This window comes from Pelomonas sp. BJYL3, from assembly GCF_027257975.1.
Classification (GTDB): Bacteria; Pseudomonadota; Gammaproteobacteria; order Burkholderiales; family Burkholderiaceae_C; genus Roseateles_B; species Roseateles_B flavus.
In genome coordinates this window covers 112,517-167,763 of sequence record NZ_JANZKX010000004.1, presented here as the reverse complement: position 1 = coordinate 167,763, position 55,247 = coordinate 112,517, and the positions used below count along the sequence as shown (strand labels likewise).

General features: G+C 68.8%; 51 protein-coding genes. 31 read left to right on the top strand and 20 right to left on the bottom strand.

Features of this window, described 5'->3' with window-relative positions; all coding sequences use genetic code 11:
• The first annotated feature begins 45 nt into the window (after positions 1-45).
• Positions 46-906, top strand: a complete 861-nt coding sequence (locus O9Y01_RS14330; RefSeq protein WP_269632279.1) for a helix-turn-helix domain-containing protein — start codon at positions 46-48, stop codon at positions 904-906.
• A 43-nt stretch (positions 907-949) separates the two neighbouring features.
• Here O9Y01_RS14330 and O9Y01_RS14325 read toward each other — a convergent pair whose 3' ends face one another.
• From O9Y01_RS14325 to O9Y01_RS14315, 3 genes are all read right to left on the bottom strand, one after another.
• The gene (locus tag O9Y01_RS14325; protein WP_269632278.1) at positions 950-1,651 is read right to left on the bottom strand and encodes a DUF6624 domain-containing protein; all 702 of its coding nucleotides are present in this window, start codon (positions 1,649-1,651) and stop codon (positions 950-952) included.
• 120 nt (positions 1,652-1,771) lie between these two features.
• On the bottom strand, positions 1,772-1,960 hold the full coding sequence (locus O9Y01_RS14320; protein WP_269632277.1) for a hypothetical protein: 189 nt from the start codon (positions 1,958-1,960) through the stop codon (positions 1,772-1,774).
• Between the two features lie 32 nt (positions 1,961-1,992).
• Positions 1,993-3,039 (bottom strand): ATP-grasp domain-containing protein, encoded by a 1,047-nt coding sequence (locus O9Y01_RS14315; protein ID WP_269632276.1) that lies wholly within the window; start codon positions 3,037-3,039, stop codon positions 1,993-1,995.
• A gap of 170 nt (positions 3,040-3,209) precedes the next feature.
• On the opposite strand from O9Y01_RS14315, the gene O9Y01_RS14310 reads away from it, so the two are divergent.
• Entirely contained in the window at positions 3,210-5,075 is a 1,866-nt protein-coding gene (locus O9Y01_RS14310) for an ATP-binding cassette domain-containing protein (protein ID WP_269632275.1), read from the top strand.
• A gap of 21 nt (positions 5,076-5,096) precedes the next feature.
• On the opposite strand, the gene O9Y01_RS14305 is transcribed toward O9Y01_RS14310, so the two are convergent.
• Entirely contained in the window at positions 5,097-5,735 is a 639-nt protein-coding gene (locus O9Y01_RS14305) for a response regulator (RefSeq protein ID WP_269632274.1), read from the bottom strand.
• A gap of 227 nt (positions 5,736-5,962) precedes the next feature.
• On the opposite strand from O9Y01_RS14305, the gene O9Y01_RS14300 reads away from it, so the two are divergent.
• Positions 5,963-7,525: a GGDEF domain-containing protein gene (locus O9Y01_RS14300; protein ID WP_269632273.1), complete on the top strand. Its 1,563-nt coding sequence runs from the start codon at positions 5,963-5,965 to the stop codon at positions 7,523-7,525.
• A gap of 27 nt (positions 7,526-7,552) precedes the next feature.
• Here O9Y01_RS14300 and O9Y01_RS14295 read toward each other — a convergent pair whose 3' ends face one another.
• The 3 genes from O9Y01_RS14295 to O9Y01_RS14285 form a co-directional block, all read right to left on the bottom strand.
• Positions 7,553-8,074, bottom strand: coding sequence for a CPBP family intramembrane glutamic endopeptidase (locus O9Y01_RS14295; RefSeq protein WP_269632272.1), 522 nt, complete (start codon positions 8,072-8,074; stop codon positions 7,553-7,555).
• A 342-nt stretch (positions 8,075-8,416) separates the two neighbouring features.
• Positions 8,417-8,626: a hypothetical protein gene (locus O9Y01_RS14290; protein ID WP_269632271.1), complete on the bottom strand. Its 210-nt coding sequence runs from the start codon at positions 8,624-8,626 to the stop codon at positions 8,417-8,419.
• 326 nt (positions 8,627-8,952) lie between these two features.
• The gene (locus O9Y01_RS14285; protein ID WP_269632270.1) at positions 8,953-10,392 is read right to left on the bottom strand and encodes an aminotransferase-like domain-containing protein; all 1,440 of its coding nucleotides are present in this window, start codon (positions 10,390-10,392) and stop codon (positions 8,953-8,955) included.
• Between the two features lie 73 nt (positions 10,393-10,465).
• Between O9Y01_RS14285 and O9Y01_RS14280 the strand changes: the two genes are divergently transcribed.
• Genes O9Y01_RS14280 through O9Y01_RS14255 form a run of 6 tightly spaced genes read left to right on the top strand, consistent with a single transcriptional unit; the run spans position 10,466 to position 15,170 of the window.
• A complete protein-coding gene (locus O9Y01_RS14280; protein WP_269632269.1) occupies positions 10,466-11,182 on the top strand; it encodes an aspartate/glutamate racemase family protein in 717 nt (238 codons plus the stop codon).
• A 59-nt stretch (positions 11,183-11,241) separates the two neighbouring features.
• Entirely contained in the window at positions 11,242-12,453 is a 1,212-nt protein-coding gene (locus O9Y01_RS14275) for an aminotransferase-like domain-containing protein (protein WP_269632268.1), read from the top strand.
• Positions 12,454-12,462: 9 nt separating this feature from the next.
• Positions 12,463-12,954, top strand: coding sequence for a GNAT family N-acetyltransferase (locus O9Y01_RS14270; protein ID WP_269632267.1), 492 nt, complete (start codon positions 12,463-12,465; stop codon positions 12,952-12,954).
• 33 nt (positions 12,955-12,987) lie between these two features.
• A complete protein-coding gene (locus O9Y01_RS14265; protein ID WP_269632266.1) occupies positions 12,988-13,833 on the top strand; it encodes a PhzF family phenazine biosynthesis protein in 846 nt (281 codons plus the stop codon).
• Positions 13,834-13,872: 39 nt separating this feature from the next.
• Positions 13,873-14,451, top strand: coding sequence for a VOC family protein (locus tag O9Y01_RS14260; RefSeq protein ID WP_269632265.1), 579 nt, complete (start codon positions 13,873-13,875; stop codon positions 14,449-14,451).
• Positions 14,448-15,170 carry an alanyl-tRNA editing protein gene (locus tag O9Y01_RS14255; protein ID WP_269632264.1) on the top strand — a complete coding sequence of 241 codons (723 nt, stop codon included), beginning with the start codon at positions 14,448-14,450 and terminating at the stop codon, positions 15,168-15,170. Before O9Y01_RS14260 ends, O9Y01_RS14255 begins: the two co-directional genes overlap by 4 nt.
• Positions 15,171-15,185: 15 nt before the next feature.
• Here the strand turns inward: O9Y01_RS14255 and O9Y01_RS14250 are convergent, their stop codons facing one another.
• Entirely contained in the window at positions 15,186-15,668 is a 483-nt protein-coding gene (locus O9Y01_RS14250; RefSeq protein ID WP_269632263.1) for a c-type cytochrome, read from the bottom strand.
• 176 nt (positions 15,669-15,844) lie between these two features.
• Here O9Y01_RS14250 and O9Y01_RS14245 point away from each other — a divergent pair, with 176 nt between their 5' ends.
• From O9Y01_RS14245 to O9Y01_RS14175, 15 genes are all read left to right on the top strand, one after another.
• Positions 15,845-16,537: a cytochrome b/b6 domain-containing protein gene (locus tag O9Y01_RS14245; protein ID WP_269632262.1), complete on the top strand. Its 693-nt coding sequence runs from the start codon at positions 15,845-15,847 to the stop codon at positions 16,535-16,537.
• Positions 16,538-16,662: 125 nt separating this feature from the next.
• Positions 16,663-17,109: a GNAT family N-acetyltransferase gene (locus O9Y01_RS14240; RefSeq protein ID WP_269632261.1), complete on the top strand. Its 447-nt coding sequence runs from the start codon at positions 16,663-16,665 to the stop codon at positions 17,107-17,109.
• A 174-nt stretch (positions 17,110-17,283) separates the two neighbouring features.
• On the top strand, positions 17,284-18,186 hold the full coding sequence (locus O9Y01_RS14235) for an SMP-30/gluconolactonase/LRE family protein (protein ID WP_269632260.1): 903 nt from the start codon (positions 17,284-17,286) through the stop codon (positions 18,184-18,186).
• Positions 18,187-18,433: 247 nt separating this feature from the next.
• Positions 18,434-19,018: an ATP synthase subunit I gene (locus tag O9Y01_RS14230; protein ID WP_269632259.1), complete on the top strand. Its 585-nt coding sequence runs from the start codon at positions 18,434-18,436 to the stop codon at positions 19,016-19,018.
• Between the two features lie 14 nt (positions 19,019-19,032).
• Complete coding sequence (gene atpB, locus O9Y01_RS14225; protein ID WP_269632258.1) at positions 19,033-19,911, top strand: F0F1 ATP synthase subunit A; 879 nt, start codon at positions 19,033-19,035, stop codon at positions 19,909-19,911.
• 77 nt (positions 19,912-19,988) lie between these two features.
• A complete protein-coding gene (atpE, locus tag O9Y01_RS14220) occupies positions 19,989-20,246 on the top strand; it encodes a F0F1 ATP synthase subunit C (protein WP_269632257.1) in 258 nt (85 codons plus the stop codon).
• Between the two features lie 37 nt (positions 20,247-20,283).
• Positions 20,284-20,754, top strand: coding sequence for a F0F1 ATP synthase subunit B (locus O9Y01_RS14215; protein ID WP_183105861.1), 471 nt, complete (start codon positions 20,284-20,286; stop codon positions 20,752-20,754).
• 2 nt (positions 20,755-20,756) lie between these two features.
• A complete protein-coding gene (locus O9Y01_RS14210) occupies positions 20,757-21,290 on the top strand; it encodes a F0F1 ATP synthase subunit delta (RefSeq protein WP_269632256.1) in 534 nt (177 codons plus the stop codon).
• Positions 21,291-21,375: 85 nt separating this feature from the next.
• The gene (gene atpA / locus O9Y01_RS14205; RefSeq protein WP_183105859.1) at positions 21,376-22,929 is read left to right on the top strand and encodes a F0F1 ATP synthase subunit alpha; all 1,554 of its coding nucleotides are present in this window, start codon (positions 21,376-21,378) and stop codon (positions 22,927-22,929) included.
• 55 nt (positions 22,930-22,984) lie between these two features.
• Entirely contained in the window at positions 22,985-23,857 is an 873-nt protein-coding gene (gene atpG / locus O9Y01_RS14200) for a F0F1 ATP synthase subunit gamma (protein ID WP_269632255.1), read from the top strand.
• 48 nt (positions 23,858-23,905) lie between these two features.
• Complete coding sequence (gene atpD / locus O9Y01_RS14195) at positions 23,906-25,318, top strand: F0F1 ATP synthase subunit beta (RefSeq protein WP_183105857.1); 1,413 nt, start codon at positions 23,906-23,908, stop codon at positions 25,316-25,318.
• Between the two features lie 167 nt (positions 25,319-25,485).
• Positions 25,486-25,902 (top strand): F0F1 ATP synthase subunit epsilon, encoded by a 417-nt coding sequence (locus O9Y01_RS14190; RefSeq protein WP_183105856.1) that lies wholly within the window; start codon positions 25,486-25,488, stop codon positions 25,900-25,902.
• A gap of 168 nt (positions 25,903-26,070) precedes the next feature.
• Entirely contained in the window at positions 26,071-26,940 is an 870-nt protein-coding gene (locus O9Y01_RS14185) for a D-hexose-6-phosphate mutarotase (RefSeq protein WP_269632254.1), read from the top strand.
• Between the two features lie 84 nt (positions 26,941-27,024).
• Complete coding sequence (hemE, locus tag O9Y01_RS14180; RefSeq protein ID WP_269632253.1) at positions 27,025-28,113, top strand: uroporphyrinogen decarboxylase; 1,089 nt, start codon at positions 27,025-27,027, stop codon at positions 28,111-28,113.
• 559 nt (positions 28,114-28,672) lie between these two features.
• Positions 28,673-30,793, top strand: a complete 2,121-nt coding sequence (locus O9Y01_RS14175; RefSeq protein ID WP_269632252.1) for a primosomal protein N' — start codon at positions 28,673-28,675, stop codon at positions 30,791-30,793.
• A gap of 18 nt (positions 30,794-30,811) precedes the next feature.
• Here the strand turns inward: O9Y01_RS14175 and O9Y01_RS14170 are convergent, their stop codons facing one another.
• Together O9Y01_RS14170 and O9Y01_RS14165 are read right to left on the bottom strand one after the other, a co-directional pair.
• Positions 30,812-33,328, bottom strand: a complete 2,517-nt coding sequence (locus O9Y01_RS14170) for an alpha/beta hydrolase family protein (protein WP_269632251.1) — start codon at positions 33,326-33,328, stop codon at positions 30,812-30,814.
• Complete coding sequence (locus O9Y01_RS14165; RefSeq protein WP_269632250.1) at positions 33,325-34,287, bottom strand: AEC family transporter; 963 nt, start codon at positions 34,285-34,287, stop codon at positions 33,325-33,327. Before O9Y01_RS14165 ends, O9Y01_RS14170 begins: the two co-directional genes overlap by 4 nt.
• Before the next feature lie 93 nt (positions 34,288-34,380).
• Here O9Y01_RS14165 and O9Y01_RS14160 point away from each other — a divergent pair, with 93 nt between their 5' ends.
• Entirely contained in the window at positions 34,381-35,433 is a 1,053-nt protein-coding gene (locus O9Y01_RS14160) for a hypothetical protein (RefSeq protein WP_269632249.1), read from the top strand.
• A gap of 45 nt (positions 35,434-35,478) precedes the next feature.
• Here O9Y01_RS14160 and O9Y01_RS14155 read toward each other — a convergent pair whose 3' ends face one another.
• Complete coding sequence (locus tag O9Y01_RS14155) at positions 35,479-36,294, bottom strand: substrate-binding periplasmic protein (protein ID WP_269632248.1); 816 nt, start codon at positions 36,292-36,294, stop codon at positions 35,479-35,481.
• Between the two features lie 146 nt (positions 36,295-36,440).
• Between O9Y01_RS14155 and O9Y01_RS14150 the strand changes: the two genes are divergently transcribed.
• From O9Y01_RS14150 to O9Y01_RS14140, 3 genes are all read left to right on the top strand, one after another.
• Positions 36,441-38,510: a UvrD-helicase domain-containing protein gene (locus tag O9Y01_RS14150; protein WP_269632247.1), complete on the top strand. Its 2,070-nt coding sequence runs from the start codon at positions 36,441-36,443 to the stop codon at positions 38,508-38,510.
• Between the two features lie 156 nt (positions 38,511-38,666).
• Positions 38,667-39,800, top strand: a complete 1,134-nt coding sequence (locus O9Y01_RS14145; protein ID WP_269632246.1) for a Fic family protein — start codon at positions 38,667-38,669, stop codon at positions 39,798-39,800.
• Between the two features lie 100 nt (positions 39,801-39,900).
• Positions 39,901-41,880 carry a PEP/pyruvate-binding domain-containing protein gene (locus O9Y01_RS14140; RefSeq protein WP_269632245.1) on the top strand — a complete coding sequence of 660 codons (1,980 nt, stop codon included), beginning with the start codon at positions 39,901-39,903 and terminating at the stop codon, positions 41,878-41,880.
• 130 nt (positions 41,881-42,010) lie between these two features.
• Here the strand turns inward: O9Y01_RS14140 and O9Y01_RS14135 are convergent, their stop codons facing one another.
• Positions 42,011-44,335, bottom strand: coding sequence for an alkaline phosphatase D family protein (locus O9Y01_RS14135; protein ID WP_269632244.1), 2,325 nt, complete (start codon positions 44,333-44,335; stop codon positions 42,011-42,013).
• An 89-nt stretch (positions 44,336-44,424) separates the two neighbouring features.
• Entirely contained in the window at positions 44,425-45,936 is a 1,512-nt protein-coding gene (locus O9Y01_RS14130; RefSeq protein ID WP_269632243.1) for an OmpP1/FadL family transporter, read from the bottom strand.
• A 263-nt stretch (positions 45,937-46,199) separates the two neighbouring features.
• Between O9Y01_RS14130 and O9Y01_RS14125 the strand changes: the two genes are divergently transcribed.
• Positions 46,200-46,892, top strand: a complete 693-nt coding sequence (locus O9Y01_RS14125; protein ID WP_269632242.1) for a lysoplasmalogenase — start codon at positions 46,200-46,202, stop codon at positions 46,890-46,892.
• Here the strand turns inward: O9Y01_RS14125 and O9Y01_RS14120 are convergent, their stop codons facing one another.
• The 3 genes from O9Y01_RS14120 to O9Y01_RS14110 all read right to left on the bottom strand — a co-directional run bounded on the left by O9Y01_RS14120 (position 46,893) and on the right by O9Y01_RS14110 (position 49,746).
• Complete coding sequence (locus O9Y01_RS14120; protein ID WP_269632241.1) at positions 46,893-47,747, bottom strand: LytR/AlgR family response regulator transcription factor; 855 nt, start codon at positions 47,745-47,747, stop codon at positions 46,893-46,895. It abuts the gene before it with no gap.
• A gap of 71 nt (positions 47,748-47,818) precedes the next feature.
• Positions 47,819-48,220, bottom strand: a complete 402-nt coding sequence (locus tag O9Y01_RS14115; RefSeq protein ID WP_269632240.1) for a hypothetical protein — start codon at positions 48,218-48,220, stop codon at positions 47,819-47,821.
• Entirely contained in the window at positions 48,217-49,746 is a 1,530-nt protein-coding gene (locus tag O9Y01_RS14110) for a sensor histidine kinase (RefSeq protein WP_269632239.1), read from the bottom strand. The genes O9Y01_RS14115 and O9Y01_RS14110 overlap by 4 nt, the downstream gene beginning before the upstream one ends.
• A gap of 282 nt (positions 49,747-50,028) precedes the next feature.
• Here O9Y01_RS14110 and O9Y01_RS14105 point away from each other — a divergent pair, with 282 nt between their 5' ends.
• On the top strand, positions 50,029-51,873 hold the full coding sequence (locus tag O9Y01_RS14105) for a methyl-accepting chemotaxis protein (RefSeq protein WP_269632238.1): 1,845 nt from the start codon (positions 50,029-50,031) through the stop codon (positions 51,871-51,873).
• Positions 51,874-51,884: 11 nt separating this feature from the next.
• Here O9Y01_RS14105 and O9Y01_RS14100 read toward each other — a convergent pair whose 3' ends face one another.
• From O9Y01_RS14100 to O9Y01_RS14085, 4 genes are all read right to left on the bottom strand, one after another.
• Entirely contained in the window at positions 51,885-52,427 is a 543-nt protein-coding gene (locus tag O9Y01_RS14100) for a DUF4124 domain-containing protein (protein ID WP_269632237.1), read from the bottom strand.
• Positions 52,428-52,550: 123 nt separating this feature from the next.
• Positions 52,551-53,120, bottom strand: a complete 570-nt coding sequence (locus O9Y01_RS14095) for a YceI family protein (RefSeq protein WP_269632236.1) — start codon at positions 53,118-53,120, stop codon at positions 52,551-52,553.
• Positions 53,121-53,164: 44 nt separating this feature from the next.
• A complete protein-coding gene (locus O9Y01_RS14090) occupies positions 53,165-53,779 on the bottom strand; it encodes a YceI family protein (RefSeq protein ID WP_269632235.1) in 615 nt (204 codons plus the stop codon).
• Positions 53,780-53,814: 35 nt separating this feature from the next.
• The gene (locus O9Y01_RS14085; RefSeq protein WP_269632234.1) at positions 53,815-54,360 is read right to left on the bottom strand and encodes a cytochrome b; all 546 of its coding nucleotides are present in this window, start codon (positions 54,358-54,360) and stop codon (positions 53,815-53,817) included.
• A gap of 182 nt (positions 54,361-54,542) precedes the next feature.
• On the opposite strand from O9Y01_RS14085, the gene O9Y01_RS14080 reads away from it, so the two are divergent.
• Positions 54,543-55,118 (top strand): HD domain-containing protein, encoded by a 576-nt coding sequence (locus O9Y01_RS14080; protein ID WP_269632233.1) that lies wholly within the window; start codon positions 54,543-54,545, stop codon positions 55,116-55,118.
• The last annotated feature ends 129 nt before the right edge of the window (positions 55,119-55,247 follow it).

Sequence of the window (55,247 nt, the reverse complement as noted above, 5' to 3'; positions counted from 1 at the left end):
TCGGCCCGGACCTCCCCCTGTCTCCGGCCTGACTACACTGCCGCCATGGACAGCGACCGCCACCCCGATGCCGTCGCCCGGCTGATAGCGCCCAGCCTGGCCCTCAGCGGCTGCCTCTATGCCTCCCTCTGGCGCGACACCACGGCCGCTGCCTCGCTCACCGCGGCGCAGCGCAGCTCCCACTTCCCGGCCACGCCCTTCTGCGGCATGACCTGGGTGCTGGAGGGCGACGGCTGCCAGGTCCTGGACGACGGCAGCGAGCGTCGCCTGGGCGGCCGCTGCCTGGTCGGCGGGCCGCGTACCCGGCCCGCCCAGTTCCGCTCCGATGCCGGCACGCGCTGCTTCATGGTGGCCATGCTGCCGGAGGCGCTGCATGCGCTGACCGGCGTAGACCTGACGGCCCTGCTGGACCGCTACGAGCCCATCGAATCCGCCCTGGGGGCCGACTGGCAGGCCCTCAACACCGCCTTGCTGGCCGCCCCCGACGAGCACGCCTGCCAGGCCCTGCTGGAGGAATTCCTGCTGCCGCGCTGGCGGGCCTGGGCGCAGAGCCAGGCCTCGCCGCCGCGCCGCTACCGGGACTGGATGCAGAACCTGGCGCTGAAGGCGGTGGCCGGCGGCCACGGTGACAGCCTGCGCCAGGTCGAGCGCCGCATCAAGCGCTGGAGCGGCCAGAGCATGCAGGCCCTGCGCCGCGTCAGCCGTGCCGAGTCCACCTTCCACCGGGTGCGCCGCGAGATGGAGGCTGGCGAGGTGCTGTGGAGCGCCCTGGCCCAGGACGCGGGCTATGCGGACCAGGCCCATCTGTGCCGCGAGACCCGCCGCGTCACCGGCTTCAGCCCGGAGGAGCTGCGCCGGCGCATCGACACGGACGAGGCCTTCTGGGCCTATCGCGTCTGGGTCTGAGGCACGCAGCCAGGCCCGGCGAAGGGCGGGGTGGCCAGCTAGCCTATGGCCCTTCGCAGCGCTTCAGGCGGGCGTTCATCATCGAAGCGTAAGCGCAGATGGAGACCGGGACGATGCCCGCATCCGCGCGAAGCCGATCCACGGCCTCTTCATCCTCGATGGGGAACATCTCCGCATTCCCGAGCGCGTCGATGACTCGGGTCTGAGTGCCATAGCGCTGTGGCTTTTGCTGTCTGACGAGAATCCGGTCCGTCAGCAGCGCCAGATGTCTTTTCTCGAATTCACCCTGGGCCGTCGCTGCCGTGATGACGGGCAGGTACTTGAGCTGGTAATCCAGAGGCGCGTGCTGGACGACCATGTAGGCGGACTGGACGGCCGCTTGCCCAAAGGCGGTTCTTGACGGCCAGCCGCACCGGGTGACCAGATCCTCCAACGCCTTCCTCAGGGCGCCATCGGCCTCATCAATCAACGCCATGGCTTCCTTGACCTGGGCCGGATCCGCCGCGATGCCGCTTTCCTGGGCGCGCGAGTAGATGGCCATAAGCTGTTGGCGCGGTTGCTGATCGCGTTCGAACCACTGGTTGGTTTGCCGGGTTTCCTTGTACCAGTCGCATGGGGTCGAGATTGAAAAGTCAGGCACGCGCGGCGCATCCTCAGCACGGACATGGACTGCAAGAAGCAAGGCCATCCAGGCGCATCCGCAAACGAAGGTCCTGTGGCGCAAGCGTAGGGGTTCAGATTTCATGCGGGTGATCATTGGAATGCTCGGCTGGCGATGACGGCACGTGCTGGAGGCATCCGGCCCCGGTATCCGCGGAGCGCAGCAGGCGCGTGGAGGAGGTCCACGCGCCCGGGATCTTCGGGATCAGCTGATGAAGTCCCTGTCAGGGCAGGGGCAGAAGGGATTGGGGCCCCAGCCGCTGTCCGTGGTGACGGTCGAGACCCACCGGGCGCCGGCCACGGAATTGATTTCTTCGTCGCTGAGGTCTTGGGCCGAGTATTCACCCAGCATCTTGATTTCCAGGGTTTCGCCTTGGGTGTCGGTGTGTTTCATGATTGCCTCTTCGTGGTTGGATTTGATGGGGTTTACTTCCATTCCTGACCTGGCCGGTCAAAGAATTCTTTTGGCAGATGATCTGCGAGTTTCAGGCTGGGCTTTTCCCTAAGTCTGAAATCCGCTGTTCCCGAAACCAAGAACCTGCACATCAGGTCCAGGGTGCGCAGCTCCGGTTCGTGCAGTTCCATCCAGAGAAACTGTCCAGCCTGATTGACTTCGAAGAAATTCCACTGGCCGGAACGGGTATATGCCAGATCAATTGAACAGGTGCAGAGTCCCAGCTGCCGGGTCAGTTGAATGCAGCGCTCATGGATTGCCGCAGGCAGCTCCATGGGCGTGATCGCCAGCCCGCCGAGCTGATCCCGCCTAATGTCGATACCTGCCTTTCCGCTATTGATCATCTTGGCGGCCAGGATTTCCTCTCCTGCCACCAGCACGCGGGCCTCGAATTCGATGTCCAGAAACTCCTGGAATATGCCCGGACACAACCCGAGGGTCTGTGTTTGACTCATCAGTTCCGGCGCTACCTTGGCGGTGCAGGCTGTCGCGCCCTCGAATGTCGCAGGGTTGAACATCTTGTGAATGATGTTTCCATCATGCAACTCGTAAAAGCGACGAATTTCATCCGCTGAGTTGGAGATGAGCGTCCTGGGAATTTTGAATCCGAGCTTTTTGGCCATGCTGAGCTGGAGTACCTTGTTTTCGGCACGCCAGGCCTGCATCCAATGATTTGCCCAGAATGGGGCGGCTTGATCGAGAAGATGCAGCATGCCCCGCCTCGAATCCTGCCACTCTTGATTGAATATCTTGTGATTCTTGGAGGGGAGCCGGTCTGGGGCGGAAATGCTGCCGCTGCGTCGGTGCCAGATTGTTCGAACCTTGCTAAAGTCCAGCGCCGCGCTGCGAGCCCTGCTCCGGAAGCGCAGGCACTCTTCTTCCTGCAGGCTCAGTGATATCTCATGATTGAAGGGGGACCCGTCCAGGCAGAGCAGCTGACTATGGCTGCCTAATTCATCCAGGCCCTTTGATACGACGTGCGCATGAAAATCAGACTCGGTGGAGATTATTAATATCATTTATCTCTTCATGAGGCGCGGGTGGATGCTAAGTATTGCCCTGGGTGGGGCAACTGTAAGAAGTTGCAGGTAATTGGATGTCCGGATCAGCAATCGCCCAATGGACGCCGCCAGAGGGGGGGCAGGCCCGTGGCCCGGAGCCGCGGCCGAGTCTGGGACAATCCGCCCCCATGGCTGTCCTCTCCCTGACCAATGCCCATCTCGCCTACGGCCATGTGCCGCTGCTGGATGGTGCCAATTTCGCGCTGGAAACCGGTGAACGCGTGGGCCTGATCGGCCGCAACGGCACCGGCAAGTCTTCCCTGCTCAAGATCCTGGCCGGCATCGACAAGCTCGACGACGGCCTGCTGCAGCTGCAGCTGGGCCTGCGCAGCGTCTACGTGCCCCAGGAGCCCGCGCTGCGGGCCGAGGCCAGCATCTTCGAGGTCGTCAGCGAAGGCGTGGCCGAGGCCCGCGCGCTGCGCGAGCGCTTCGAGGCCCATGCCCCGGGCGAGGACCTCGACGCCCTGCAGACCCGCCTGGAGCAGCTGGGCGGCTGGACCTGGGAGCAGCGGGTGGAGGAGACCCTGCAGCGCCTGGGTCTGGACGGCAGCCGCCAGGTCGGTGCGCTGTCCGGCGGCCTGAAGAAGCGCGTGGCCCTGGCCCGCGCCCTGGTGGCCCAGCCCGACGTGCTGCTGCTGGACGAGCCCACCAACCACCTGGACCTGGACGCCATCGCCTGGCTCGAAGGCCTGCTCAATGCCTTCAAGGGCAGCCTGCTGCTGATCACCCACGACCGCGCCTTTCTTGACAACGTCTGCAACCGCATCGTCGAGCTGGACCGGGGCCAGCTGCGTGGCTACCCCGGCAACTTCGCCGCCTTCCAGGCCGCCAAGCAGTACGAGCTGGAGAACGAGGCCCTGGCCAATGCCCGCTTCGACAAGGTCCTGGCGCAGGAGGAGGTCTGGATCCGCAAGGGCGTGGAGGCCCGCCGCACCCGCAGCGTGGCGCGCGTCGCCCGCCTGATGCAGATGCGCGAGGCCCACGCCGCCCGGCGCGACGTGCAGGGCAAGGTGCGCCTGGACATCGCCACCGGCGACGCCAGCGGCAAGATCGTCGCGGAGCTGGACAAGGTCAGCAAGCGCTTCGGCGAGCGCACCGTGGTGCGCGAGTTCAGCACCACCATCCTGCGCGGCGACAAGATCGGCCTGATCGGCCCCAACGGCGCGGGCAAGACCACGCTGCTGAAGCTGATCCTGGGCGAGCTGGCCCCTGACAGCGGCACCGTGCGCCAGGGCACCCGCCTCACCGTGGCCTATTTCGACCAGATGCGTGACGGGCTCAACCTGGAAGCCACGCTGGCCGACACCATCAGCCCGGGCAGCGAATGGATCGAGATCGGCAACCAGCGCAAGCACGTGATGAGCTATCTGGGCGACTTCCTCTTCGCCCCGCAGCGCGCCAACTCGCCGGTCAAGAGCCTCTCCGGCGGCGAGCGCAACCGCCTGCTGCTGGCCCGGCTCTTCGCCCGCCCGGCCAATGTGCTGGTGCTGGACGAGCCCACCAACGACCTCGACATCGAGACCCTGGAGCTGCTGGAAGAGCTGCTGCAGGACTATGACGGCACGGTCTTCCTGGTCAGCCATGACCGCCGCTTCCTGGACAACGTGGTCAGCTCCACGCTGGTCTCTGAGGGGGATGGCGTCTGGCGCGAGTACGAGGGCGGCGTGCAGGACTGGCTGACGCAGTCCCAGCGTGCCAGGGCCATGGCGGCTGCGGCTGCACCCAAGGCCACCCCGGCGCCGGCACCGGCGGTGGCGGCGCCTGCCGCGGCCAAACGCAAGCTCAGCTACAAGGAGCAGCGCGAGCTGGACGAACTGCCGGGCCGCATCGAGGCCCTGGAAGCCGAGCAGGCGGCACTCAACGCCCTGATCGGCGGTACCGAGCTCTACACGCAGGGCGCCGGCCGCATCCAGGAGGTCACGAACCGGGCGGCGGCCATCGAGGAGGAGCTGATGGTCCTGCTGGAGCGCTGGGAGACCCTGGGCGCCCGCTGAGCACGAGGCCTGGCGCCGGGCTCAGGCGCGCTGCAGCTTGTCGGCCGGGATCAGGCCGTTCTTGTTCTTCAGCTGCACCACCAGCTCGCCCTGGCGGATGACCACGGCGTCCACCACCTCGGTGCTGCTGCCCAGGCGCACGCGGTCGCCCGGCTTCAGCGGAGGCACCTGGGGCATGGCCGGCATCGGGATGGGGGCCGACACCCGCTGCATCACCTGCGGCGAGCCCATGACCTGCTGCAGGCGCCGGTGCAGCTCGGGCCGTTCGGTGGCCAGCTTTTCCAGGGCCTGGCGCAGGGTGCTCTTCAGCTCCTGGGCCGTGAAGGGCTTCTTCAGCAGGAAGCGGGCGCCGGCCGCCTGGGCCTGAGCCTGCTGCTCGGGGCCGGTCTCGAAGCTCAGCAGTGCGAGCCGGCAGTCCGGCACCTGCTGGCAGACCTGCCGGTGCAGGGCGATGCCGCTGAGCGCCTCCTTGGGGAACCAGTCGCAGATCAGGAACTGGGGGCGGAAGCCGGGCAGCAGGGCCAGGGCCTCGTCGGGCCGGCTGCAGCAGCGGATGCTGTCCGCTGGAAAGCCGTAGCCCTCCAGCAGCTGGCGTGCAAAGGTCTGGACGCCGGGCAGCGGATCGACGACGAGGAAATGGAGCGGGGCGGGGGCGTTCATGGCGGCGCGGCCGGGTGTGGACGGGGGCCTGCAATCGAAATTGCAAACGATCTTATCGAGCCCGGCCTGCGCCTTGCTGACGCCCCGGGAAAGCCCGGCCGCCTCAACCTTCGGCAGCGTGAAATAAGTGCGTGACGCCGCCGCGACGCCGGCCCGGGCGGCACAGCCTCTGCGCCGCGTTTGGCCCTAGCATGGGCTGTTCGGGCCAGCAGCAGGAAGTCCATTGCATGGGTCTCAGGCGCCAGATGATCGGCTACGTGATCGCGCTCTCCGCGGGCTGCATCCTGCTGGGCGTCTGGGCCATCCAGCAGGGCCAGGACCAGGCCTACCAGGACGTGGAGCTCGAGGAGGCCCGCGACGACTTCCAGCACCTGGTGGCGGTGCTGGACGGCGAGATCCAGCACCGCGAGTTCATGCTGCACGAGTGGCGCCTGTGGCCGGATCTGCGCCGGCACCTGACACGGTCCGATCCCGAGTTCATCCAGCGCAACTTCAGTCCCGCCTACCTCGCGCAGGTGGGCCTGGACGGCCTGCTGCTCCTGGACGATCAGGGCCGCGTGGCCCTGCAGGTCTGGGCCGCGGTGGACGGGGAGAGCTGGCTGGCCTCCCTGCCGGCGGGCACCCGCCACTGGTTGGGCGCGCCCGCCGCCGACAGCCCCGCCTGTGGCCTGGCGGGTTCGCCGGACTACCTGGTGCTGCTGTGCCGGCGCCGGCTGGAGGAGCCCGGGATGAACGACGGCGCCCGTGGCGTGCTGGTGATGGCCGAGCGCCTGGACAGCCGCTTTCTGCGCCAGCTCCAGCGCCGGGTGGGCCTGCCCGTGCGCGTCGTGCCGGCCACCCAGGCCCTGCCCCTGGCCGGCGACCTGGTGCAGGCCCTGAGCAGCGCCGAGCTGCCCGGTGCCGGCCCCTGGAGCCTGCGCCGCCTGGACGAGCGCCTGCTGATGCACTGGCCCCTGCCTCTGGCCGGCGAACCCCTGCAGCTCGTGGCGCTGGAGGTCCAGCACGGGCGCGGCATCGTCCAGCGCGGCGAACGCGAGGCCCGCGATCGCCGCCTGGTCATGGCGGCGCTGGCCCTGGTGCTCGGCGTGGCCCTGGCCTGGCTGCTGGACCGCCAGGTGATCTCGCGCGTGGTGCGCATGCGGCGCGAGCTGGCCGCCATCCGTGAGCAGAGGCAGTGGCATGCCGCCGTGACCCTGCAGGGCGCGGACGAGATCAACGAGCTGGGCGCCGGCATCAATCACCTGCTGTCCGTCATCGACCGCCAGGTCTACGAGCTGGAGAAGCTCTCGCAGACCGACGCCCTGACCGGCCTGCCCAACCGGCGCTGCTTCAGCCAGCGCCTGTCCCTGGCCCTGCGCCAGCAGCACCGCAACGGCGCCTCGCTGTGCCTGATCCTGATCGACGTGGATCACTTCAAGCGCTACAACGACCACTACGGCCATGCCGCGGGGGACCGGGCGCTGCAGGAGGTCGCCCGCTGCCTGCAGGAGGTCGCGCGCCGCCCCTCGGACCTGCCGGCCCGCCTGGGCGGCGAGGAATTCGCCCTGCTGCTGCAGGACACCGACGCGCCGGGCGCCCTGCACCAGGCCGAGGAGTTCCGTGCCCTGCTGGCGCGGGCTGGCATCGTCCACGAGGCCCAGCCCGAGGGCGCGGCCACCGCCTTCGTCACCGCCAGCATCGGCCTGGCGATGTTCTCGACGCCGGACAGCCCCGACACGCTCTACCAGCGGGCCGACGCTGCCCTGTACCGCGCCAAGGCCGCGGGCCGCGACCGCATCGAGTGCGCCTGAGCGAGCGGTGCGCGGGCGCGCCGCTGCTTAGCTGGTGCGTGTTTTGCGCACGGCATTCCGCCGCAGCGCGATGACCATGCCCGCCGACAAGAGAGCCATCGCTAGCATGCAGAGCCCCTTCCAGGCTTGGGGCACGCTGGCAAAAATTTGCCCGGCATACCATTCGTTGGGACGCTCGGCCTGGGAGACAAGCACATTGATCCAGCAATGCAGAACAGTAGAAGACAGGATTCCCCAGGCTGCATAGGCGCAACCCAGAAAGATTCCTATCGTAGCGAACCACAGCAACTCGTCTAGGGTGCGTTGGGCGAGACGGCCATGCGCAACGGTAAATATCAACGACTGGAAGATGATCGCAAAAGATAGGTTTACACCAATTTTCCGGGCGCTGTCGATGAACAGTACTCTGAAAGCGACCTCCTCCAGTAAGGCCGCAGCGAGAATTGAAAACAAGGAGACGGTCAGGTACTCGAAATGAAATACGCCGACGGCGTCCTTGTTTGGGACAGAGAGTACCGCCCAGAGGATGGGGGCTGCCAGAGCGACCATGAATGACGCGGTAGCAGCCCAAGCTACCGATCTACTGCCAAGCCTTTCAGACTCGTGTGGCGCGCCGCAGCCTGCAGGTCTATGCAGGACCTTCCTTGTAGTCCAGTATGCAAGTAGCCCAAGTGCCAATGCCAGAGTATTGATCGTCCACTTGCTGGCCATGAAGCTCATCGAGCCGATGGGGGCTAGCGAATTGAAGAGGAAATACGCACCACCTGTCACCAGTAAGTGGACGAGGATTACGCCGCCTAGCCCGAAGAGGGCATAGCAGCAGTAAGTCCGAAGTATGTGTATGAGCATGGATATGGCGGGGGAATTGAAATCTCCCGCCGGCCGGCTAATTTACTGAGCGAGGCATTCGATGGCGCGCTCCCAGTATGCGATCATGCCCTTGCCGAGCATTGGGCCGCCCGTAAAAATCATCGCATCGTAAAAGCAGCCGGAGGCGCCGGAGCCGTAGTACCCCGCATAGCTCATGTTGTCTCCCCGCCCCGTGGCGCCAACTTCACCGCCGCCGACGAGGTCGCATTGTTCTTCGTTCAAGATCAGCATATTTTCTCCATTTGTACCCACTGCAAAAAAGGGGCAGTGGCCTCCCTATAAAGTGTTTTTCTATTGTTTTCAATTCGAGCATGCAGTCGATATCGGCCTGCGGATCGACTGCAGATTTCCCACCCAAGGAGGGCGGTGGCGCGATAGTTTAGAGGATTGGCCACAATGTTGGCGTACGCCGATCCAGGCCCGCGGCCTGGCGTCTGGGGCCCTCCCCATAGGACGATCCAGCTGCCGGAGGCGGCACTGAGAGGGCGACTTGGGTTCCCTTTCTGACCCGGACTGTGCAAGGCTGCGCCAAAGCGCGGCAAGACGCATTCCGTTCCTCAGCGCAGGCGCTCCTCGCGCATGGCCTGCAGGCGGCGCCAGAAGCGGGCGTCCTGCGAGGTGGCGAAGTTGATGCGCATGAGGCTGCCGGCCTGGCGGGTGGCGCTGAACAGCACGCCTGGGGCGATCAGCCAGCCCTCGTCCAGCATGCGCTGGGCCAGGCGCTCGGTGTCCATGCCCACCTCCAGCCAGCCGAAGAGGCCGGCGGGCGGCGTGACGAAGCGGCAGCCCGCGGCCTCGGCCAGGGGCACGACGCGCTGGCGGGCGGCGTCCAGCCGGGCGATCACGCGCTCCGCGTGGCGGCGCAGCGTGCCCTGCTCCAGGCACACGGCCACGGCGCGGTCCATCAGGGGGCTGGTGGTGAGGGTGGTCAGCAGCTTCTGCTCGGTCAGCTGGGCCACGACCTCGGGCGCCGCCGCCACGAAGCCCACGCGCCAGGCCGGCGTGAGGATCTTGGAAAAGCCCGAGACATAGAGCGTGCGCCGCAGCCCGTCCAGGGCCGACAGGCGCGGCGCGTGGTTGGGCGCCATGGAGGCATAGGTGTCGTCCTCGACGATCTGGAAGTCCTGCGACTCGGCCAGCTTCAGGATCTGGTGGGCGCGGGCCAGCGACAGTGTGCCGCCCGTGGGGTTGTGCAGCACCGAGACCGTCACGTACATGCGAGGCCGGTGCTCCTGGGCGAGCTGGGTCATCACGGCCATGTCCGGGCCGTCGGCGCCGCGGGGCACTGGCAGCAGGCGCATGCCGGCCTGGGACAGCCGTGCGTATTCGATGGACCAGCCGGGGTCGTCCACCAGCACGGCGTCGCCGGGCTGCAGCAGGCGGCGGGTGATGAGGTCCAGGGCATGGGTCGCGCCGACGGTGCTGACGATCTGGTCCGCCGGGGCGCTGATGCCCAGGTCGTCCAGGCGCCGGGCCAGGGCCTGGCGCAGGCGCAGGTCGCCACCGGGTTCGCCGTACTGCAGGGCCAGGGGGTCGTCGCCGTCGGTCTGGGCCAGCACGCGGCGCATGGCGCTCTGCAGCAGGGGCAGGTCCAGCCAGTCGCCGGGCAGGGTGCCCAGGCCGGGCGCATGGCGGGCGTCGGCCTGGAACATGCCGCGGATCAGCGCGGTGGCGTCCAGGGGCACGCCCTGGGGGATGCCCATCGGCGGACGCGGGGGCTCGCTGCGCCCGGGCGCCACGGGCTGGGGGCGCAGGTCCCGCACGAAGAAGCCGCGCTGCTTGCGCGCCTCCACCAGGCCGGCGGCCAGCAGCTGGTCGTAGGCGGCGACCACGGTGTAGGGGCTCACGCGGTGATGACGGGCGCATTCGCGCACCGAGGGCAGGCGGCTGCCCGGCAGCAGCAGGCGCTGCTGGATGCGCTGGGAAAAACGCTGGGCGAGCTGCTGGGCCAGGGTCTGGCCGGCGTCGCGCTGCAGGGAGGCTGTGTCGGTGTGCATGCCAGTACAGTTTCTAGTGCTGTCTGGACAAGTGTATTGGTTCTGTACTGGCTGTGGGTCGTAGACTGGCCCGATGCAGAAGTCTTCGACCCGTGTTCTGGGACTGCTCGGCGGCATGAGCTGGGAGTCCAGCGCGCAGCTGTACGCCCTGATCAACCGCGAGGTGGCCGCCCGCCAGGGTGGGCTGCACAGCGCGCGCCTGCTGCTGTGGAGCGTGGACTTCGACGAAATCGCCACCCTGCAGCGCGAGGACCGCTGGGACGAGGCCGGGCGCCTCCTGGGCGAGGCCGCCGCCGGCCTGCGCCGTGCCGGCGCCGGGGCCCTGATGCTGGCGACCAACACCATGCACCGCGTGGCCCCGGCCATCGAGGCCGGCGGCGAGCTGCCCCTGCTGCACCTGGTGGACCTGACGGCCGCCGCGCTGAAGCGCCAGGGCATCCGCCGCGCCGCGCTGATGGGCACGCGCTACACCATGGCGCCGGGCTTCTACACCGAACGCATGCAGGCCCAGGGCATCGAGCTGCTGAGCCCTCAGGGCGAGGACGCCGAGGAGGTGCACCGCATCATCTTCGAGGAGCTGTGCCGCGGCGAGGTGCGGGACCGCTCGCGCCAGACCCTGCTGTGCCAGGCCGCCCAGCTGGCCACGCAGGGCGCACAAGCCCTGATCCTGGGCTGTACCGAATTGGGACTCTTGCTGGATGATGCGGTCCAGCAGGACTGCCCGCTGCCGTTCTTCGACAGCACCCGCCTGCAGGCGCAGGCGGCTGCAGACTGGCTGCTGGCCCCGTGAAATCACCGGGCCTTTGCCGGCCCCCGACGTTTTTCAGACGACTTGCTGGAGACAAGAAGATGAGCACCACCCCCTGGAACCTGGCCCAACGCGCCGCACGGATGAACCCGTCCATCATCCGCGAGATCCTCAAGGTCACCGAGAAGCCGGGCATCCTGTCCATGGCCGGCGGCCTGCCCTCGGCGGACACCTTCCCCGTCGAGGCCCTGAAGTCGGCCTGCGACCGTGTGCTCTCGCTCAATGCCAAGGAGGCCCTCCAGTACGCCGCCAGCGAGGGCTTTGCGCCGCTGCGCGAGTGGGTCGCCGCCCGCGTGGCGCACCTGGGCATCGACTGCTCGCCGGACCAGGTGCTGATCACCAGCGGCTCGCAGCAGGGCCTGGACCTGGTCGGCAAGATCCTGTGCGATGCCGGCGCGCCCGTGGCCGTCGAGACGCCCACCTACCTGGGCGCCCTGCAGGCCTTCACGCCCTACGAGCCCATCTTCACCAGCCTGGCCAGCGACCACGAAGGCCCGCTGCCTGAAGCCTTCGGCCGCCTGGCCCATGACGCGCCCGGCACCCGCTTCGCCTACCTGCTGCCCAACTACCAGAACCCCACCGGTCGCGTGATGAGCCTGGAGCGCCGCCAGGCCGTGATGGCCGCGGCCAAGGCAGCCAACGTGCCGGTCGTGGAAGACAACCCCTACGGCGACCTGTGGTTCGACGAGGAACCGCCGGCCGCGCTGACCTCGATGTGGCCCGAGGGCTCCATCTACCTGGGCTCCTTCTCCAAGGTGCTGACCCCGGGCTTCCGCCTGGGCTACATCGTGGCGCCCAAGGCCCTGTACCCCAAGCTGCTGCAGGCCAAGCAGGCGGCCGACCTCCACACGCCGGGCTTCAACCAGCGCGTGGTCTATGAAGTCATCAAGGACGGCTTCCTGGACCAGCACATCCCCAGCATCCGCGCCCGCTACAAGGCCAATCGCGATGCCATGGCCGAGGCCCTGAAGAAGTACCTGCCGGCCGGCTGCGAATGGCAGAAGCCCAAGGGCGGCATGTTCTTCTGGATCCGCCTGCCCGAGGGCCTGGACGCCATGGCCCTGCTGCCCAAGGCCGTGGACGCCAACATCGCCTATGTGCCAGGCGCGGCCTTCTACGCCGCCAACCCCGATCTGCGTGCCCTGCGCCTGTCCTTTGTGACCCTGACGCCGGAGCTGATCACCGAGGGCGTGGCCATCCTGGGCCGCGTGCTGGGCGAGGCGCTGGAGTCCGGCGCGCAGCCCACGCCCTGAGGCGCCGCCGTGGTGGACGACGGCCTGCACCGCCAGCTCGGGGAGCGCCGCTACCGGCTGGGCTTCGCGCCGGCCGACATCGACGCCATGGCCGCCCATGCCTACCTGAGCCAGGCCTACTGGTCCGAGGGCATCCCGCTGGCGCTGGTGCAGCGGGCGATCGCGCACTCGCTGTGCATCGCCCTGCGCTGCCGTGAAGGCGAGGGGCCCGAGGTCCAGGTGGGCTTCGCCCGCATGGTCACGGACCGGGCGACCTACGCCTACCTTTGCGACGTCTACGTGCTGGAGCCGCACCGCCGCCAGGGCCTGGCCGACTGGATGATGCAGACCCTGCTGCAGCACCCGGACCTTCAGGGCCTGCGCCGGCTGCAGCTGGTCACCCGTGACATGCAGGCGCTGTACGCCCGCCACGGCTTCCGGCCCCTGGGCCATCCCGAGCGGGGCATGGAGATTGCCCGGCCCGGCCTGTACCTGCAGGGCGGCACCCAGCCGCCGCCCTGAGAGCGTTCGTCACCACCGTCTGAAGGAGCCTTGATGAGCCCGCGTTCGCGCCCCTTTGCCCAGGTCGATGTCTTCACGGCGGTGCCGCTCAAGGGCAATGCCCTGGCGGTCGTGGTGGACGGGACGGGCCTCGACGAGACCCAGATGCAGGCCTTCGCCTGCTGGACCAACCTCAGCGAGACCACCTTCCTGCTGCCGCCCACCCTGCCCGAGGCGGACTATCGCGTGCGCATCTTCACGCCCGGCGGCGAGCTTCCTTTTGCCGGCCATCCGACCCTGGGCTCGGCCCATGTCTGGCTCAGGCACGGTGGCGTGCCCAAGACGCCCGGCCGCATCGTCCAGGAAAGCGCCATCGGCGCCGTGACCCTGCGCCAGGACGGCGAGCGTCTGGCCTTTGCGGCACCGGCCCTGGTGCGCAGCGGCCCGGTGCCGGCCGAGGTGCGCGACCAGGTCGTCCGCTGCCTGCGCGTGGCGGACACGCAGCTGCTGGACGTGGTCTGGGTGGACAACGGCGGGCCGCCCTGGGTGGCGGCGCGCCTGGAGACGGCCGAGGCCGTGCTGGCCATCCAGCCCGATTTCCTGGCGATGCAGGGCCTGGACCTGGGCGTCGTCGGCGCCTACCCGCCGGGGCATGAGCTGCAGTTCGAGGTGCGCGGCTTCGTGCCGGGCCTGTCGGTGCCCGAGGACCCGGTGACGGGCAGCCTCAATGCCGGCTTGGCCCTGTGGCTGATCGGCAGCGGCCTCGCAGGCCCGTCCTATACCGCCGGCCAGGGCCAGGTGCTGGGCCGGGATGGCCGCATCCATGTGCACAGCGAGGGCGGCACCTGCTGGATCGGCGGGGATGTCGTGCCCTTGATCGAGGGGCAGGTCCTCCTCTGAGGCCGGCCCTGACAGCGAAGCAGAGCAGGGGAGACCGCAATGGACATGGATCATCTGGTGGTCGGTGCGGCCACGCTGGACGATGGGGTGGCCTGGTGCGAGCGGACCCTGGGCGTGCGCCCGGTGCCGGGCGGCAAGCACGCGCTGATGGGCACGCACAACGCCGTGCTGAACACCAGCTCGGCGACGCATCCGCGCTGCTACCTGGAGATCATCGCCATCGATCCCGAGGCGCCGCCCCCCGGCCGCGCCCGCTGGTTCGACCTGGACCTGCCCGCGCTGCGCGAGCGCCTGGCGCAGGGGCCGGGGCTCATCCATTGGGTCGCGCGGGTGCCCAGCCTGGAGGCCACGCTGGCGCAGTGGCGCAGCGAGGGCGTGGACGGCGGCCAGCCCGTGGCGGCCTCGCGCGGCCTGCTGAGCTGGCAGATCGCCCTGCGCGAGGACGGCCGGCGGCTGCGTCGCGAAGGGCTGCCCATGCTGATCGAATGGGGCGACAGACACCCCTGCGACGCCCTGCCTGACAGCCCCGTCAGCCTCAAGGCCTTCGAGGCCCGCGACGGCCTGCGGGTCTGGCTGGACACGCCCCTGGGCGAGCGGATGCTGGAGGTGATCGGATGACCCAGGACCTGTTCCGGGACGACGCCGGGCTGCTCGAATGCACGGCCCGCCTGCTGCGAGTGGACGAGCGTGGGCTGCTGCTGGACCGCACCGTGTTCTACCCGCAGGGCGGCGGTCAGGCGGGCGACGCGGGAGAGGTCGTGCTGGCCGATGGCCGCACGATAGCCATCGCCGACACCCGCAAGGGCGAGGGCCTGGAGATCCTGCACCTGCCCGCCGCGGGTCAGTCGCTGGAGGGGCTGGCGCCCGGGCAGGAGCTGCGGCTGCGCATCGATGCGCAGCGGCGCCGGGCCCACATGCGCTTGCATACCGCCACGCACCTGCTGTGCGCGCTGGTGCCGCATCCGGTCGACGGCTGCTCCATCACCGCGGGCTATGCGCGCCTGGACTTCCACATGAGCGAGCCCCTGGACAAGGAGGCCCTGACGGCGGGCCTGGCGCGCCTCGTGGCCGAGGCCCGGCCGGTGCGGCTGCGCTGGATCACTGACGCCGAGCTGGATGCCAATCCCGGCCTCGTGCGCAGCATGAGCGTGCAGCCGCCACGCGGCAGCGGCCGCGTGCGCCTGGTCGAGATCGAGGGCCTGGACCTCCAGCCCTGCGGCGGGACGCATGTGAGCAACACGGCGGACATCGGCGCCGTGGTGGTCACCAAGATCGAGAAGAAGTCCGCGATGACGCGGCGCGTCGTGCTGGGCTTTGCCCAGCCAGGCGACGCCTGAGGCGGAACAAGCGCCTCAGTGGCCCTTCTGCTTGAAGTTGTCGTGGCAGGCCTTGCAGCTCTGGCCCACGGCGCCCGCGGCGATCTTCACGTCTTCCTGCTTGCCTGACTTGACCGCGGCCTGCAGCTTGCCGACCTCGGCCTGCAGCTTGTCAGCCGCTTCCTGGAACTTGGCCGGCTGGCTCCAGACTTCGGGCAGGGCTTCGGTGCCCTTGGCCTTGTCGCTGCCCGGCACGAAGGCGGTGAAGGGCAGCTTGGACACGACGGCGATCACGGCCATGTTCTCCTCGACGGCCTTCGCGTCATAGGGCACCTTGCCCTGGGCCATGTCGTTGAGGCGCTTGAAGTGCGTGGCCATCAGCTCGAAGCCGGCCTGGCGGTATTCCACGGCATCGCTGGGGCGCTTGAAGGCGCTTTGAGCCTGGGCGCTGCTCAGGGCGCTGCCAAAGCACAGCAGGGCCAGCAGGGCGGGGCGGGACTGGGCGAGGATCGAAGGCATGGGGTCTCCGTGTTGTGATGTGCCTGCCCGGTGGTGCCGGGCGGGGTCGGCGCAGTGTAGGCCAGGCCCCGCGGCCTTGCAGGACTGGCCGGGCGCCGTGGCGTCGGGCCATCGGCCAGGCACGGGCATTGCCACGGCGGCTTGGGTTCGCCACGGGGCTCGGGTATCGTTGCCTCATGAAGGACCGCGACACCCATCAAGCCCTGCGGGTCTGGGACCTGCCGACCCGGCTCTTCCACTGGGGCCTGGTGCTCTGCGTGGGCGGGGCGGTGGTCTGCGCCAAGCTGGGCGGGAACGCCATGGCCTGGCATCTGCGCTTCGGCTATGCGGTGATGGCGCTGCTGGTGTTTCGCCTGCTGTGGGGCGTGTTCGGCGGGCACTGGTCCCGCTGGCGCCAGATGCTCTACGGGCCCGCGGCCACCTGGCGCTATCTGCGGGGTCAGGCCTTGCCTGATGACCACTTCGATGTCGGCCACAACCCCCTGGGCGCGCTTTCGGTGCTGGTCATGCTGTGCTGGCTGGCCGTGCAGGTGGGCTCGGGCCTGATCTCGGATGACGAGGTGGCCACCACGGGCCCGCTGGCCGCCTGGGTCAGCAGCGAGACCAGCCTGGACTGGACCGACTACCACCAGCACCTGGGCCAGTGGGGCCTCTACGCCATGCTGGGCCTGCATGTGGGTGCGGTCCTCTTCCATCAGTGGTTCAAGCGCCGCCAGCTGATCGGCGCGATGCTTGGCGGCGACAAGCTGGCGCCCGCCCATCTGCAGGCCAGCCGGGATTCCGCCGCCACCCGGCTCTTTGCGCTGACCCTGCTGACCGCCTGCGCGGCCGCGGTCTACCTGCTGGTGAACCTGGGCACGCCCGGTTGAAGGGCGGACGCGCCGCCCCGCCCTCAGTCGCATCCCGACAACGCGAGCCGCCGCAGCCTGGGTACACTGGCCCGCCTATGGACGCTTCGAACCAGATCCAACTGATCAGTCCCGATAGCCCCCAGATGTGGGAGGAAGCGCGGCAGATCCTGCGTGAATACGCGCAGAGCCTCGATGTGGACCTGTGCTTCCAGGGCTTCGAGCAGGAGCTGCTGCAGCTGCCCGGCGAATATGCCCCGCCCTCGGGCCTGCTGCTGCTGGCCCTGGTGGACGGCCAGGTCGCCGGCTCCGGTGCCTTCCGCAACCTGCCCGATGTGGACTACGCCAACGCCTGCGAGATGAAGCGGCTCTACGTGCGGCCCGCCTTCCGCCGCTTCGGCCTGGGTCGCATCATGGCCCAGACCCTGATCGAGCGCGCCACCCAGGCCGGCTATTCGGCCATGCTGCTGGACACCCTGGACGACATGGAAGCCGCCCGCGGCCTCTACGGCAACCTGGGCTTCGAGACCGTGCCGCCCTACTACTACAACCCCATCCCCGGCGCGCACTACCTCAAGGTCGAGCTGGACTGAGGTGTGGGCTTCGAGGCCCGAGCGGCAGTTGCGCTTGGCAGTTGCGCTTGGCAGCTGCGGTCGGCAGCTGCGGTCGGCTGGCGCGGCGGGTGACGGCAGCTTTGCGGTCGATTGCCGCTGATTACGCCCGATTACGCCGCTAGCATGGCTCCCTTCCCCGCCCGAAGTGCCGCCATGAGCCTCTCCCCCGACATCCGCCCCGCCCACCCGCACGCTGCCGGGCTGGGCGAGTCTCCGCTGTGGCATGCCCAGGAGCAGGCGCTCTACTGGGTGGACATCCCCGGCAAAGCCCTGCTGCGCCTGCGGGCCGATGGCGAGACCCTGGACCGCTGGCCCCTGCCGGCCGAGCCGGGCTGCATTGCCGTGCGGGCCCGCGGTGGCCTGCTGATGGCGCGGCGCGACGGCGTCCATGCCTTCGACCCCGCGACCGGCCGCTCCGAGCTGCTGCTGCCGCCACCCTACGATCCCTCCCGCCAGCGCTTCAACGACGGCAAGGCCGATCCGCAGGGCCGCTGGTGGATCGGCGGCATCGACGACGCCCGCGCACCCGAGGCCTTCTTCTACCGCCTGGACGCGCAGGGCTGCCAGGCCCTCATCGCCGGCGTGAGCACCGGCAACGGTCTGGCCTTCAGCCCCGATGGTCGCCGGCTCTACTGCTCTGACACCAAGGCGCACACCGTCCAGGTGCGCGACTACGACCCCGCCGCCGGCCTGCCCGGCGAGCCCCGCGTGCTGGCGCGCTTCGCGCCGCGCGAGGTCGGCCAGCCGTTGTCGAGCTATGGCGGGCGGCCGGACGGCGCGGCCGTGGACGCTGAAGGGGCCTACTGGGTCGCGATGTTCGAGGGGCAGCGGCTGCTGCGCCTCTCACCCGAGGGCGAGGTGCTGACCGAGCTGCCCCTGCCTGTGCGCTGCCCCACCATGCCGGCCTTCGGCGGGCCGGACCTGCGGACGCTCTTCATCACCACTGCCCGCCAGGGGCGGCCTGCGGAGGAAGTGGCCGAGCAGCCCTGGGCAGGCTGCGTCCTGCAGTTGCGCGTGGAAGTGCCCGGCCTGCCGGTGCCGGCCGTGACCTTGTAGGAGCGGCGGCGCCTGCCCCGGGGTGGGCGCTGGCCTCCAGCGCAGTGCATTCCTGCCCCGGCAGGCCTCGGGCCGCCCGCCTCAGCCATGGGCGACTGAGCGTCGTTCGGGTGCATCTTGATGACAAAAGGCACTTGCCGGACCTTGTCAAGGGCAAGCCCTGATGCATTGTTGGGCGTCTGTTAAGTGCTTGTAAGGGGAAACCACATATAATCTTTGGGTTTTGCCGATCGACCCCCAAGGATCCGTGAGCTCCGAACCGCATGACGCCGCCTCGGCCGATGACGCCCAAGCGACCCATGCAGCGGCTCCGCCAGCGGCTGCAGCTTCCCTGCAGCCTGCGCAGCAGGTTCCCGGCACGCCCACCGGCGTGCGCCCTGATCCATGGAATGAGGACGGCGAGGAAGATTTCAAGGCCTGTGAGCCCCTGACGCCTGAAGAGGCGGCAGCTTGGCGGGCCCGGCACCGAGCGACGTCGCCCTGGCGTGTGGTCTTGTTCCAGGCGGTGGCTGCGGTGCTGATGGTGGCGCTGTGGACCTTTTTCGGTTCGGCGCGCCACGGGCTGTCGGCGCTGTTCGGCGCCTTGGCCGTGGTCGGCCCCAATGCCTTGATGGCATGGGGGATGACCCGGCGCCCGGCCGGCATGGCGGGAGCTGCATTGCTCTCCCTGATGGTCTGGGAGCTGATCAAGATTCTCTTGGTCGCCGTCATCCTGTTGGCGGTGATCAAAGGGGTGCCCGACCTGCGTTGGCCAGCACTGCTGCTGACGATGGTCGTGTGCCTCAAGGTTTACTGGCTGGTCCTGCTTCGGTGGGGCCGAAACAAAAATTAGACGGAACCCTGAACATGGCAGCAGAAGGACACGCGCCGACCGCAGGTGAGTACATCACTCACCACTTGCAGCACTGGCAGAAGAACTTTGCTCTGGTGGACCAGAAGCAGCATGGCATCGTCGATTTCAGCGTCTTCAACCTGGACTCGCTGATCTATTCCGTCGTGCTGGGCTTCCTGGCCGTCTTCTTCCTGTGGCGTGCCGCCCGCAAGGCCACCTCCGGCGTGCCGGGCCGCTTCCAGGCTGCCGTCGAGATCCTGGTCGAGATGGTCGACAACCAGGCCAAGGGCGTGATCCACAACGAGAAGAGCCGCAAGGTCGTGGGCCCTGTCGCCCTGACCGTGTTCGTGTGGATCTTCTTCATGAACGCCATGGACATGCTGCCCGTGGACTGGCTGCCCAAGCTGTGGGGCAACTACGTCGCCGCTACCGGCCATGACCCGCACCACGCCTACATGCGCGTTGTGCCCACGGCCGACCTGTCGACCACGCTGAGCATGTCCACCTTCGTGCTGCTGCTCTGCCTGTTCTACAACATCAAGATCAAGGGCCTGGGCGGCTGGGGTCACGAGCTGATCTCGGCACCCTTCGGCGCGCACCCCGTGCTGTGGCCGTTCAACTTCGCCATGCAGATGATCGAATTCCTCGCCAAGACCGTGTCCCACGGCATGCGACTGTTCGGCAACATGTTCGCAGGCGAGCTCGTGTTCATGCTGATCGCCCTGATGGGTGGCGGCTGGGCGCTGACGGGCACGGGCATCGGTCTGGCCATCGGCCACATCGTCGCCGGCACTGTCTGGACCCTGTTCCACATCCTCGTGATCGTGCTGCAGGCCTTCATCTTCATGATGCTGACGCTGATCTACATCGGCCAGGCCCATGACGCGCACTGATTGAAGACCTTCAGTCGGGCACCTCTTTCTTTTTCTCGTTTCCTTTCTTTCTTTTCTAACCTCTTCAGGAGCACAAAATGGAAAACATCCTCGGCCTCGTGGCACTGGCTTGCGGCATCATCGTTGGTCTGGGCGCTATCGGCGCTTCCATCGGCATCGCGCTGATGGGTGGCAAGTTCCTGGAGTCCTCCGCTCGCCAGCCCGAGCTGATGAACGAACTGCAAACCAAGATGTTCATTCTGGCCGGCCTGATCGACGCTGCCTTCCTGATCGGCGTCGCTATCGCTCTGCTGTTCGCCTTCGCCAACCCCTTCACCGCTGGCCTGGCTCACTAAGCGCCACGTCCCCTTTCACGACTGAAAGGATCGTGCCGTGAATATCAACGCAAGCCTTTTCATTCAGTGGATCCCGTTCGCAGTGCTCGTGTTCGTCACGATGCGCTTCATCTGGCCGCCGATCACCAAGGCCCTGGACGAGCGTGCAGGCAAGATCCGCGAGGGTCTGGCTGCCGCCGACAAGGCCAAGGCTGAGCTGGCCACCGCCAACAAGGCGGCAGATGAGCAACGGGCCATTGCGCGCAACGAGACCACCAAGCTGCTGGCTGACGCTGAAAAGCGCGCCGCCGCCATCGTGGACGAGGCCAAGAAGCGTGCAGAAGAAGAAGGCGCCAAGATCGTGGCCGCTGCCAAGGCTGATGCCGAGCAGCAGGCCACCCGTGCCCGCGAGGCCCTGCGCGAGCAGGTCGCCGTGCTGGCCGTGAAGGGCGCCGAGCAAATTCTGCAGCGCGAGGTCAATGCCAGCGTGCACGCCGAGTTGCTGGGCCGTCTGAAGACGGAGCTGTAATCATGGCTGAGCTCGCCACCATTGCACGCCCCTACGCTGAGGCGCTCTATCAGGTCGCGAAGAAGCACGATGTGAAGACCTGGGGTCAGCAGCTTGATGCGCTGGCCCTGGTCGCACAGGATGCTGACCTGCGCTCGTTTGCCGACAACCCCAAGGTCACCGCCGAGCAGGTGTTCGTCATCATGACGGCCGCTGCCAAGCAGACCCTGGCGCCGGAGCTGCAGAACTTCCTGCGCGCGGTGATCGACAACGGCCGCCTCTCGGCGCTGCCGGCGGTCGTGGAGCAGTTCCACGTGCTCGCCAATGCAGCCGCCGGCGTCGCCGATGCGCAGATCTTCAGTGCCTATCCGATCGAGCCGGCCCAGTTGGCGGACGTGGTCGCGACGCTGGAAAAGCGCTTCGGTCGCAAGCTCGAAGCCCATGTTCAGCTGGAGCCCGCTCTCATCGGCGGTATCCGGGTGGTGGTTGGCGATGAGGTGCTCGACACCTCCGTCAAGGCCCGCCTGGACCGCATGAAAGTGGCGCTCACCGCTTAAGCACCAGCGCGAAGACACCTTATCCGATTCATCCCTGTGTCACCCGCGCTCTGGCAACAGACGCCCGACCAGATGGGAGCAAGCAATGCAACTGAATCCTGCTGAAATTTCCGAACTGATCAAGAGCCGCATCGAGGGCCTGGGCAGCACGACGGACGTCCGTAACCAGGGCACCGTGGTGTCCGTGTCCGACGGCATCGTGCGCATCCACGGCCTGTCCGACGTGATGCAAGGCGAAATGCTGGAGTTCCCGGCTGACGCCAGCGGCCAACCCTCCTTCGGCCTGGCCCTGAACCTCGAGCGCGACTCCGTCGGCGCCGTGATCCTGGGTGGCTACGAGCACATCTCCGAAGGCGACACCGTGAAGTGCACGGGCCGCATCCTGGAAGTGCCCGTCGGCCCCGAGCTGATCGGCCGCGTGGTGAACGCCCTGGGCCAGCCCATCGACGGCAAGGGCCCGATCAACGCCAAGATGACGGACGTGATCGAGAAGGTCGCTCCCGGCGTGATCGCCCGCAAGTCCGTGGACCAGCCGGTGCAGACCGGCCTGAAGTCCATCGACTCGATGGTGCCCGTCGGCCGTGGCCAGCGCGAGCTGATCATCGGCGACCGCCAGACCGGCAAGACCGCCGTGGCCATCGACGCCATCATCAACCAGAAGGGTCAGAACATGACCTGCGTCTACGTCGCGATCGGCCAGAAGGCTTCGTCGATCAAGAACGTGGTGCGTGCTCTGGAACAGGCTGGCGCGATGGAATACACCATCGTGGTGGCTGCCTCGGCGTCTGAATCCGCTGCCATGCAGTACGTGTCGGCCTACTCCGGCTGCACGATGGGCGAGTACTTCCGTGACCGTGGCCAGGACGCCCTGATCGTTTATGACGATCTGTCCAAGCAGGCCGTGGCCTACCGCCAAGTGTCGCTGCTGCTGCGCCGTCCCCCGGGCCGCGAAGCTTTCCCCGGCGACGTGTTCTATCTCCACAGCCGTCTGCTGGAGCGCGCCGCTCGCGTGAACGCCGACTACGTGGAAGCGTTCACCAAGGGTGAAGTGAAGGGCAAGACCGGTTCGCTGACCGCGCTGCCCATCATCGAAACCCAGGCTGGTGACGTGTCCGCCTTCGTTCCGACCAACGTGATCTCGATCACCGACGGTCAGATCTTCCTGGAAACCAACCTGTTCAACGCAGGTATCCGCCCCGCCATCAACGCCGGTATCTCGGTGTCGCGCGTGGGTGGTGCTGCCCAGACCAAGCTGATCAAGTCGCTGTCCGGCGGTATCCGTACCGACCTGGCCCAGTACCGTGAGCTGGCTGCCTTCGCGCAGTTCGCCTCCGACCTGGACGAAGCGACCCGCAAGCAGCTGGACCGCGGCGCCCGCGTGACCGAGCTGCTGAAGCAGGCCCAGTACTCGCCGCTGAGCATCAGCCTGATGGCTGCCACGCTGTACGCGGTGAACAAGGGCTTCATGGACAGCCTGGAAGTGAAGAAGGTCCTGGCCTTCGAACACGGTCTGCACCAGTTCCTGAAGACCAGCCACGCCGCTCTGCTGGCGAAGCTGGAAGCCGACAAGGCCATGGACAAGGACGCGGAAGCCGAGCTGAACGCTGCGATCACCACGTTCAAGAAGTCTTTTGCCTAAGCAACCATGACCGGGTGCAAACCTCGGTGAGCACCCGGCCCTAACAGGAGAAATCATGGCAGCAGGCAAGGAAATTCGCGGCAAGATCAAGTCGGTCGAGAACACCAAGAAGATCACCAAGGCCATGGAGATGGTCGCGGCATCCAAGATGCGCAAGGCGCAGGACCGGATGCGTGCGGCCCGTCCCTACAGCGACAAGATCGGCAACATCGCGGCCAATCTGTCCAAGGCCAATCCCGAGTACCAGCATGCCTTCATGGTCCGCAATGACCAGGCGAAGTCGGCCGGTTTCGTGGTGGTCACGACGGACAAGGGTCTGTGCGGCGGCTTGAACACCAATCTGTTGCGCGCGGTCACCACCAAGCTCAAGGATCTGGAGTCCACGGGTCAGAAGGCTGAGGTCGTTGCCATCGGCAACAAGGGCCTGGGCTTCATGAACCGCATCGGCGCCAAGGTCGTGGCCCACGCCACGCAGCTGGGTGACCAGCCGCACATCGAGAAGCTGATCGGCCCCGTCAAGGTGCTGCTGGACAAGTACGCCGCTGGCGAGCTGTCCGCCGTCTACCTCTGCTACACCCGCTTCATCAACACGATGAAGCAGGAGCCGGTGGTGCAGCAGCTGCTGCCCCTGTCGGCCGACGACATGCAGACGGACAAGGCCTCGCACAGCTGGGACTACCTCTACGAGCCCGACGCCGCGACCGTCATCGACGAGCTGCTGGTGCGCTACACCGAGGCCCTGGTCTACCAGGCCGTCGCCGAGAACATGGCGTCCGAGCAATCGGCGCGCATGGTGGCCATGAAGGCCGCCACTGACAACGCAGGCACCCTGATCGGTGAGCTGAAGCTGGTCTACAACAAGACCCGCCAGGCCGCGATCACGAAGGAGCTGAGCGAAATCGTCAGCGGCGCCGCCGCCGTGGGCTGATCGCAGCAGACGCAGCAGCAAAAGTTTTGGAATTGAAGGAACGAAAAAATGGCTAACACTCAATCAGTGGGCAAGATCGTTCAGTGCATCGGCGCCGTGGTGGACGTGGAATTCCCGCGTGACCAGATGCCCAAGGTGTACGACGCCTTGAAGATGGAAGGTTCCGCCCTGACGCTGGAAGTTCAGCAGCAGCTGGGCGACGGCGTGGTGCGTACCATCGCCCTGGGTTCGTCCGACGGCCTGCGCCGCGGCACCGAAGTCTTCAACACCGGCGACACCATCAAGGTGCCGGTGGGCAAGGCCACCCTGGGTCGCATCATGGACGTGCTGGGCAACCCCATCGACGAGCGAGGCGAGGTGTCCTCGGAGCTGACCGCTTCGATTCACCGTGCCGCCCCCTCGTACGACGAGCTGAGCCCCTCGCAGGACCTCCTGGAAACCGGCATCAAGGTGATCGACCTGATCTGCCCGTTCGCCAAGGGCGGCAAGGTGGGTCTGTTCGGTGGCGCCGGCGTGGGCAAGACCGTGAACATGATGGAACTCATCAACAACATCGCCAAGGCTCACTCGGGTCTGTCGGTGTTCGCTGGTGTGGGCGAGCGTACCCGTGAGGGCAACGACTTCTATCACGAGATGGCCGATTCCGGCGTCGTGAACCTGGAGAACCTGGGCGAGTCCAAGGTGTCCATGGTCTACGGCCAGATGAACGAGCCCCCGGGCAACCGTCTGCGCGTGGCCCTGACCGGCCTGACCATCGCCGAGTCCTTCCGTGACGAAGGCCGTGACGTGCTGTTCTTCGTGGACAACATCTACCGCTACACCCTGGCCGGTACCGAAGTGTCCGCACTGCTGGGCCGCATGCCCTCCGCCGTGGGCTACCAGCCGACGCTGGCCGAGGAAATGGGCCGTCTGCAAGAGCGGATCACCTCGACCAAGGTCGGTTCGATCACCTCCATCCAGGCCGTGTACGTGCCTGCCGATGACTTGACCGACCCGTCTCCCGCCACGACCTTCGCCCACTTGGACGCCACCGTCGTGCTGTCGCGTGACATCGCCGCCCTGGGTATCTACCCCGCCGTGGATCCGCTGGACTCGACCTCGCGTCAAGTGGACCCGAACGTGGTCGGCGAAGAGCACTACACGACCACCCGCGCCGTCCAGCAAGTGCTGCAGCGCTACAAGGAACTGCGCGACATCATCGCGATTCTGGGCATGGACGAGCTGTCTCCTGAAGACAAGCTGGCCGTGGCCCGTGCTCGCAAGATCCAGCGTTTCCTGTCGCAGCCCTTCCACGTGGCCGAAGTGTTCACCGGCTCGCCCGGCAAGTACGTGCCCCTGAAGGAAACCATCCGCGGCTTCAAGATGATTGTGGCTGGCGAGTGCGATCACCTGCCGGAGCAGGCGTTCTACATGGTTGGCACCATCGACGAAGCCTTCGAAAAGGCGAAGAAGCTGCAGTAAGACTTCGCATACGACGCGCTGGCGTCGTTGCCGTGCTCGCCGGACAGGTAGTCCGGCTGTGCGCGGCGCCTAGCCAGCGCGCCGTCTGCTCGCTTCCTGCAGCTTCTTACTCGTGATGAAGACAGGGAAGCGGACTTACTTCAACTTCAACGCTAGAAAGATTGAACATGGCAACCATTCATGTTGACGTGGTGTCCGCCGAGGAGAGCATCTTCTCGGGCGAGGCCAAGTTCGTCGCGTTGCCGGGTGAAGGTGGTGAGCTGGGCATCCTGCCGCAGCACACGCCGCTGATCACCCGCATCAAGCCGGGCGCGGTGCGCATCCAGCGCGCTGACAACGGCCAGGAAGAGTTCGTGTTCGTGGCCGGCGGCATTCTGGAAGTGCAGCCGAACTGCGTGACCGTGCTGGCCGACACCGCCATCCGCGGCAAGGACCTGGACGAAGCCAAGGCCACCGAGGCCAAGAAGCTGGCCGAGGAAGCGATGAAGAACGCCAAGAGCGACATCGACTTCGCCAAGGCGCAAGGCGAGTTCGCCGCCATGGCTGCCCAGATCGCAGCCCTGCGCAAGTTCCGCAAGAAGTGAGGGCCGCCGCCCTCAGCCTGCCCCCGGGCCGCTGAGCGGTGGTCTTCCCACGGCGCCCGCCGACGCAAGTCCGGCGGGCGTTGTCTTTTCCCTTTCCGGATTTCAGCCGATTTCAGCCGAGGTCCTCGAATTCAGGCAGCATCCGCCGCCACGCTACAGGTTCCCGCCATGCCCACGCCCATCGCCCTGACCCGCCACCACGGCCTCGAAGCCCTGGAACTCGTCGCGCCCGATGGCGCCCGTGCGGTGCTGCTGCTGCACGGCGCGCACCTGACTTCCTGGATCCCCGCGGGCGGGGAGGAGCAGCTGTACCTCTCGCCCAAGAGCGCCTTCGCGACGGGCCAGGCCATCCGCGGCGGCGTGCCCCTGATCTTTCCGCAGTTCAGCGCGCGGGGGCCGCTGATGCGCCATGGCTTCGCCCGCACCAAGCCCTGGCAGCTGCTGCAGGCCGAGCAGGGCGCCGACGACGCCCTGGCTGTGCTGCAGCTGACCGACGACGCTGCCACCCGCATGGTCTGGCCGCATGCCTTCTCGGCCGAGCTGTCGGTTCGGGTCAGCGGGCAGAGCCTGGACATCGAGCTGGCCGTGGAGAACACCGGTGACACGGCCTTCGACTTCACCGCCGCCCTGCACACCTATCTGCGCACCGGCGCCCTGGACGCCACCAGCCTGCGCGGCCTGGCCGGCCTGCACTACTGGGACCAGGTGAAGAACGGCGAGCAGCTGCAACGCAGCGACCTGGTCCTGCCCGGCAGCCCCGGCTGCGAGGACCTGGACCGCATCTACTACCAGGTGAAGAACCCGCTGCAGCTGATCGACGAGTCCGGCCCGCAGCGCCGCGCCCTGGATCTGCTGCAGCAGGGCTTCGAGGACACCGTGGTCTGGAACCCCGGCGCCGCCAAGTGCGCACAGCTGGCCGACATGCCCGCTGAGGGCTACCAGCACTTCCTGTGCGTGGAGTCCGCGGCCATCGAACGCCCGGTGCCCCTGCAGCCGGGCGAGGTGTGGAGCGGCATGCAGAGCCTGCGCCTGGCCTGATGCCGAAGGCGCCCGGGGCGCGAAGCGCGTCTTCTTGATCCAGCCCCGGCATGACCTGGCTCAAGACGCCGATAATCGCGGCCCATGAGCGCTCCCCTGCAAAACGACACCTTCCTGCGCGCCTGCCTGCGCCAGCCGACCGACTACACGCCCGTCTGGCTGATGCGCCAGGCCGGCCGCTATCTGCCCGAGTACCGCGACACCCGCGCCCAGGCCGGCAGCTTCATGGGCCTGGCCACCAACACCGACTACGCCACCGAGGTCACGCTGCAGCCGCTGGAGCGCTACCCGCTGGACGCCGCCATTCTCTTCAGCGACATCCTCACCGTGCCCGACGCCATGGGCCTGGGCCTGTCCTTCCAGCAGGGCGAGGGGCCCAAGTTCGCCAAGGTCGTGCGTGACGAAGCCGCCGTGGCCGCGCTGGCCGTGCCGGACATGGACAAGCTGCGCTACGTCTTCGACGCCGTCAGCTCCATCCGCAAGGCGCTCAACGGCCGCGTGCCGCTGATCGGCTTCTCGGGCAGCCCCTGGACCCTGGCCTGCTACATGGTCGAGGGCGGCGGCTCGGACGACTACCGCCAGGTCAAGGCCCTCATGTACAGCCGCCCGGACCTGATGCACCGCATCCTGCAGGTCAACGCGGACGCCGTGGCCCAGTACCTCAACACCCAGATCGAGGCCGGCGCGCAGGCCGTGATGGTCTTCGACTCCTGGGGCGGGGTGCTGGCCGACGGCATGTTCCAGGAATTCAGCCTGGCCTACTCGCGCCGCGTGCTGGCGCAGGTCAAGACCGAGCACGAAGGCCAGCGCATCCCGCGCATTCTCTTCACCAAGGGCGGCGCCCTGTGGCTGGACGAGATCGCCGAGGCGGGTGCCGATGTCGTCGGCCTGGACTGGACGGCCAACCTGGCCAAGGCCCGCGCCCAGGTGCAGGACCGCGTCGCCCTGCAGGGCAATCTGGACCCCAACGTGCTGTTCGCGCCGCCCGAGGCCATCCGCGCCCAGGTCCGCCGCGTGCTGGACAGCTTTGGCCGTCCGCAGCGGGCCGACGGCGGCTGGGGCGGCCATGTCTTCAACCTGGGCCATGGCATCAGCCAGTTCACGCCGCCGGAGCACGTGCTGCACCTGGTGGACGAGGTGCACCAGCACTCGCGCCGTCTGCGCCAGGCCTGATCCCGGCTGCTGCGCCAGAATGGCGGCCAGCCGCCTTCCGGCCAGCGCAGCAGGCCTTGCGGAGGGCCAGCCGGCTGGGCCGGGAAGGGGCAGGGGCGCGTCCCGATGAATCGCGGGCCATGAGCGGTGGAATCGCCGCGCAAGTCCCGTGAATCAACGGCCCAATGGCTGTGAAGTCTGCACAGTAAGTAGACACTTATCCCCAAAAAGGGGGCGGGCGTTCCAGCTTGTGGCAATTGCTGCGGCGCATCTCGGGGTTTCCACGATTGCTGGCTAAGTGCTTGATTTTATTGATGTTGATCAGTTCGCATCGCGAATCGGCAGTCCGCAGGGCTGAACGGACGGGGGCAGGGCGGAACCATCGGTCCGGCGGTGAGCGCAACTTTTGCACAAAGTTATCCACAGCTTGAGCGCGCCCGGCGCCAACAGCCTGGATGAATCAAGCAGTTAGCGGGGATTTCGAGGGCAGACATGCAGAAAACGCGGCAAGTGCGACAGGCTTTCCAGGGCTCCGGCCGGGCCTTCGCCTGCCTGGCCGCGAGGGCTCCGGAGGCGATCGATGAGCACCGCTGACCCGGCCGAAGCACCCTCGGCGAGCCCGCTGCACCGCCTGCAGGTGGCCGTTGATGCGCCCCAGCACAGCGGCCTCAGCGACCCCCTGAGCTACCGCGCCGCGCAGGCCTGGCCGCCGGGCACCCTGCTGCAGGTGCCCCTGGGCAAGCGGGAGCTGCTGGGCCTGGTCTGGGACGCGCCCGGGCAAGACCTGGCCCCCGGGGGGCAGGTCTTGCCTGACGAGGAGCTGCGCGAGGTGGGCGAGGTGCTGGACGCCTTGCCGCCGCTGTCGGCGTCCTGGCGCCGACTGGTGGAGTTCGCCGCGCAGTACTACCAGCGCGCCATCGGCGAGCTGGCCCTGTCCGTGCTGCCACCGCAGCTGCGCGAGGTCAGCGCGAAGCAGCTGCAGGCCAAGCTCAAGAAGCTGGCCAAGTTGCCCCCGCCGCCGGCGCCCGAAGCGCCGCCCGTGATGCCCCAGCTCAGCGAGGCGCAGCAGGCGGCCCTGGCCCAGCTGGACGGCATGCTCCAGTCCGCCCCCGAGGCGGCAGCACCGACGCCGGTGCTGCTCTATGGCGTGACCGGCAGCGGCAAGACCGAGGTCTATCTGCGTGCCGCCGAGCAGGCCCTGGCGCAGGGGCGGCAGGTGCTGGTGCTGGTGCCCGAGATCAACCTCACGCCGCAGCTGGAGGCCCGTTTCGCGGAGCGCTTCGCCGGGCGGCGCATCGTCTCCCTGCACAGCGGCCTCACGCCGGCGCAGCGCCTGCAGAACTGGCTGGCCGCCCACCTGGGCCAGGCCGAGCTGATCCTGGGCACGCGCCTGGCCGTCTTTGCCTCGCTGCCGCGCCTCGGGCTGATCGCCGTGGACGAGGAGCACGACCCCAGCTACAAGCAGCAGGACGGCGCGCGCTATTCGGCCCGCGACCTGGCGGTCTACCGGGCGCGGCTGGAGAAGGTGCCCGTGATCCTGGGCTCGGCCACGCCCTCGCTGGAGAGCTGGCATCACGCCAACACCGGCCGCTACCAGCGCCTGGTGATGCCCCAGCGCATCGGCGGCGGCGCCATGCCGCGGGTGCGCCTCTTTGACATGAACACCCTGGCGCGCACAAAAGGCGTGACCACGGCCCTCACCGCGCCCCTGCTGGAGGCGCTGCGCCAGCGCCTGGCCCGCGGCGAGCAGAGCCTGATCTTCCTGAACCGCCGCGGCTACGCCCCCGTGCTGCATTGCGGCGAGTGCAACTGGAAGAGCGACTGCCCGCATTGCAGCGCCTGGCGGGTCTTCCACAAGGGCGACCGCAGCCTGCGCTGCCACCACTGTGGCTTTGCCGAGCGCGTGCCCATGGCCTGCCCGACCTGCGGCAACCTGGACATCGCGCCCCTGGGCCGTGGCACCGAGCGCCTGGAGGAGCAGCTGGCGCAGGCCCTGCCCGGTGCCCGCGTGGCCCGCATCGACGCCGACTCGACCAAGCACAAGGGCCAGCTGGAGGAGCAGCTCGGCGCCGTGCATGCGGGCGAGGTGGACATCCTCGTGGGCACGCAGATGATCACCAAGGGCCACGACTTCCGCCGCATCACGCTGGTGGCCGCGGTGAACCCGGACGGCGCGCTCTTCTCCAGCGACTTCCGCGCGCCCGAGCGCCTCTTCGCGTTGCTGATGCAGGCCGCCGGCCGCGCAGGGCGGGATGCCGAGGTGGCCGCGCGCAGTGAGATGTGGGTGCAGACCTGGCACCCGCAGCACGCGCTCTACCAGGCTCTGCAGCGGCACGACTACGAGTTCTTTGCCGCCAGCCAGCTCGCGGAGCGTGAGTCCGCCGCGCTGCCGCCCTTCTCGCACCTGGCCCTGATGCGGGCCGAGGCGCGCACCGCCGAGGGCGCGCAGGCCTTTCTTGAGGCGGCCGCGGCGCTGGCCCAGGCGCTGCCGGATGCGCAGCAGGCGCTGATCTACCCGCCGGTGCCCATGAGCGTGGCCCGCGTGGCCAATGTGGAGCGCTTCCAGATGCTGATCGAATGCGGCCAGCGCTCGGCCCTGCAGCGCCTGCTGTGGCACTGGCTGCCCCTGCTGCAGGCGCTCAAGCGCGAGCACCGCGGCCTGCTGCGCTGGGCCATCGACGTCGACCCGCTGGCGATCTGAGCCCTGCGCGCGGCGGCCTCAGCGCGGTGCCGAGGCCTTGCCCTCGCGCGGTTCACGGCCGTTGTCCCGCGGGTCGCCCAGCCAGGTCTTGAGCCAGCGGCTCATCTCCCACTGCACATGGCCGGCGGACTCGCGGGCGCTGTAGCCGTGGGATTCCAGGGGCAGCATCGTGAGGCGCACCGTGCCGCCCAGGCCGGACAGCGCGTGGTACAGGCGCTCGCTCTGCAGCGGCGGCGTGCCCGCGTTGCCGTCCTGCTCGCCGTGCAGCAGCAGCAGGGGCTCCCTGATCTGCGGTGCATAGAGCAGGGGCGAGAGGTTGAGATAGACCTCCTTCGCGTCCCAGAGTGAGCGGCGCTCGCTCTGGAAGCCGAAGGGCGTCAACGTGCGGTTGTAGGCCCCGCTGCGGGCGATGCCGGCCTTGAAGAGGTCGGTGTGCGCCAGCAGGTTGACGGCCATGAAGGCGCCGTAGCTGTGGCCGCCCACGGCCATGCGTTTCGGGTCGGACACGCCCAGGTCCTCGGCCTTGTCGATGATGGCGCGGGCGTTCATGGTGATCTGCTCGATGAAGCCGTCGTTCACCGTCTTCAGGTCGCCCACGACGGGCATGTGGGCGTCGTAGAGCACCACGAAGCCGTCCAGCAGCAGGGCCAGGGGGCTGATGCCGTTGAAGCTCAGGAAGCGGTTGGGGGCGCCGCTGACCTGGCTGGCGATGGAGGCGTCGCTGTACTCCAGCGGATAGGCCCAGACCAGGGTGGGGCGGCGCTCGCCCTCCTTGTAGTCGGGCGGCAGGTACATCCAGAAGGACATGTCCACGCCGTCCGAGCGCTTGAAGCTGATGAACTCGCGGCGGATCCTGCGCAGCTGCGGCGTGTTGTCCTTCAGCCGCGTGAGGGCCTGCAGGCTGTTGCCCGAGGCCAGCTCGCGCAGCGCGAGGTTGGGCGGCTCGCTGGCACTCTCGCGGCTGAGCAGCAACTGCTTGCCGCCTTCCAGCACGGCCAGGGGCGTCTCGTAGCTGCCCTCGGGCGACTGGAACAGGCGCTGGGCGCTGAGGTCCCGCAGCGAGAAGCGGTCCAGGAAGGGGCGATCACCCTTGGGGCTGGCGCCGGGGCCCGTCATCAGCAGGTCGCCGCCCAGGGTCTGCACCACGAGGTGGCCGTTGGGCAGCAGGCGCGTCAGCGGCGTGCCGGGGTGGCGGAAGCGCTCGCGCTGGCTGAACTCGAACAGGGGCTTGCTCTGCGTGCCCTTGAGCGGCAGCAGGTAGCTGCGCTGCCAGGCGCGCTGGCGGTCGACCTCGGTGAGCAGGGCGTTCTGGCCGTCGTCCAGGAACTGCAGGCGCGAGAAGCGGTGCGGCATGCGCTGCACCTCCAGCGGCTCGCCCGTGAAGGGCGGGTCCAGGCGCATCACGCGGTCGCGGAAGGCCACGCGCTGGGCCGGGTTGCCGCCGTCCAGGGCCTCGATCCAGTAGACGGCCGCATCCTTCATGGGCGAGGCATAGAACACGCGCGGCCCGGGCAGCACGCCGTCGATGGCCACGCCGCTCTTCAGCGGCATGCGCGCCAGCTCGCGGATCAGCTTGCCGTCGCGCTGGCGCACTTCCACGGTGGTCGGGAAATCGTCCCAGGGCAGGCGGTAGCTGAAGGGGCGGCTGATGCGCTCGGTCAGAAGGTACTGGCCCTCGCCCACGCTGCTCACGCTGCTGTAGAGCTGGGGCGGGCCGAGGTCCCGGCTGGCGCCGCTGGCGAGGTCCACCCAGGTCAGCACCGAGCGGGCGTGGTACTCGAACAGGGCCTCGTCCTGCGGGCCATGCAGCAGATCAGGATGGGTGCGCTCGGGTGAGGCCAGGCCCCGGCTTTCCTCGCTGATGGGTTGGGGCGCCAGGCGGGGCGGCGGGCCGCGGTGGTCGGGCACGCTCAGCACGACCAGCTCGCGCGGGTTGAGCCACGCCTTCTCGCCCTGGGCCAGCACCTCGTTGAGCCGCAGGCCCTGGATGGGGCGCACGGCGCCGCTGGCGGTGTCACCCACCCACAGCTCGTTGGCCCGCTCCATGCGGCGTTCGATGAGGAAGCGCTGGCCGTCGGGTGCCCAGGCGAAGTCATGCCACAGGCCGCCGGCGGGCAGCTCGACCACGCGTTCCGGCGCGTCCGGCTGCAGCAGGGCCCTCAGGCGCAGGCGCTGGATGGCCGCGACGCCCGGCGCCACGCTGCTGCCGGCGTCGAAGCGGGTACCGGCCAGGTGCAGGGTGGGGCGCTGCAGGTCCTCGATGGTCGAGAAGCGGCGCATCTCGATCAGCGCCAGCTGCTGGCGGTCCGGTGAGGGGAGCAGGCGGGGCAGGGGCGCGGTGTCCAGCAGCTCGCGCACGGCGGCCGAGGGCTGCTGGTAGCCGGCTGCACCGGCGGCCGTGGGCAGCAGGGCGCTGGCAAGCAGCAGCCCGGGCAGGACGGTGAGGACGTGGCGGAGAAGGCGCATGGCGGCGGGGGCAGGATGCCGCGCACGATAGCGCACGCGGCTGACGGGGGCATCAAGGCCCAGGCTCATGGCTGCGGCACCAGCCAGGTCGCCAGCCCGCTGAAGCTGAAGAAGGCGATCACGGTGGAGGCCATGATGATGCGGGCGATGCGGCCGTTGTCCGCACCGTAGCGCTCGGCCAGCAGCGAGACGTTGCTGGCGCTGGGCAGGGCTGCGGCCAGCACCAGCACATGCAGCTGGAAGGGGCTGAGGTCCAGGCCCATCTTGACTGCCGTGGCGCCGAGCAGCAGCACCAGGGTCGGGTGCCCGAAGAGCTTGATGAGGGCCACCGGCAGGTAGCGCTCCGGGGGCGTGCGCGTGTGGGCATGCTGGCCGGCGCGCCACAGCACCGCGCCGATGGTGAACAGGGCCACCGGCGAGGCGGCATCGCCCAGCATCTTGACCACCGTCATGAGCATGGGGGGCAGGGTGTAGCCGCTGACCGAGCTCAGCGCGCCCAGGGCGATGGCCCAGGGCAGCGGGTTGGACAGCGCGCCCCTGAGCGCCTGCCAGAGGGCCACGCGCCAATGGCTGCCGCCGGCATCGTGGGCCCGGGCCAGCGCGATGCACAGGGAGCTGGTCACGATGAGGTCGGCCAGGATGGTGCAGATCACCGGCGCCGCCGCGGCCTGCCCCATCAGTGCCACCAGCAGGGGCACGCCCATGAAGCCGGTGTTGGGGAAGGCGGCGACCAGGGCGCCGAAGGAGGCGTCCTTGAGATGGGTGACGTCGTCCAGCGTCAGGAACAGGGTCACGCCCACGATCAGCAGGGCCGAGGCCAGGTAGACCGCCAGCACCGCCGGGCTCAGCAGCTCCAGCAGCGGCGTGCTCGCGCCGAAGCGGAACAGCATGCAGGGCAGCGCGAAGAAGAGCACGAAGGTGTTGAGCCCCGGGATGGCGCTTTCCGCCAGCAGTCCCCGGCGTGCGGCCAGGTAGCCGCAGAGCACCAGGGCGAAGAAAGGCACGGTGACGGCGATGACGGCTTGCATGAGGCGCGAGTATCGCAATACGGGCTTGTATCCAGCTGAAAAGGGGGGGACCGTCTTTGTGCGCTGGCGCTTACATTTACGCCTGCAATCTGTATGAACGCTCCGCTGCCCGAAGGGCCGGCCACCGCGCCGCCCGACCTCGACTCCCCCCTGCATGTGCTGCCGGTCGGCGAGCGCCTGGGTGTCTGGCGCATCGTCGAGGACATCCAGGTCTGCGCCTCCGGGCACTGGTACCGGGGCGAGCACACGCTGGCGCCGGAGCAGCAGGTGGCGGTGCTGGTCTATGAGCAGGCCGCCGATGCCGCCCTGGTGCTGCTGCGCTTCGCCGAGGAGCAGCCCGGCCTGCAGAGCCTGCGTCACATCGACATCTCCCTGCCCCAGGACAGCGGCCTCACCGCCGACGGCCTGCCCTACGTGGTGCTGCGCTGGATGGAGGGCCAGCCCCTGCTGCCCGCCGCCGCGGAGCTGCCCCTGCGCAAGCGCCTGGAGCTGGTCTGCGACCTCTGCGACCTGCTGGAAGTGCTGCACGAGCACGGCCAGGTCCTGCGCGAGCTGGACCCGGGCACGCTGTGGCTTTCGCCCGAGCAGCGCCTGCGCCTGATGGGCCAGGGCCTGGCGCCCATGATGGCCGTCGAGGGCCCGGGTGACTTCGGCTACAGCTCGGCTGCCATTCCCCTGCTCGCTCCCGAACAGCTGGACGGCCAGCCGCCCCACCTGGCCAGCGAGGCCTATGCGGTGGGCATGCTCATGTGCCTGCTGGTCAACGGCCGCCTGCCGGGCAGCGACAGCCTCATCGTCGGCCACCTGGGCGCGCCGGTGCATTCGCTGGCGGCCTGGGTGAGCCTGAGCCTCGGCGAGCGCCAGGCCCTGGACGCCATGCTCAGCAAGTCCACCGCGGCCAGCATGATGGAGCGCTACACCACGGCCAAGGCCCTGGCGGATGACATCCGCGCCTGGCTGGCCGGCGAGGTGCCCTCGCCGCTGCCGCCCACGCCCACGCTGTCCATGCCGCGCATCAAGCCCAGCCGCAAGCAGGCACCGCCGCGGCGGCCGGCCTGGCGCCAGTGGCTGCTGCCGGGCATCGTCGTCGGCGCCCTGGGCGTGCTGGGCCTGGCCCTGTGGGCGATGAGCCACCTGCGCGGCTGAGGGCGGCAGGCCCCGTGCCCTGGCCGGGCGAGCGCCTCCCGAGGTTCAGGGGCTGTAGGCCCGCGCCGGCAGGCGCCACAGCGCATTGCTGGCGCCGTCCACCTCCGGCAGGCCCACGCCCCATTTCTGGTTGAGCCGCGGCCATTCGCCCGTGCGCCTGAGCTGCTGCAGGGCCAGCTCCAGTGTCTCGCACAGGGCGGGCGCGGGCGGCTGGCGCGAGCAGGCGAAATGCCCGCGCAGCTGGCCGATGGCGGGCCCCTCCACGGGACCCAGCTGCTGCAGCAGGCCCAGATTGGCCAGGACCGGCTGGGTGTTGCGCTCATTGGTGGCCAGCAGGGCCACGCGGCCGGTGCGCAGCATGCGCAGGCCGGTCTCCACGTCGCGCACCGTGGTCAGCCGCAGCAGGGGGCGGGCCTGCTCGAAGGCCTCGCCATAGGCCCAGCCGGCCACCTGCGCGATCTCCAGGCCGGCCAGGGCGCGGTAGTCCCCCTGCCAGTGCGGGCGCGGCGCGGGGCCGCCGTAGAAGACCAGGCGGTCCTCGTAGAAGGCCGAGGGCGCGAAGACGAAGCGCTGCTCGCGCTCGGGCGTGCGGTAGGGGCCGATGAGGATCTGGGCCTGGCCATGCTCGACCATGGCCTGGGCGCGCGGCCAGGGGTAGTGCTCGAAGCGCAGCTGCCAGCCCCGCTGCTGGGCGACGGCCTGCAGCAGCTCCACCGCCAGGCCCTCCGGCGGATTGCCCGGCACGGGCATGAACAGCCGGGGAAAGCTGGTGCCCACGGCCAGGACCTCCTGCGCCATGGCGCCAGACGCCATCACCACGACGCACAGGCCTGCCACCCATCCCCACCAGCGACCCATCATGAGGCACCTTCCCTGTCCAGGTGGGCAGATGATAGGGAGGGGCAGGGCGGCTGTCAGCCCTGGCACCGAGTGGCAGCAGGGCTGTCAGGGGCGGCTTGTATGATTCGCGGCCCGGTGCCGAGGGCGCCGGATCAGCCCCAGCCGCCATGTCCGCCGATCCCACCGCCACCCTGAATCCCGCCCAGCTCGAAGCCGTGCACCACCTGCACGGGCCCTGCCTGGTCGTGGCCGGTGCGGGTTCGGGCAAGACCCGCGTCATCACCACCAAGATCGCCCGCCTGCTGCAGGCCGGCTACCAGGCGAAGAACATCGCTGCCATCACCTTCACCAACAAGGCCGCGCAGGAAATGCGCGAGCGGGCCAAGGGCCTGGTGGGCGCGCGGGCGGCCAAGGACCTGGCCATCTCCACCTTCCACTCCCTGGGCGTGCGCCTGCTGCGCGAGGAGGGCACGCGGGTGGGCCTGAAGGAGCAGTTCTCCATCCTGGACAGCGACGACGTCCTGGGCGTGCTGCGCGATGCCGGCGGCACCACCGACGCCAACATGGCCAAGCAGTGGCAATGGACCATCTCGCTGTGGAAGAACATGGGCCTGAACGCCGAGATGGCGCTCAAGGCCGCCAAGGACGAGCAGGAGCGCGTGGCCGCCGTCGTGATGGGCCGCTACCAGGAGCGCCTGGCCGCCTACCAGGCGGTGGACTTCGACGACCTCATCAGCCTGCCCCTGAAGCTGCTCACCGAGGACGCCGAGGCCCGCGGCAAGTGGCAGGACACCCTGCGCTATGTGCTGGTGGATGAATACCAGGACACCAACTCCGTGCAGTACGAGCTGCTCAAGGCCATCGTGGGCGAGCGCGGCATGTTCACTGCCGTGGGCGACGACGACCAGAGCATCTATGGCTGGCGTGGCGCCACCATCGAGAACCTCAAGCGCCTGCCGGTCGACTACCCCAATCTCAAGATCATCCCGCTGGAGCAGAACTACCGCTCCACCGGCGCCATCCTGCGCGCGGCCAACAACGTCATCGAGACCAATCCCAAGCTCTTCCAGAAGAAGCTGTGGAGCGAGTACGGCGACGGCGAGCCCATCGCCCTGGTCGAGGCCGACGGCGAGGAGCACGAGGCCGAGCGCGCCGTGGCCCGCATCCAGGCCATCCGGGCCAGCCTCGGGGCCAAGGTCAAGTTCGCCGACTTCGCCATCCTCTACCGCGCCAATCACCAGGCGCGCATCTTCGAGCAGGCCCTGCGCCGGGCCGAGATTCCCTACAAGGTCAGCGGCGGCCAGAGCTTCTTCGACAAGAGCGAGATCAAGGACCTCTGCGCCTGGCTGCGCCTCCTGGTCAACCAGGACGACGACCCCGCCTTCCTGCGCGCCGTGACCACGCCCAAGCGCGGCATCGGCCACACCACGCTGGGCGCATTGAGCCAGTTCGCGGGCCGGTGGAAGATCAGCATGTACGAGGCGCTGTTCTCGGATTCGCTGTCCACCGTGCTCAACAAGAAGGCCATCGGTTCCCTGCACGAGTTCGGCCGCTACCTCAATGACCTCGAGTACCGCGCCCGCCATACCGAGGGCGCCGAGGACGCCAAGACGCTGATGCTGGAGTGGCTCAAGGACATCGGCTACGAGCAGCACCTCTACGACAACGACGAGAACGAGAAGGCCGCCGCCGCGCGCTGGAGCAACGTCCTCGATTTCGTCGACTGGGTGGCCAAGCGCTGCGGCGGCCAGCTGGCCCAGGACGGCGGCGCCACCTTCGAGGAGCCCAAGCAGACGGTGCTGCAGGTCGCCCAGACCATCAGCGTGATCCTCTCGCTCTCCGAGCGCGGCGAGGAGCAGGACCAGGTCGTGCTGACCACCCTGCATGCCTCCAAGGGCCTGGAGTGGCCGCATGTCTTCCTGGCCGGCGTCAACGAGGGCCTGCTGCCCTTCAAGGCCGACGACGAGGAGATGACCGCCCAGCGCCTGGAGGAGGAACGCCGCCTCATGTACGTGGGCATCACCCGCGCCCGCACCACGCTGGCCGTGAGCACCCTGCGCCGCCGCAAGAAGGCCCGCGAGATGGTGATGGGCATCCCCAGCCGCTTCATCGCGGAGATGCGCTTGCACGAGTCCGGCATCAAGGAAGACCCGCGCGAGAAGCTCAAGCGCATGCGCGAGGAGCTGGCGGCCAAGGCTGCGGCCGCGGCGGCGGCGGCGAAGCAGAACGAGCGCTGAAGGGGCCGCTGCCCGTCATGCGAGGGGTGCCGCGCCTTGCCGGTGCTGTCGGCGCCTTCCCTTTGCGCAGACAATGCGGCCACCCCCAAGCGCGGCTGCAGTTCGGCCTGCTGGTATCGCATGATCCCCCCGCCCTGCGGCAGGAGCGCGCCCCGCATGAGATTCGAGACCTTTGTTGCCGGCCAATGGATGCCGCGCTACCAGTACAAGAGCTTCGAACCCACGCCCATCAACGGTGAATGGCAGTGGGAGGACCCGCACATCGCGGTGCTCCTGGAGCAGGCGAACCGGGCGCTGGGGGAGCTCAACGCCTTTTCGTTGATCGTTCCCGACGTCGATCTTTTCATCCAGATGCATGTGGTCAAGGAGGCGCAGACCTCCAGCCGCATCGAGGGCACGCAGACCGAGATGGACGAGGCCCTGCTGCCCGAGGAGCAGGTGCTGCCCGAGAAGCGCGATGACTGGCGAGAGGTGCACAACTACATCGACGCAGTGAACACGGCCGTCGCCGCCCTGGCCGAGCTGCCTCTGTCCAATCGCCTGCTCAGGCAGACGCATGCCACGTTGATGCAGGGCGTGCGCGGGGAGCACAAGCAGCCGGGCGAGTTCCGCAGCAGCCAGAATTGGATCGACGGCTCCAGCCTCCAGGACGCCGCCTTCATCCCTCCGCATCATGAAGGCGTGGCCGAGCTGATGAGCGACTTGGAGAAGTTCCTTCACAACGAGGCGGTGGCCGTGCCGCACCTGGTGCGGATCGCGCTGGCGCACTACCAGTTCGAGACCATCCACCCGTTCCTGGACGGCAACGGACGGATCGGGCGGCTGATGATTCCGCTGTACCTCGTGAGCTGCGGCATTCTGGCCAAGCCCTCGCTGTACCTCTCAGACTTCTTCGAGCGCAACCGGGCCAGCTACTACGACGCCCTGATGCGGGTGCGGACCAGCCATGACCTCATTCACTGGATGCGCTTCTTCCTGAGCGGCGTGGCCGAGACCGCACGCAAGGGACGGGATGTGTTCCGGGCGGTCCTGCAGTTGCGCACTGAAGTCGAGCAGCAGGTGATGAGCCTGGGCAAGCGAAGTGCGACCGCCCGCGAGGCGCTGCACCTGCTCTACCGCAAGCCTGTGGTCACGGCCGGGCAGTTGGTGGCCGAGCTGGGCATCAGCAGCCCAACGGCCAACGTCTTGATCCGCGAATTCGAGCGTCTGGGCCTCTTGCGCGAGAACACGGGGCGCCAGAAGGGGCGCGTCTATGTCTTTGATCGCTACCTCAGCTTGTTCGTAAGTTAAAGGAAATGCGTTTTCTTTACCTTAGGTGGCACTCAAAGTAAACATGGTGTGGATCGTTCGCCGGCCCGCACTGCTTCCAAGCACAGCAACTTTCTGCCTCATGTCGTTTCGACTTTGTCTTGCCATCCTGCCTCTGGCCACTGCCATGGCCGTCATGGGCCCCGCCCACGCCCAGACCGAATCCAAGCCCTCCGCCCTCGTCGCCCAGCGCATCGGTCGGCCTCAGCTGGCGTTGGCGCCCGACCCCGCGCCCTTCCTGAGCGAGCTGCCGGACCGCGCCAGCTTCGACCGCATGGCCCGCGTCTACGACCCGGGCACGCCCGAGGCGCAGCCGCATGTGCTGTTCGTGATCGACCGGCAGGCGGCGCAGGGCAAGGTCTATTTCGTCAACACGCGGCGCCATGCCCTGCATGAGGACTTCCTCAAGGCGCGCCATCTGGTGACCAGCTGGGAGCCGGGCGTGCGCACGCGGCTCTACCAGCAGCCGCAGCGGCGATTCATTCTGGGCATGGTCAGCTGGCAGCCGCAGCTCAAGGGCTTTGTCTACGAATTCTGGGAGGGCGACCGCCAGACGCCCGAGCTGCTGCGCACGGCGCAGGCGGTGCTGGCTCGCGACATGAGCTTCGCGCCCCTGCGCTTCAAGGCCAATGCCGCCCAGCACGAGCAGGTGGCGCAGGAGGCCGGCATCGAGGCGGTGACGCAGGCCCAGCTCATCGCCGGCCGCAGCGCGCTGGCCTACAACCCGGGCCGTGCCTTTGGCCGGCTGCGCCTGGTGGAGGACATCGAGCAGGTCGACGACCTGGCGCCGGAGGACATCGTCGTGCTGCGCGAGGCCCCGCTGGCGCTGCCGCCGGTGGCCGGCGTGATCCTGGCCTCGCCCTCGACGGCGCTCTCGCACGTCAACCTCCTGGCCAAGGGCTGGGGCATTCCCAACCTCTACCTCAAGGACGCCTGGCAGCAGCTGCAGGGCCTGGACGGGCAGACGGTGTGGCTCGACGTACGGCGTGGCAGCCAGCGGATCGAGGCGCGCGCCGAGGCGCCCGCCGGCTGGCGCCCGGTGGCGCGTCAGGCCAAGGCGCGCCTGCTGAGTGCGCCGGACCTGCGCCGCCAGCAGCCTCTGCCCCTGGCGCAGATGCGCCTGAAGGACATGAGCGCCTGTGGCGGCAAGGCCGCGCGCCTGGGCGAGCTGCAATGGCTGCAGTCGCAGGGCCGGCTGCCGGCCACGGCGCCGGTGCCGGATGGCTTCTGCATCCCCTACGGCGCTTTCGCGGCCTTCATGGCCCAGCCCGTGGTGAAGGCGCGGGTGGCCCAGGCGCTGTCGGAAGGCGGCTTCGAGGGCAGCCCCGGCCAGCGCCGCGCCGTGCTCGCCCGCCTGCGCGAGGACCTGCTCACCATGCCCCTGCCCGCCGGGCTGGAGGCGCAGTGGGAGCAGCAATGGGAGCGGCAGCTGGGCCGCGCGGGGGTCTTCGTCCGCAGCTCGTCGAATTCGGAAGACCTGGCCAATTTCAGCGGTGCCGGGCTCTACAGCACCGTGCCCAATGTGCGCACCGAACTGGCCCGCGCGGTCAAGACCGTCTGGGCCTCGGTCTGGAATGCCGAGGCCTTCGAGGCCCGGCGCCAGGCCGGCCTGCGGCATGAACAGGTGCAGATGGCCGTCCTCGTGCAGAAGGCCGTGGACTCGCGCATGTCCGGCGTGATGATCACCCGCGACCCCTTCGACGCCACGCGCAGCGGCGTGGTCTATGTCTCGGCGAAGCGGGGCATCGGCATCAAGGTGGTGGAGGGCAAGCGCATTGCCGAGCAGGCGCTCTACGACGAGCGCAGCGGCGCCATCGAGCGCCTCTCCAGCTCGGCGGAAAGCACCGAGCTGCGCCTGGACGAGTCCGGCGGCCTGAAGGAAGTGGCCGTGGCCTCGGCTGCGGTGCTGCAGGACGCGCAGGTGCTGGCCCTCTCGCGCCTGGCCCTGGCCATCCGCCGCGAGCTGGGCGGCGTGGCGCAGGACATCGAATGGGCCATCGACGGCGAAGGCCGCCTGGTGATGCTGCAGGCGCGGCCCTTCGTGCAGCGCAGCGCCTACTGAGCGCCTACTGAGCGCCTGACGGGGGCAAGCGCCTGACGGGGTCAGGTCTTGCCTTGCGGCTTGCGCACGCGCGCCGCCATGAAAAAGGGCTGCCCGAAGGCAGCCCCTTGCATGAGCGGGTCGCGGGGACTCAGCTCACCGTCAGCGTGGCGCTGCCGCTGGGCACGCGCACGGTCTTGACGCTGGCGATGGCGTCGGTGGGCGCGGCGCCGCCGCTCAGGCGCTTGACCTTCTTGAACTGGCAGACCAGCTCGGTCTTGGACAGGCTCACCACCGCATAGCCCTGGGCATCCGTGTCGGCATGCTTGATCCAGGGGTTGTTGAGCGCGGGGGCGGCGCCGGTCGTGGCGTTGGCCAGCGGGTTCAGGCGCTTGACGATCTCGCTGGAAGGCACGGACGCAGGCGGGATGCCCAGCGCTGCGGCCAGCTTCTGCTGGATCAGGCCGTAGAGCGTCATCGCCGCAGCCGAGCGGCTGGTCGCGGCCAGCATGGCGATGGTGCCGGCGATCACGCCGCCCATGCCACCCGTGAGGGTCTCGTCGAAGGTGTTGATGATGGCCGTGGACAGACCCGGCGTGGGCTGCACCGCGGCGGCCGGCAGCTTGCCTGCCTGGATGGCGCCCATCACCGCTGCCTGGACGGCGGCCGTGTTGCTGAGGTCGGTCACGCCCGCGGCCTGCGCGATGCCGGCCGACAGCATCTTGATCGCGATGCCTTCGGCCTCGGCCTCACTGGTGGCCACCAGGGGCTTGAGGTCGCTGAAGCCCGGCTGGCTGGCGGCGCCCAGGAAGTAGCTGAAGAAGCTGTTGGAGGACATGCCGGCGGTGACCAGGTCCACCATGGCGGGCACGGGCGTCGCGGCCTTGTAGTCGACCATCACCTGGCCGGCGTAGAAGGCGTGGATGTCACCGGTGACGGCCACCACGTTGCTGATCTTGTTGTCCACGATGTGCTTCATCAGCGCCTGGCGTTCGGCGTTGTAGCCGTCCCACTGGTCGGCGTTGAGGATGAAGCGCTGCTTGAAGGCCGCGGGGGCGGTGGGCAGGGCGGCGCCGTCCACGCTCATCTTCAGCAGCGAGGTCTCGTTGCCCCAGATCTTCCACTGGGCGGTCGACGCCGTGAGGGTCTGCAGGAACCACTGGCGCTGGGCGGCGCCCAGCACGCTCACCAGACCCAGCGGGTCGGGCAGCTGCTTGCCGGCGGCCAGCTTGGCGGCCTCGACGGCGTTGAGCGTGGTCTCGGGCACCATGTAGCGGGCGCCGATGGAGCCGATGGCCTGGCCGGTCAGCGGGTTGGGGGCGGCCTCGGGGATGAGGTGGTCGGCGCGGTAGAGGCGCTGGTCCGTCATCACCAGGTGCATCAGCTTGCCGAACTTCAGCTCACGGTAGATGCGGATGTTGCTGATGCCGTAGCCCGGGTCCAGCGTGAAGCTGACGTCGGCCGGCATGAACTCGAACCAGGCCTGGCTCGCCGAGCGGCGGCGCGAGGTCTGGGCGGTGTTGTCGCCCACCGAGGTGGCGGCGTTGAACGTGCCGTTGTCGTAGGTCTCGCGGTCCTGCCAGCAGTCGTCGGAGAACTCGTGGTCGTCCCAGATGGGCACGAAGGCGAAGCGCTCGTGCACGGCCTGCAGGCGCGGGTCGCTGCGGTAGCGCTTGTAGAGGTAGCGGTAGTCAGCCAGGGTGGTGGCGTACTTGCCCTTGCCGGGCAGGTCGCTGCCATTGGGCAGCAGCAGGGCGGTGTGGGCGGGCTCGACGCCGCCGGCCTGGTAGTCCGCACCCACGGCTTCGTAGATGTAGTCGCCCAGATGCACGACGAAGTCCACCGGCTCCTTGGCCAGCTCGACCATGCCGGCCCAGTGGTTCACGCTCCAGTCCTGGCAGGTGGTGAAGGCGAACTTGAGGCTGTCGATGTCGGCGTCGGTCGCGGGGGCGGTCTTGAAGCGGCCCACCTTGGAGCGGCTGTCGCCGGCCTGGAACTGGTAGAAGTAGGTGGTCGCCGCCTTCAGGCCGCTGATGCGGTGGCGCAGGGTGTTGTCATAGAAGGCGTAGACCGGCACTTCAAGGTCGGCATCGAAGCTGCCGGCCAGGGCGGTGTTGCTGCCCAGCAGGGCGCTGTTGTCGGCGGCGGTGATGCGCAGGCGGACCTTGAAATTGGCATCGACGCTGGCGGGCGTGATGTCATCGGCGCCAGCCGGCACCACGCGGGCCCACAGCAGCACGCCATCGCTGCGCGGATCGCCCGAGGCCACGCTCTGCGGGAACTTGTAGGCGCCGCTGGCGGATGCGGTCTCGGGCAGCGGGGTGCTGCTGCCGGGGAAGGTCTCGGGCAGGGGCAGCACGGTGCTGCCGTTGTCACCGCCGCCCATGCAGCCGGCGAGGCCGCCCAGTGCGGAGGAAGCGGTGATCAGGGCGCCGGTCTGCACGACCGAACGGCGCAGGAAATTGCGACGGTCCATGAGGGACTCCAATCAGGATGAGGGCGGGAGCACCGGGGCTCCCGCGGGGTCAGGTCTTGTCCGGGTAGGGGACGGTATCGAGACAGCGTTCAGAAGCTGTGGTTCAGCTGCAGGCCCAGCGTGGTGGCCTTGCTCTGGTAGTTGCCACGCACGGTCGCGTTGCTGCAGTTGCAGGGCTTCTCGCCTTCGCCGTCGTCGGTGATGGACATGGGGGCGTCCTTCAGCTTCACATAGCCCAGGGCCAGGTCGATGCTGGTCTGGGCGCTGAACTTCCAGTTCATGCCGAAGGCCAGCCAGTCGCGGTCGGAATCCGGCAGGGCGGCTCCGCGGTACTGGCCCTGCACGGGCGACTTGTCGCGTGCGGCGCCGGCACGCAGGGTCAGCTTGTCGTTGAACTGGTACTGGGCGCCGACGGAGGCGCGCCAGACGTTCTTCCAGTGCTCGGGCGTGATGGACGGCGGCGTGGTGCTGTCGAACTTGATGCGCAGCTCCTCCAGCGTCGACTGGCGGTGCCAGGTGGTGTCGGCCATCAGGGCCCAGCGCTTGTTGAGCTGGTGGAAGATGTGGAAGGACACGGAGTCCGGCGTCTTCACCTCCAGGCTGGCGCCGGAGTCGTTGTGGTCCAGCTTGCCCTTGCCGTCATAGGGCGCGCCGGTGGCGGCGGCCAGCACGTTGGCGGGCAGGGTGGCCGGCTGGGTCCAGTCGGCACTGCCCTTGAGCTTGTGCCGGATGCCCGAGCGCCAGGCCACGCCCACGCGGGTCTGCTCGTCCAGGTCCCACAGCAGGGCCAGGTTCATGCCCAGGCCCCAGTCCTGGCCCTTGACGTGCACGCCGCCGTCGAACATGGGATTGGCATAGACCTGGGCCGCCTGCTGCTGCAGCTGCACGGCGATGCCGGAGGCACCCGCCGCGGCCGCCTGCTGTGCCGCGGCCAGCAGGCCGGCGGCATAGGCGTTGCCATAGGGCACGGCGCGCTTGATGTCGCCGTGCATGTACTCCAGCGTCAGGCCGGCGGACACCGAGAACTGCTTGGCCGGCTTCCAGGCCACATTGGGGTTGAAGGCCAGCGACTTCAGCTCCACGAAGTTGACGTTGTAGCGGCCGCCCCAGTCCGGGCGGTAGTCCAGCTTGGCGCCGGAAGGCACGAAGATGCCCAGGCCGTAGGCCAGATCGTCCGAGGCCTTGTAGGCGCCGTAGAGGTGCGGCACGAAGGTGGCCTTGGTGGGCTCGACCACATCGCCGGCCACCGAGGTGGCCTTGGGCTGGAAGCCCGAGCCGGGCAGGCTGATGTAGGAGCCGGCATCGGTGAACTTCACCTTGGGGTCCACGTAGTCCAGCACGCCGCTGACATGCCAGCCCTTGCCCAGGCGGGTCAGGCCGGCGGGGTTGGTGAAGATCGTGCTGGCGTCGACGGCTTCCGCGCCGTTGGAGTTGGCCGTGCCTTCGGAGGCCGCGCTCTGGGTGCCGAAGCGGTAGCCCGAGGCCAGGGCCTGGCCGGCGCACAGGGCCAGGCCGGCAAGCGCCAGCAGGCGCAGGCGGGGGGCGGAGCGTTGGGGGCGGTCGGCGTGCGCGCGCGCGCCAGCCTGCAGGATGCGGTGCATGGAGGTCTCCTCTTTGTCGTGGTGACGGAGAGCGACGCGTCGCTGTCCGGGATCACATGGGAGACCGATTCTGCGAAGGCTTTGTTGCAAGGGGGCGAGGGAAAATGCCGGGGCTGTCGTTCGCCGCCGACGAATCGCGGCGGATTAGAGACTTGTCTCCAGAACGACAATGTGCTGGGGCTCCGGGCGTCCTCGGCCCTCACCGGCGGCTTGCGGGCTAACCCCGGCGCCGCACGGCACGCGCCGCGGCCAGAATGCCGGCCATGCGATCTCCCTTCCTGCTGCCTCTGCTCATCCTGGTGTCCGCCTGCATCGCCATCGCCGCGCTGGGCGGGCTGGGCCTGAACCCCGAGCTGGGCTTCGCGGCCAAGCCGCTCACCACCCTCCTGATCCTGCTGTGGGCCTGGCCCCGTGGCGCGGACAGCCCACAGGCCGCCCGCTGGCTGCGCTGGGGGCTGCTGTTCTCCCTGGGCGGGGACGTGGCCCTGCTGTGGCCCGAGGCGGGCTTCCTGCCGGGCCTGGTGAGCTTCCTGATCGCCCATCTCTGCTACATCGTGGGCTACTGCCAGCGCTCGCGCTTCGGCCGGCCCTGGTGGCCTTTCGTGCTCTACGCCCTGGTGGCGGGCGCGGTGCTGCACCGGCTGTGGCCGGGCATACCGGGCGATCTGCGGATCCCCGTGCTGGTCTATGTGGGCTGCCTGGCCAGCATGGCCTCCCAGGCCTGGGCCTGGTGGCGCAGCAGCATGGGCGGGCCGGACGAGGCCCTGGCGCGGCGCGCGGCCTGGGGCGGCACGCTGTTCCTGTTCTCGGACGCGATGATCGCGATCAACAAGTTCGCCTTCGCGGGGCAGCTGCCCCAGGCCACGCTGCTGATCCTCAGCACCTACTGGCTGGCGCAGTGCTGCTTCGTGGCCAGCCTGCGCCCGGCGCGGGCGCCGGACGAGGCAGCGGGCTGATCACATGCCCTTGAAGAGGTGGGTGTAGCTGCGGCTCACCTCGAGCTTCTCGGTGAGACCCTTGACGGCCACCAGCTGGCGGCCGCGGAAGTCCCGGCTGATGCCGGCGATGGCCTTCACATTGACCAGCGTGGAGCGGTGGATCTGCCAGAACAGCTGCGGGTCCAGCTCGTCCACCAGCTCCTTGATGGGCTTGCGGATCAGCGCCTCGATGCCGGCGGTCTGGACGCGGGTGTACTTCTCGTCGGAGATGAAGAAGAGCACGTCCTCGACCGGGATCATCTGGATGCTCTGACCCACGGTGGCCTGGATCCACTGCAGGTACTTGGGCGCCCCGCCGGGACTCAGCTGGGCCGAGAGCTTGTGCAGCAGCTGCTGCATGGGCTGGCCGGCCGGCAGGGCGGCCGCGGGCGCCTCGCCGGCCTCGGCCTCGCTGCGCTGGGCCAGGCGCTTCTTGACCCGCGCCACGGTGATGGCCAGGCGCTCGCGCTCGGCGGGCTTGAGCACGTAGTCCGCCACGCCCTGCTCGAAGGCCTCGACGGCGTACTGGTCGTAGGCGGTGATGAAGACGATTTCGGGCACCAGCCAGCTGTCGTCGTCCGGGAGCTGCACGATCTGGCGGGCGGCATCCACGCCGGTCAGGCCCGGCATGCGGATGTCCAGGAAGACCAGGTCCGGGCGGTGCTCGCGGCACAGCTCGACGGCTTCCAGGCCGTTCTTGGCCTCGGCCACGATGTCCAGCTCGGGCCAGACCTCCATCAGCCGGCTGCGCAGCTGCTCCCGCATCAGGCGTTCGTCGTCGGCCAGCACGGCGCGGATGCGGCCGTCGGCGCTGTCTTGGGTGGTGTCGTTCATGGGCGCGATGCTAAGGGCGTCAGGTGGCGGGCGGGGCTACGGGTTGACCCGTAGACCGCCCCGGGTGGCGCTCAGGGACGGGGCGCCGGAGCGGCCCCTCGGGCCTTGGGGCGACGCAGCAGCAGCCACAGCACCAGGATCACCAGGAAGGCCGGCGAGAACACCACCGCGCCCACGCCGCAGAACACCAGCACCAGCAGGCCGATCACGCCACCCACGATCAGCAGGGGCAGGCCCACCGCGAAGAGCAGCACCAGGGGCAGCACGATGAAGCACACCAGCCCGCCCACGCCCAGGCCGATCATGGCGCCGATGAAGTCGCCGACGTCCGGGTCGGTCCATTCGTCACCGTTGACGACGATGTGGACGCCGGGCTCGGAGAAGACATGGTGCGCCAGGCTGAATCCACCGAGGATGCTCAGCAGCACCACGCCCAGGGCGAGGATGAAGAAGGCCTTGAAGAGGGTTCTCATGCGGAAGCTCCTTGTTCGTCGGTGCGGCTGCGGTAGGGCACGGTGATGGTCACCACGGTGCCGGAGGGCTGGTTGGCGGCGATGGTCACGCTGGCGCGGCCGCCGTACAGCAGGGAGAGTCGTTCGCGGATGTTGGCCAGGCCCACGCCGGTGCCGGCGGTGGCGGCGCGGCCGAAGCCCAGGCCGGTGTCGGCCACCGTGATGGCCAGCTTGCCGTGCAGCACCTCGGCGCGCACCTTGAGGCTGCCGCCCTCGGCCTTGGGCTCCAGGCCGTGCTTGATGGCGTTCTCGACCAGGCTCTGGATCATCATGGGCGGGAACTCGGCGGAGAGCAGCCCGTCGGGCACGTCGATCTCGGTCTGCAGCCGGTCCTCCATGCGTACCTTGAGGATCTCGAGGTAGGGCCGGATCACCGCCAGCTCGCGGCCCAGGTCACGCACGCCGGCGGCATTGGCCTCGCGCATGGTGGGCATGGAGGCGCGCAGCAGGGCGATCAGGTTGCGCTGCATCTGGGAGGCGCGCGGCGGGTCGGTCTCGATCAAGTGATCAATGGAGGCCAGGGTATTGAAGAGGAAATGCGGCTCCACCTGCGCCTGCATCGCGGCCATGCGGGCCTCGACGACCTGGCGCTTGAGCGACTCGGCCTCGGCCGTCTCGGTGGCCTGCGCCGCCTTCACCTCGGCCTGGATGCGGCCCTTGTAGGTCGCCTTGACCAGGGCCGAGGCCAGCACGAAGAGGATGGAGAAGTCGATCAGGAACTCGCCCCAGTGGATGACCCGCACGCGGGAGTGCCAGCCGGTGCTCGCCTCCTCCTGGATCTTCTCCAGCTCCGACTGCGCCTTGTCCAGCTCTTCCTGGACCTGGCGGCGGGCGTCCTCGGCCTCGTCGCGGGCGGCGCGTGCCTCCTCCAGCTGCTGGCGTGCCGACTCCTGGGACTGCTTCAGCGCCTCCTCCAGCTGGCTGCGCAGCTCGTCCTCGCTCACCTCGACCTTGGCGGGCTTGCCGGCCTTGTCTGACTTGTCCGCCTTGTCCACGGGCACCCGCACCACCAGATTGGGCAGGTTGATGTGCACGCCTTCCTCCACCGCCTTGTCGGCCGAGGCCGGGGCGCTGGCGCCGGCCGCCGGCTTGGGGCGCTGCTCGATGCGGATGCCGTGCTTGTCGATGGCCACGTCCAGGTGCACGCCGTCCTCACCCTTGCCGAGCTTCTCGGCGATCTTGCGGGCGGACTCCTCCAGCGATTCCTCGTCCTTGTGCGTGATCCTGGGCGGCGTCTTGGGCACCGGCTTGGGCTTGGTCACGCTCTTGACGGGCGGCGCGCCCTCGTACTGCTCGGTGATGCGCCAGGTGAAGGGCGGCATGTTGCTGAGGATGTTGGCGCCGATGATCAGCAGGATGGACAGCAGGATGAAGCGCCGCCAGCTGATGCTCACCAGCCAGCTGGCATAGACGTGGAAGCCACGCACGCTGGCCCGGGCGAAGCGCTGCCAATGCTCATACCAGGTGGGGGAGGGGTGGGCGTTCATGGAATGGACCTGCTTTTGCTGTTGAGACGGACTGTACGCAAGCCGCACCGGGCGCCCCAGGCGCAGGCGACAGGCTGCACGGACCAGGGCCCCATCTGCACTCCGTCCGGATGGGCGCGGCAGCCCCGCGCCGGCCTTCGCCCAGGGGGCCGGCGCACTTCGTGACACAGGTCACGCCGGGCAGCCCCGGGCGTGGCGCCGTCATCGAGCCATCACAGCCCCTGCCTACCGTGCCGGCACGGACCGCCAGGAGAGCGGTTCTCTTCGGATGGGATGAACGAGATGAAATACTGGCAAAGCCTGAGGAGCCGGCTGCTGTTGGCGGCCCTGCTGTGTCTGGCCATGGGCGCCCTGCCGCTGGTGCAGGGCGGTCGCGAGGCGGCGGAGGCGCTGGAGCGGGCCGAGCGGCAGTCTTTGGCGCTGCGGCTGAACGAGGGCTGGTGGACCGTCATGGAGCTGGCCCAGCAGCAGCGCCAGGCCGCCCTGATGCCGGACGCCGGCACGGCTGCGACCTCCGACGCACCGCTGCGCCAGGCGCTGCAGCGCCAGCAGGCGGAGCTGGCCGCCGCGCCGGGCCTGGGCGAGCTCGCGCCCGCGGCGGCCACCCTGGCGCAGGACTGGGGCGCGCAGGGCCCCGCCGCCAGCGCGACCACGCCCCAGGCCCGGCTGCAGGCCTTCGATCAGTGGCTGCAGGCCCTGCAGCGCGAGGTGGACCGGCTGCACCTGCAGTCCGGCCTGTGGCAGGAGGCCGACCCGGCCGTGCACTTCGGCAGCCTGGCCGCCCTGCAGGAGGCGCCGCGCGCCGTCGAGGCCCTGAGCCAGCTGCGCGATCTCAGCCGCGCCGCCCTCGTCGACGACGTGGCCGCCATGGCGGCGGCCCAGACCCGCTACGCCGTGCACGGCGAGGCCATGGAGGCCCTGCTGCTGCGCCTGCCCCAGGGCAGCGCGCTGGCTCAGGCCCTGAGCCAGCAGCGCCAGACCTTGCTGGCCACGCTGCAGCAGGCTGCCGCGGATCCGTCCTTCCCCCTGGATCAGCTGGTGAGCCAGCTGGAGGCCGCGCGCGGCCAGCAGCTCTCGCTGAGCCAGCAGCTGCTGGCCCAGGTGCAGGCCACGCTGCAGCGCCAGGAGGCGCAGCGGCGGGAGGCGCGCTGGCAGCAGCTCGGGCTGACCCTGCTGCTGCTGGGCGCCGCGGTGGCCCTGATGGCCTGGACCTTGCGCAGCGTGCTGCAGGGCCTGGGCGAGGCCGTCCATGTGGCCCGGCGCATTGCCCAGGGCGACCTCTCCGTGCAGGTGCCGCAGGACCGGCCGCTGGAGCTGGCCCGGCTGCTGGCCGCCGTCGAGGCCATGCGCCAGCGCCTGCAGGGCATGGTGCAGGGCATGGGCCAGGTGGCGGCGCGCATCCAGGAGGCTGCGGGCGAGATCGCGCAGGGCAACGAGGACCTGGGCGAGCGCACCGAGCAGGCCTCGTCCCGCCTGCAGCAGACCAGCGCCTCGATGGAAACGCTGTCCGCGGCCGTCAGCGGCACCGCCGGGCTGGCCGAGCAGGCCTCCGAGGTGGCGCGGGCCGCCAGCGCCGTGGCGGTCCGGGGCGATGCGGCCGTGCAGGAGGTGATCCTCAACATGCAGGCCCTGCACCAGGCCTCGGGGCAGATCGGCAGCATCAGCGAGCTGATCGGTGGCATTGCCTTCCAGACCAATCTGCTGGCCTTGAACGCGGCAGTCGAGGCGGCCCGGGCGGGCGAGCAGGGGCGGGGCTTCTCGGTCGTGGCCGCGGAAGTGCGGGCCCTGGCCCAGCGCTGCTCGGGCGCGGCGGCGGAGATCCAGCAGCTGACCCGCAGTTCCGTCGAGCGCATGAGCAGCGGCGCCGAGCTGGCGCGCGGGGCCGGCGGCATGATGCAGCAGATGCTGGCCAGCGCGCGCGACGTCTGCGGCGTCGTGACGCAGATCGAGGGCAAGTCCTCGCACCAGCGGCGTGACATCGTCGAGCTGACGCTGGCCGTGCAGAACGTGGATCAGCTCACCCAGCAGAACGCCGCGCTGGTGGACCAGTCGCGCGCGGCCGCGGCGGCCCTGCGCGAGCAGGCCGGCACCCTGGCCGGGCAGATCGCGCAGTTCAGGCTGGCCTGAAGGCGGCGGTCTTACTCGAGCTTGCAGCCCTGGCGCATGGCCAGCTGCTGCGTGTCACGGATCCGGCGCATGGCGGATTCGGCCTGGGCGTCGTAGATGCGGCTGCCCGACGCACGCCCCTGGCGGACGGCGTTGTTGTAGTTGCCCCAGGCTTCGCCATATTGCTTGGCCATGCTGTCGCAGAGGCTGGCGTTGCCATTGCCGCTGCTGCCTTCCGTGCGGCGTTCGGCCGGGCGGCTGCCGAGGGCGGTGCCACCCGCGCCCGGTGTTTCAGCGGCTGTGCGGTCCTTGGGCAGGGCGTCGATGCGCGCCTTTTCCCGGGCCACGCGCTGGCGGGCCTCCGCCACCTCCTCGTCGGTGGGGCCGGCCGAGATGGACACCTGATCCGCCTTGCCCTCGTCGCAGGGGGTGGACTGGTAGGTGGTCTGGCCCTTGCGCTGGCACTTGTAGACCTGGGACCAGGCGGGCGCAGCCAGGCCAAGGCTGGCGATCAGCAGCCATTTCAGGGGCCCGTTGCCGGGGGTTCGGGTCGTCGTGAGGGTCAGGTCGTCCATGGGTGCGCCGCTCGAGGGTTGCGGCGGGCAGTATGCCAAAGTCGCGCAAGAAAAAGGCCCGCCGAGGCGGGCCTTGTGCCATCGTCCGGGCGCCGGGGCGGTGCCGGAGTCCGATGCGGCGGCTTACTGGCGCACGGCCTCGACCTGGATGATCAGCTTGACCTCCTTGGGGAAGCCCCAGGCCAGGCCGTAGTCGATGCCCCACTGGGTGCGGTCGATGGTGGTCTCGAAGTCGCCGCCGCAGACCTCGCGCTTGAGCATGGGGTTCTGGTAGCAGTTGAAGTGCTTGGCCGTCAGGGTGACGGGGGCGGTCTTGTCCTTGAGCGTCAGCTGGCCGCTGACCGCGGTGACCTTGTCGCCGTCGAAGCTGAACTTGTCGCCCACGAACTTGGCCTGGGGCCACTTGGCGCTGTTGAAGAAGTCATCGCCCTGCAGGTGCTTGTTCATGCCGTCCACGCCGGTGTTGACCGAGGCGATGTCGAAGCTGATCTGCACCTTGCCGGTCTTGGCGGCGCGGTCGATCTCCACGGTGCCTTCCTTCTTGTCGAAGCGGCCGCGGTTGGTCGAGGTGCCGAAGTGCTGGATCTCGTAGGTCACGAAGGTGTGGGTCGGCTCGATCTGGTACTTGGCGGTCTCGGCCTGGGCAAGCACGCTGGCGGCCAGCAGGGCAGAGGCAATGAGGGTCTTCTTCATGAGGTTCCTGTGGGTTGGGAGGGGGAGTGGATGAGAGGCGCGGCTCAGAGGGGGGCCACGCCGGAGAACACGAGCTTGAGCTTGACGGTGACTTCGTTGGCGACCATGGAGGTGTCGCTCCACTCGCCGTCGCCGATCTTGAAGTCCAGGCGCTTGAGCACGAAGCTGCCGCTGGCGGTGGTCAGGCCCTTGTCCTGCACGAGGGCGACGGGCACGCTGAGGTCCTTCTGCAGGCCCTTCATGCTCAGCTTGCCGGCCACCTCGAAGCGGTTGCCGCCCAGGGGCTTGATGGCGCTGCTGGTGAAGACGGCCTGGCCCAGCTTCTTGCTGTCGAACCAGGCCGGCTTGGCCAGCTCGGCGTCCAGCATGGGGTCGCCCAGGGTGACGCTGGAGAGGTCGATGCTGAACTGCACCTTGCCGGCCTCGGCCTTCTTCGGGTCGAAGCCCAGCTGAGCTTCAAAGCGCTTGAACTTGCCGTCCACCGGCACGCCCATCTGCTTGCTGACAAAGCTCAGCTCGCTCTGCGCGGCGACCAGGGCGGGAGCGGCGGCCGGGGCCGTGGCGGGGGCGGCAGGAGCCGGCTTGGTCTTCTGGGCCAGGGCCGGGGCGGTGATCAGGCCCAGGCTCAGCAGCAGGGCGGCGGTGACGGTGGTCTTCATTCGGAGGGGCTCCTTGGGCCAGGTGTTCGGGGGCTTCAGCGGCGGGCCGGCATCATGCGCAGCAGCAGGCCGTCCTTGTCGATCAGGTGGTGCTTGAGGGCGGCGGCCACATGGGCGAGGACCAGCAGGGCCAGGCCCCAGGCCAGCAGCTCGTGCAGCTCCTTCAGCTGGTGGGCGAGGGGCTTGTCCACCGGCACGAAGTCCGGCAGCGGCAGCACGCCGAACCACACGATGGGGAAGCCGGCCGCCGAGCTGTAGGCCCAGCCGCTCAGCGGCACGGCGAAGAAGGCCAGGTACAGCAGGAAGTGCACCGCATGCGCGGCGCGGGCCTGCCAGGCGGGCATGGGCAGGTCGGCCGGCGGGCGGTGGCCCAGGCGCCACAGCAGGCGCAGGGCGGACAGCGCCAGGATGGTCACGCCCGCCCACTTGTGCCAGTTGAAGAGCTTCAACCGGGTGGGCGACAGCGGCAGGTCCGACATGTACAGGCCCATGCCGAAGGCGCCCACGATGGCGACGGCCAGCAGCCAGTGCAGGGCCATGGCGGTGGCGGTGTAGCGGGGCGTCCGGGTGGGCAGGTTCATGGCGATTCCTCGGTGAATGGACGTGAGTGTCGCGGCCGGCCGCCGCGGGCGGTTTCAGCTTGCTTGAGGTCAAGGTTCAGTGGATTTGAACGGAGGAGGGGCTCACCCTGCCGGAGGTCATGGGCCTGTCACGCGGGGCCCGCAGACTGGCCGGCTCCTGCCGTCTTACTCTGGAGAGCCCCATGGACCTGATCGACCGCATCGAGGCCCTGTTCCTGCGCCGTGGGCGCGCCACCTACGAGAGCGAGGCCCCGCAGGCCGTGCCGGTGCTGGCCCATGCCCTGCAATGCGCGCAGCTGGCGGAGTGGGCCCATGCCGACCACGAGCTGGTGGCCGCCTCCCTGCTGCATGACCTGGGCCAGCTGATCGACGCCGAGGCCCAGGCGCCGCTGCGCATCGAGTCCCACGAGACCGCGGCCCTGCCCCTGCTGGCCCAGGGCTTCGGCCCCGGCGTGCTGGAGCCCATCCGCCTGCATGTGCAGGCCAAGCGCTTTCTGGTGTCGACCGAGGCGGGCTACGAGGCCGGCCTCAGCCTGTCCTCGCGCCTGAGCCTGGAGCACCAGGGCGGCCGCATGAATGCCGAGGAGCGCCTGCTCTTCCTGGCCCAGCCCTATGCCCGCGAGGCCCTGCAGCTGCGGCGCTGGGACGACCTTGCCCGCCAGCCCGGCAAGCGCACGCCGCCCCTGGCCTACTACCTCGACCTTCTGAGCGATCTCATGCGCGAGATGCGCACGCCGCCTCGTCTTGCAATCGCTTGAAAGCCCCGCTTCCCACTTGAGGGGGATAGGTCCGCGGTCCGGAGCCCCAGATACTGCATCCCGGATCACGCGCTGCCTGGACCTCAGCGTGTTGATCGAGGGGAGGAGTGCTATGCCGACTCACCAAAG

Bases quoted from the DNA above. Each gene is read 5' to 3' on its own strand.
- O9Y01_RS14135 (WP_269632244.1), bottom strand. From the start codon at position 44,335: ATGGACCGTCGCAATTTCCTGCGCCGTTCGGTCGTGCAGACCGGCGCC.
- atpA (WP_183105859.1), top strand. From the start codon at position 21,376: ATGCAACTGAATCCTGCTGAAATTTCCGAACTGATCAAGAGCCGCATC.
- O9Y01_RS14185 (WP_269632254.1), top strand. From the start codon at position 26,071: ATGCCCACGCCCATCGCCCTGACCCGCCACCACGGCCTCGAAGCCCTG.
- O9Y01_RS14125 (WP_269632242.1), top strand. From the start codon at position 46,200: ATGCGATCTCCCTTCCTGCTGCCTCTGCTCATCCTGGTGTCCGCCTGC.
- O9Y01_RS14265 (WP_269632266.1), top strand. From the start codon at position 12,988: ATGAGCCCGCGTTCGCGCCCCTTTGCCCAGGTCGATGTCTTCACGGCG.
- atpB (WP_269632258.1), top strand. From the start codon at position 19,033: ATGGCAGCAGAAGGACACGCGCCGACCGCAGGTGAGTACATCACTCAC.
- O9Y01_RS14175 (WP_269632252.1), top strand. From the start codon at position 28,673: ATGAGCACCGCTGACCCGGCCGAAGCACCCTCGGCGAGCCCGCTGCAC.
- atpG (WP_269632255.1), top strand. From the start codon at position 22,985: ATGGCAGCAGGCAAGGAAATTCGCGGCAAGATCAAGTCGGTCGAGAAC.
- O9Y01_RS14110 (WP_269632239.1), bottom strand. From the start codon at position 49,746: ATGAACGCCCACCCCTCCCCCACCTGGTATGAGCATTGGCAGCGCTTC.
- O9Y01_RS14170 (WP_269632251.1), bottom strand. From the start codon at position 33,328: ATGAGCCTGGGCCTTGATGCCCCCGTCAGCCGCGTGCGCTATCGTGCG.
- O9Y01_RS14160 (WP_269632249.1), top strand. From the start codon at position 34,381: ATGAACGCTCCGCTGCCCGAAGGGCCGGCCACCGCGCCGCCCGACCTC.
- O9Y01_RS14245 (WP_269632262.1), top strand. From the start codon at position 15,845: ATGAAGGACCGCGACACCCATCAAGCCCTGCGGGTCTGGGACCTGCCG.
- O9Y01_RS14330 (WP_269632279.1), top strand. From the start codon at position 46: ATGGACAGCGACCGCCACCCCGATGCCGTCGCCCGGCTGATAGCGCCC.
- atpD (WP_183105857.1), top strand. From the start codon at position 23,906: ATGGCTAACACTCAATCAGTGGGCAAGATCGTTCAGTGCATCGGCGCC.
- O9Y01_RS14320 (WP_269632277.1), bottom strand. From the start codon at position 1,960: ATGAAACACACCGACACCCAAGGCGAAACCCTGGAAATCAAGATGCTG.
- O9Y01_RS14120 (WP_269632241.1), bottom strand. From the start codon at position 47,747: ATGAACGACACCACCCAAGACAGCGCCGACGGCCGCATCCGCGCCGTG.
- O9Y01_RS14275 (WP_269632268.1), top strand. From the start codon at position 11,242: ATGAGCACCACCCCCTGGAACCTGGCCCAACGCGCCGCACGGATGAAC.
- O9Y01_RS14080 (WP_269632233.1), top strand. From the start codon at position 54,543: ATGGACCTGATCGACCGCATCGAGGCCCTGTTCCTGCGCCGTGGGCGC.
- O9Y01_RS14090 (WP_269632235.1), bottom strand. From the start codon at position 53,779: ATGAAGACCACCGTCACCGCCGCCCTGCTGCTGAGCCTGGGCCTGATC.
- O9Y01_RS14235 (WP_269632260.1), top strand. From the start codon at position 17,284: ATGAGCCTCTCCCCCGACATCCGCCCCGCCCACCCGCACGCTGCCGGG.
- O9Y01_RS14105 (WP_269632238.1), top strand. From the start codon at position 50,029: ATGAAATACTGGCAAAGCCTGAGGAGCCGGCTGCTGTTGGCGGCCCTG.
- O9Y01_RS14210 (WP_269632256.1), top strand. From the start codon at position 20,757: ATGGCTGAGCTCGCCACCATTGCACGCCCCTACGCTGAGGCGCTCTAT.
- O9Y01_RS14240 (WP_269632261.1), top strand. From the start codon at position 16,663: ATGTGGGAGGAAGCGCGGCAGATCCTGCGTGAATACGCGCAGAGCCTC.
- O9Y01_RS14300 (WP_269632273.1), top strand. From the start codon at position 5,963: ATGGGTCTCAGGCGCCAGATGATCGGCTACGTGATCGCGCTCTCCGCG.
- O9Y01_RS14310 (WP_269632275.1), top strand. From the start codon at position 3,210: ATGGCTGTCCTCTCCCTGACCAATGCCCATCTCGCCTACGGCCATGTG.
- hemE (WP_269632253.1), top strand. From the start codon at position 27,025: ATGAGCGCTCCCCTGCAAAACGACACCTTCCTGCGCGCCTGCCTGCGC.
- O9Y01_RS14155 (WP_269632248.1), bottom strand. From the start codon at position 36,294: ATGATGGGTCGCTGGTGGGGATGGGTGGCAGGCCTGTGCGTCGTGGTG.
- O9Y01_RS14165 (WP_269632250.1), bottom strand. From the start codon at position 34,287: ATGCAAGCCGTCATCGCCGTCACCGTGCCTTTCTTCGCCCTGGTGCTC.
- O9Y01_RS14285 (WP_269632270.1), bottom strand. From the start codon at position 10,392: ATGCACACCGACACAGCCTCCCTGCAGCGCGACGCCGGCCAGACCCTG.
- atpE (WP_269632257.1), top strand. From the start codon at position 19,989: ATGGAAAACATCCTCGGCCTCGTGGCACTGGCTTGCGGCATCATCGTT.
- O9Y01_RS14315 (WP_269632276.1), bottom strand. From the start codon at position 3,039: ATGATATTAATAATCTCCACCGAGTCTGATTTTCATGCGCACGTCGTA.
- O9Y01_RS14250 (WP_269632263.1), bottom strand. From the start codon at position 15,668: ATGCCTTCGATCCTCGCCCAGTCCCGCCCCGCCCTGCTGGCCCTGCTG.
- O9Y01_RS14280 (WP_269632269.1), top strand. From the start codon at position 10,466: ATGCAGAAGTCTTCGACCCGTGTTCTGGGACTGCTCGGCGGCATGAGC.
- O9Y01_RS14145 (WP_269632246.1), top strand. From the start codon at position 38,667: ATGAGATTCGAGACCTTTGTTGCCGGCCAATGGATGCCGCGCTACCAG.
- O9Y01_RS14115 (WP_269632240.1), bottom strand. From the start codon at position 48,220: ATGAGAACCCTCTTCAAGGCCTTCTTCATCCTCGCCCTGGGCGTGGTG.
- O9Y01_RS14325 (WP_269632278.1), bottom strand. From the start codon at position 1,651: ATGAAATCTGAACCCCTACGCTTGCGCCACAGGACCTTCGTTTGCGGA.
- O9Y01_RS14150 (WP_269632247.1), top strand. From the start codon at position 36,441: ATGTCCGCCGATCCCACCGCCACCCTGAATCCCGCCCAGCTCGAAGCC.
- O9Y01_RS14100 (WP_269632237.1), bottom strand. From the start codon at position 52,427: ATGGACGACCTGACCCTCACGACGACCCGAACCCCCGGCAACGGGCCC.
- O9Y01_RS14095 (WP_269632236.1), bottom strand. From the start codon at position 53,120: ATGAAGAAGACCCTCATTGCCTCTGCCCTGCTGGCCGCCAGCGTGCTT.
- O9Y01_RS14190 (WP_183105856.1), top strand. From the start codon at position 25,486: ATGGCAACCATTCATGTTGACGTGGTGTCCGCCGAGGAGAGCATCTTC.
- O9Y01_RS14085 (WP_269632234.1), bottom strand. From the start codon at position 54,360: ATGAACCTGCCCACCCGGACGCCCCGCTACACCGCCACCGCCATGGCC.
- O9Y01_RS14255 (WP_269632264.1), top strand. From the start codon at position 14,448: ATGACCCAGGACCTGTTCCGGGACGACGCCGGGCTGCTCGAATGCACG.
- O9Y01_RS14260 (WP_269632265.1), top strand. From the start codon at position 13,873: ATGGACATGGATCATCTGGTGGTCGGTGCGGCCACGCTGGACGATGGG.
- O9Y01_RS14295 (WP_269632272.1), bottom strand. From the start codon at position 8,074: ATGGTCGCTCTGGCAGCCCCCATCCTCTGGGCGGTACTCTCTGTCCCA.
- O9Y01_RS14305 (WP_269632274.1), bottom strand. From the start codon at position 5,735: ATGAACGCCCCCGCCCCGCTCCATTTCCTCGTCGTCGATCCGCTGCCC.
- O9Y01_RS14140 (WP_269632245.1), top strand. From the start codon at position 39,901: ATGTCGTTTCGACTTTGTCTTGCCATCCTGCCTCTGGCCACTGCCATG.
- O9Y01_RS14130 (WP_269632243.1), bottom strand. From the start codon at position 45,936: ATGCACCGCATCCTGCAGGCTGGCGCGCGCGCGCACGCCGACCGCCCC.
- O9Y01_RS14290 (WP_269632271.1), bottom strand. From the start codon at position 8,626: ATGCTGATCTTGAACGAAGAACAATGCGACCTCGTCGGCGGCGGTGAA.